This window comes from Paraburkholderia atlantica, from assembly GCF_000092885.1.
Classification (GTDB): Bacteria; Pseudomonadota; Gammaproteobacteria; order Burkholderiales; family Burkholderiaceae; genus Paraburkholderia; species Paraburkholderia atlantica.
On sequence record NC_014118.1, the window covers coordinates 1,139,870 to 1,197,540 of the forward strand.

The 57,671-nt window shown below is 62.1% G+C and carries 49 protein-coding genes and 4 pseudogenes (2 of these 53 running past the window's edge); 22 read left to right on the forward strand and 31 right to left on the reverse strand.

Annotation, left to right across the window (positions count from 1 at the left end; translation table 11 throughout):
* Nucleotides 1–214: the 3' portion of an H-NS histone family protein gene (locus BC1002_RS21160; RefSeq protein ID WP_013092035.1), read on the forward strand. 113 nt of this gene lie to the left of the window's left edge; the window shows 214 of its 327 coding nt (coding positions 114–327); the start codon falls outside the window, past its left edge; its stop codon occupies nt 212–214.
* Here BC1002_RS21160 and BC1002_RS21165 read toward each other — a convergent pair.
* Together BC1002_RS21165 and BC1002_RS21170 are read right to left on the reverse strand one after the other, a co-directional pair.
* Complete coding sequence (locus tag BC1002_RS21165; RefSeq protein WP_013092036.1) at nt 211–849, reverse strand: arsenate reductase/protein-tyrosine-phosphatase family protein; 639 nt, start codon at nt 847–849, stop codon at nt 211–213. The two genes, BC1002_RS21160 and BC1002_RS21165, sit on opposite strands and share 4 nt — an antisense overlap.
* 363 nt (nt 850–1,212) lie before the next feature.
* Complete coding sequence (locus tag BC1002_RS21170) at nt 1,213–1,914, reverse strand: J domain-containing protein (RefSeq protein WP_193373054.1); 702 nt, start codon at nt 1,912–1,914, stop codon at nt 1,213–1,215.
* Between the two features lie 505 nt (nt 1,915–2,419).
* Here BC1002_RS21170 and BC1002_RS21175 point away from each other — a divergent pair.
* The 5 genes from BC1002_RS21175 to BC1002_RS21200 all read left to right on the forward strand — a co-directional run bounded on the left by BC1002_RS21175 (nt 2,420) and on the right by BC1002_RS21200 (nt 7,352).
* Nucleotides 2,420–3,124 (forward strand): NADPH-dependent FMN reductase, encoded by a 705-nt coding sequence (locus tag BC1002_RS21175; protein ID WP_041735355.1) that lies wholly within the window; start codon nt 2,420–2,422, stop codon nt 3,122–3,124.
* Nucleotides 3,125–3,445: 321 nt separating this feature from the next.
* Nucleotides 3,446–3,661: a hypothetical protein gene (locus BC1002_RS21180; protein WP_008917353.1), complete on the forward strand. Its 216-nt coding sequence runs from the start codon at nt 3,446–3,448 to the stop codon at nt 3,659–3,661.
* Between the two features lie 192 nt (nt 3,662–3,853).
* Nucleotides 3,854–5,308, forward strand: coding sequence for an indoleacetamide hydrolase (gene iaaH, locus BC1002_RS21190; protein WP_013092039.1), 1,455 nt, complete (start codon nt 3,854–3,856; stop codon nt 5,306–5,308).
* 103 nt (nt 5,309–5,411) lie between these two features.
* Nucleotides 5,412–6,200: a CDP-diacylglycerol diphosphatase gene (locus BC1002_RS21195; protein ID WP_013092040.1), complete on the forward strand. Its 789-nt coding sequence runs from the start codon at nt 5,412–5,414 to the stop codon at nt 6,198–6,200.
* A 159-nt stretch (nt 6,201–6,359) separates the two neighbouring features.
* On the forward strand, nt 6,360–7,352 hold the full coding sequence (locus tag BC1002_RS21200; RefSeq protein ID WP_013092041.1) for a fatty acid desaturase: 993 nt from the start codon (nt 6,360–6,362) through the stop codon (nt 7,350–7,352).
* A 25-nt stretch (nt 7,353–7,377) separates the two neighbouring features.
* On the opposite strand, the gene BC1002_RS21205 is transcribed toward BC1002_RS21200, so the two are convergent.
* Complete coding sequence (locus BC1002_RS21205; RefSeq protein ID WP_013092042.1) at nt 7,378–7,863, reverse strand: Cif family virulence factor; 486 nt, start codon at nt 7,861–7,863, stop codon at nt 7,378–7,380.
* Between the two features lie 195 nt (nt 7,864–8,058).
* Here BC1002_RS21205 and BC1002_RS21210 point away from each other — a divergent pair, with 195 nt between their 5' ends.
* Together BC1002_RS21210 and BC1002_RS21215 are read left to right on the forward strand one after the other, a co-directional pair.
* Nucleotides 8,059–8,997 carry a cation diffusion facilitator family transporter gene (locus tag BC1002_RS21210; protein WP_013092043.1) on the forward strand — a complete coding sequence of 313 codons (939 nt, stop codon included), beginning with the start codon at nt 8,059–8,061 and terminating at the stop codon, nt 8,995–8,997.
* 126 nt (nt 8,998–9,123) lie between these two features.
* Complete coding sequence (locus BC1002_RS21215; protein WP_013092044.1) at nt 9,124–9,435, forward strand: hypothetical protein; 312 nt, start codon at nt 9,124–9,126, stop codon at nt 9,433–9,435.
* A 45-nt stretch (nt 9,436–9,480) separates the two neighbouring features.
* Here the strand turns inward: BC1002_RS21215 and BC1002_RS21220 are convergent, their stop codons facing one another.
* The 3 genes and pseudogenes from BC1002_RS21220 to BC1002_RS36525 all read right to left on the reverse strand — a co-directional run.
* A complete protein-coding gene (locus BC1002_RS21220) occupies nt 9,481–10,152 on the reverse strand; it encodes a SagB/ThcOx family dehydrogenase (protein WP_013092045.1) in 672 nt (223 codons plus the stop codon).
* Nucleotides 10,153–10,249: 97 nt separating this feature from the next.
* Nucleotides 10,250–10,531, reverse strand: a pseudogene (locus BC1002_RS21225) (MFS transporter); the annotation flags it as partial.
* Nucleotides 10,494–10,763, reverse strand: a pseudogene (locus tag BC1002_RS36525) (hypothetical protein); the annotation flags it as partial. The pseudogenes BC1002_RS36525 and BC1002_RS21225, both read right to left, overlap by 38 nt.
* Before the next feature lie 104 nt (nt 10,764–10,867).
* On the opposite strand from BC1002_RS36525, the gene BC1002_RS21230 reads away from it, so the two are divergent.
* The 5 genes from BC1002_RS21230 (at nt 10,868) to BC1002_RS21250 (ending at nt 17,985) form a co-directional block, all read left to right on the forward strand.
* Nucleotides 10,868–11,701, forward strand: a complete 834-nt coding sequence (locus BC1002_RS21230; RefSeq protein WP_013092046.1) for a class II glutamine amidotransferase — start codon at nt 10,868–10,870, stop codon at nt 11,699–11,701.
* A 96-nt stretch (nt 11,702–11,797) separates the two neighbouring features.
* Entirely contained in the window at nt 11,798–12,409 is a 612-nt protein-coding gene (locus tag BC1002_RS21235; RefSeq protein WP_013092047.1) for a response regulator, read from the forward strand.
* 163 nt (nt 12,410–12,572) lie between these two features.
* On the forward strand, nt 12,573–13,865 hold the full coding sequence (locus tag BC1002_RS21240; RefSeq protein ID WP_013092048.1) for an NRAMP family divalent metal transporter: 1,293 nt from the start codon (nt 12,573–12,575) through the stop codon (nt 13,863–13,865).
* Between the two features lie 212 nt (nt 13,866–14,077).
* The gene (locus BC1002_RS21245; RefSeq protein WP_013092049.1) at nt 14,078–15,439 is read left to right on the forward strand and encodes a metallophosphoesterase family protein; all 1,362 of its coding nucleotides are present in this window, start codon (nt 14,078–14,080) and stop codon (nt 15,437–15,439) included.
* Between the two features lie 146 nt (nt 15,440–15,585).
* A complete protein-coding gene (locus BC1002_RS21250) occupies nt 15,586–17,985 on the forward strand; it encodes a sensor domain-containing protein (RefSeq protein WP_013092050.1) in 2,400 nt (799 codons plus the stop codon).
* Here the strand turns inward: BC1002_RS21250 and BC1002_RS21255 are convergent.
* From BC1002_RS21255 to BC1002_RS38990, 11 genes are all read right to left on the reverse strand, one after another.
* Nucleotides 17,966–18,877, reverse strand: a complete 912-nt coding sequence (locus BC1002_RS21255; RefSeq protein ID WP_013092051.1) for a LysR family transcriptional regulator — start codon at nt 18,875–18,877, stop codon at nt 17,966–17,968. The genes BC1002_RS21250 and BC1002_RS21255 overlap by 20 nt on opposite strands.
* A gap of 93 nt (nt 18,878–18,970) precedes the next feature.
* The gene (gene aroE, locus BC1002_RS21260; RefSeq protein ID WP_013092052.1) at nt 18,971–19,804 is read right to left on the reverse strand and encodes a shikimate dehydrogenase; all 834 of its coding nucleotides are present in this window, start codon (nt 19,802–19,804) and stop codon (nt 18,971–18,973) included.
* Nucleotides 19,804–21,024, reverse strand: a complete 1,221-nt coding sequence (locus tag BC1002_RS21265; protein WP_013092053.1) for a CaiB/BaiF CoA transferase family protein — start codon at nt 21,022–21,024, stop codon at nt 19,804–19,806. Before BC1002_RS21265 ends, aroE begins: the two co-directional genes overlap by 1 nt.
* Nucleotides 21,024–21,485 (reverse strand): MaoC family dehydratase, encoded by a 462-nt coding sequence (locus tag BC1002_RS21270; protein WP_013092054.1) that lies wholly within the window; start codon nt 21,483–21,485, stop codon nt 21,024–21,026. The genes BC1002_RS21265 and BC1002_RS21270 overlap by 1 nt, the downstream gene beginning before the upstream one ends.
* Nucleotides 21,486–21,488: 3 nt before the next feature.
* Nucleotides 21,489–21,881: a VOC family protein gene (locus BC1002_RS21275; RefSeq protein WP_013092055.1), complete on the reverse strand. Its 393-nt coding sequence runs from the start codon at nt 21,879–21,881 to the stop codon at nt 21,489–21,491.
* Nucleotides 21,878–22,828 carry a ketopantoate reductase family protein gene (locus BC1002_RS21280; RefSeq protein ID WP_013092056.1) on the reverse strand — a complete coding sequence of 317 codons (951 nt, stop codon included), beginning with the start codon at nt 22,826–22,828 and terminating at the stop codon, nt 21,878–21,880. Before BC1002_RS21280 ends, BC1002_RS21275 begins: the two co-directional genes overlap by 4 nt.
* Nucleotides 22,829–22,966: 138 nt before the next feature.
* Complete coding sequence (locus BC1002_RS21285; protein WP_013092057.1) at nt 22,967–23,287, reverse strand: DUF4148 domain-containing protein; 321 nt, start codon at nt 23,285–23,287, stop codon at nt 22,967–22,969.
* 128 nt (nt 23,288–23,415) lie between these two features.
* On the reverse strand, nt 23,416–24,171 hold the full coding sequence (locus BC1002_RS21290; RefSeq protein WP_013092058.1) for a hypothetical protein: 756 nt from the start codon (nt 24,169–24,171) through the stop codon (nt 23,416–23,418).
* Between the two features lie 202 nt (nt 24,172–24,373).
* Nucleotides 24,374–25,129, reverse strand: a complete 756-nt coding sequence (locus BC1002_RS21295) for a glucose 1-dehydrogenase (RefSeq protein ID WP_049870245.1) — start codon at nt 25,127–25,129, stop codon at nt 24,374–24,376.
* A 66-nt stretch (nt 25,130–25,195) separates the two neighbouring features.
* Complete coding sequence (locus BC1002_RS21300) at nt 25,196–26,281, reverse strand: DUF8082 domain-containing protein (RefSeq protein WP_049870246.1); 1,086 nt, start codon at nt 26,279–26,281, stop codon at nt 25,196–25,198.
* Nucleotides 26,282–26,321: 40 nt separating this feature from the next.
* Complete coding sequence (locus BC1002_RS38990; protein WP_013092060.1) at nt 26,322–26,564, reverse strand: hypothetical protein; 243 nt, start codon at nt 26,562–26,564, stop codon at nt 26,322–26,324.
* A gap of 173 nt (nt 26,565–26,737) precedes the next feature.
* Here BC1002_RS38990 and BC1002_RS21310 point away from each other — a divergent pair.
* Both BC1002_RS21310 and BC1002_RS21315 read left to right on the forward strand, forming a co-directional pair.
* Nucleotides 26,738–27,114 (forward strand): annotated as a pseudogene (locus tag BC1002_RS21310) (IS110 family transposase); the annotation flags it as partial.
* Between the two features lie 310 nt (nt 27,115–27,424).
* Nucleotides 27,425–28,018: a ParB-like protein gene (locus tag BC1002_RS21315; protein WP_013092062.1), complete on the forward strand. Its 594-nt coding sequence runs from the start codon at nt 27,425–27,427 to the stop codon at nt 28,016–28,018.
* A 13-nt stretch (nt 28,019–28,031) separates the two neighbouring features.
* Here the strand turns inward: BC1002_RS21315 and tssJ are convergent, their stop codons facing one another.
* The 13 genes from tssJ to tssB all read right to left on the reverse strand — a co-directional run bounded on the left by tssJ (nt 28,032) and on the right by tssB (nt 46,884).
* Nucleotides 28,032–28,553 carry a type VI secretion system lipoprotein TssJ gene (gene tssJ / locus BC1002_RS21320; protein WP_013092063.1) on the reverse strand — a complete coding sequence of 174 codons (522 nt, stop codon included), beginning with the start codon at nt 28,551–28,553 and terminating at the stop codon, nt 28,032–28,034.
* A 26-nt stretch (nt 28,554–28,579) separates the two neighbouring features.
* Nucleotides 28,580–29,716 (reverse strand): type VI secretion system baseplate subunit TssG, encoded by a 1,137-nt coding sequence (gene tssG / locus BC1002_RS21325; protein ID WP_013092064.1) that lies wholly within the window; start codon nt 29,714–29,716, stop codon nt 28,580–28,582.
* Nucleotides 29,713–31,527: a type VI secretion system baseplate subunit TssF gene (gene tssF / locus BC1002_RS21330; protein ID WP_013092065.1), complete on the reverse strand. Its 1,815-nt coding sequence runs from the start codon at nt 31,525–31,527 to the stop codon at nt 29,713–29,715. The genes tssG and tssF overlap by 4 nt, the downstream gene beginning before the upstream one ends.
* 14 nt (nt 31,528–31,541) lie before the next feature.
* Nucleotides 31,542–33,128, reverse strand: a complete 1,587-nt coding sequence (gene tssA / locus BC1002_RS21335) for a type VI secretion system protein TssA (protein ID WP_013092066.1) — start codon at nt 33,126–33,128, stop codon at nt 31,542–31,544.
* Complete coding sequence (locus BC1002_RS21340) at nt 33,129–36,713, reverse strand: ImcF-related family protein (RefSeq protein ID WP_013092067.1); 3,585 nt, start codon at nt 36,711–36,713, stop codon at nt 33,129–33,131. It abuts the gene before it with no gap.
* Complete coding sequence (locus BC1002_RS36530; RefSeq protein WP_157874728.1) at nt 36,710–37,681, reverse strand: hypothetical protein; 972 nt, start codon at nt 37,679–37,681, stop codon at nt 36,710–36,712. Before BC1002_RS36530 ends, BC1002_RS21340 begins: the two co-directional genes overlap by 4 nt.
* A 274-nt stretch (nt 37,682–37,955) precedes the next feature.
* A complete protein-coding gene (locus tag BC1002_RS36540; RefSeq protein WP_083788717.1) occupies nt 37,956–38,213 on the reverse strand; it encodes a PAAR domain-containing protein in 258 nt (85 codons plus the stop codon).
* Nucleotides 38,214–38,477: 264 nt separating this feature from the next.
* On the reverse strand, nt 38,478–38,699 hold the full coding sequence (locus BC1002_RS21350) for a hypothetical protein (protein WP_041735042.1): 222 nt from the start codon (nt 38,697–38,699) through the stop codon (nt 38,478–38,480).
* Nucleotides 38,700–39,265: 566 nt separating this feature from the next.
* Nucleotides 39,266–39,766 carry a hypothetical protein gene (locus BC1002_RS37840; RefSeq protein WP_157874729.1) on the reverse strand — a complete coding sequence of 167 codons (501 nt, stop codon included), beginning with the start codon at nt 39,764–39,766 and terminating at the stop codon, nt 39,266–39,268.
* Complete coding sequence (locus BC1002_RS21355) at nt 39,763–42,252, reverse strand: glycoside hydrolase family 19 protein (protein ID WP_238538011.1); 2,490 nt, start codon at nt 42,250–42,252, stop codon at nt 39,763–39,765. Before BC1002_RS21355 ends, BC1002_RS37840 begins: the two co-directional genes overlap by 4 nt.
* Before the next feature lie 50 nt (nt 42,253–42,302).
* A complete protein-coding gene (locus BC1002_RS21360) occupies nt 42,303–44,639 on the reverse strand; it encodes a type VI secretion system Vgr family protein (protein ID WP_013092070.1) in 2,337 nt (778 codons plus the stop codon).
* A gap of 86 nt (nt 44,640–44,725) precedes the next feature.
* Complete coding sequence (gene tssC / locus BC1002_RS21365; protein WP_013092071.1) at nt 44,726–46,297, reverse strand: type VI secretion system contractile sheath large subunit; 1,572 nt, start codon at nt 46,295–46,297, stop codon at nt 44,726–44,728.
* A 74-nt stretch (nt 46,298–46,371) separates the two neighbouring features.
* Complete coding sequence (gene tssB, locus BC1002_RS21370; RefSeq protein WP_013092072.1) at nt 46,372–46,884, reverse strand: type VI secretion system contractile sheath small subunit; 513 nt, start codon at nt 46,882–46,884, stop codon at nt 46,372–46,374.
* A 608-nt stretch (nt 46,885–47,492) separates the two neighbouring features.
* Here tssB and tssK point away from each other — a divergent pair.
* The 6 genes and pseudogenes from tssK (at nt 47,493) to tssE (ending at nt 55,191) form a co-directional block, all read left to right on the forward strand.
* Nucleotides 47,493–48,845, forward strand: a complete 1,353-nt coding sequence (gene tssK / locus BC1002_RS21375) for a type VI secretion system baseplate subunit TssK (RefSeq protein WP_013092073.1) — start codon at nt 47,493–47,495, stop codon at nt 48,843–48,845.
* The gene (locus BC1002_RS21380) at nt 48,845–49,576 is read left to right on the forward strand and encodes a DotU family type IV/VI secretion system protein (protein WP_013092074.1); all 732 of its coding nucleotides are present in this window, start codon (nt 48,845–48,847) and stop codon (nt 49,574–49,576) included. Before tssK ends, BC1002_RS21380 begins: the two co-directional genes overlap by 1 nt.
* Nucleotides 49,573–51,319: pseudogene (locus tag BC1002_RS21385) on the forward strand (OmpA family protein). The gene BC1002_RS21380 and the pseudogene BC1002_RS21385 overlap by 4 nt, the downstream one beginning before the upstream one ends.
* A 102-nt stretch (nt 51,320–51,421) precedes the next feature.
* Nucleotides 51,422–51,907, forward strand: coding sequence for an Hcp family type VI secretion system effector (locus BC1002_RS21390; protein ID WP_013092077.1), 486 nt, complete (start codon nt 51,422–51,424; stop codon nt 51,905–51,907).
* Between the two features lie 126 nt (nt 51,908–52,033).
* Entirely contained in the window at nt 52,034–54,751 is a 2,718-nt protein-coding gene (tssH, locus tag BC1002_RS21395; protein WP_013092078.1) for a type VI secretion system ATPase TssH, read from the forward strand.
* A 14-nt stretch (nt 54,752–54,765) separates the two neighbouring features.
* Nucleotides 54,766–55,191, forward strand: coding sequence for a type VI secretion system baseplate subunit TssE (tssE, locus tag BC1002_RS21400; RefSeq protein WP_013092079.1), 426 nt, complete (start codon nt 54,766–54,768; stop codon nt 55,189–55,191).
* A 342-nt stretch (nt 55,192–55,533) separates the two neighbouring features.
* On the opposite strand, the gene BC1002_RS21405 is transcribed toward tssE, so the two are convergent.
* Nucleotides 55,534–55,830: a hypothetical protein gene (locus BC1002_RS21405; RefSeq protein WP_041735360.1), complete on the reverse strand. Its 297-nt coding sequence runs from the start codon at nt 55,828–55,830 to the stop codon at nt 55,534–55,536.
* Nucleotides 55,831–56,524: 694 nt separating this feature from the next.
* Between BC1002_RS21405 and BC1002_RS21410 the strand changes: the two genes are divergently transcribed.
* Nucleotides 56,525–57,671, forward strand: the 5' portion of a protein-coding gene (locus BC1002_RS21410) for a cation:proton antiporter (protein WP_013092081.1). Its footprint extends 146 nt past the window's final position; 1,147 of the gene's 1,293 nt are visible here — the first part of the coding sequence; the start codon lies at nt 56,525–56,527; its stop codon lies off the right edge, out of view.

Sequence of the window (57,671 nt, forward strand, 5' to 3'; positions counted from 1 at the left end):
AAAGGCTGAGCGCTATCGCAATGCGACCGGAGACAGCTGGGATGGCAATGGCGAAATGCCGCAATGGTTGAAGCAGGCCATTAGTGCCGGCCAGAGCATTGAGCATTTCGAATTGGCCGCAAAACCGGCGCCCGCACCCCAACCGAAAAAACAGGTCGACTGGTCGAATGACCCGTTCGCCGGCACGCGGCTCGCGCGCCCGAATAACCGCTAGGTGCAGGCCGCCGCGCTCGAAGGCGCGGACACTATGGCTGCGGTTTCGAAACGAACCGCCGTGCCACGCACCGGTTTTGTGCCACCGCTTGCCATATTCACGGTATTCGCGGCATTCACCGTATTCCCCGCATTGATGGCATTCGCCGGATCGACGATATTCGCGTGATTCGCGCGATTCGAGGCAGGCTGCGCATATTGCGGCAACTCGATAAACGCGCTGATCTGCCGCACGATCTGCCAGAAAGTCTTGTCGAAAAGACGGGCCTGCTCGTCAGCGGACCCTTGGTCGCCCGCGAGCGGATCGGCAACGGTCCAATAGACGAACGCCGGCGCACCGGGAAATACCGGCGCATGCAGTCCGCCGACGGATTCGTCGAGCGCGATCACGATATCCATGCGGGGCGCCCATTCGCCGGTGAATTCCAGCCAGCTTTTAGGGCTCAGCACCGCGCGCCCGGAAATGCCCGACTGCAATTGCGCGACCGCGAGTGGATGAAGGCGCGCGGCCGGTTCAGGGCCTGCGCTGAACGCCTCGAACCGGTGCCCCGCCAGTTCGCGAAGTAAAGCTTCTGCAATGATGCTGCGGATCGAATTATCGCGGCAGAGAAACAACACCTTATATTTTCTGGACACGCTTACCCCGTACCGATGTTCTTTTATTTAGCCTCTGGGCGGAATTGTGCCGCTCCAGTCTTGCGCCCCCGTGACACTACGGCGTCTTTTTTATTTGCGCCACGGGATTCGCGCCAGCTATCTCGAGTCCGGGGCACAGAGCACAACTTTGCGAACGATGGGCAGTGTACAGCGTCCTGCCCCCAGTTTCAGCACCCTTTTCAATATTAGTCAGAACAACCGACGCGGCCGCCGTCCCGCTGGTCCGGCTAGAACCGCTTTTCCGGTTCGCCGCCGCTGTGGGCGTGGACGTGGGCATAGGGTATACGCGGCATGCGTCGCCTGGAAGAAGGTCGCCGGGTCATCCCGGGTCGTTGCGACACGTCAGAATTTCAGGCCATTGAGGAACTGGAACCACAGGTTGCCGAGCGTGCCGGCCGGATGTATGTCGCCGGGGGTCTCATCGCGCTTCGCGTGGTTCGCGCGTTTGACATGCGGCGTGTCGTGAGGGGCGGTTTCTGAAGCCGCGCCGGTATCCTGCGCAGTTTTCGCCAGTTCCGGCTCGGCCGCCGCTTCCGCGCCCTTCGCCGCCTTCCCCGCGCGCTGGGTATTTTGCGCGGAGTCCGCCTCGTCGCGGCGCGCCGCCTGCAACGCCGCGACGCTGTCGGCGATCTGCGCGGCGCGCTGGGGTTCGCATTGCCGCCCGAGCAGCACGCCGAACAGCACGTCGCGATTGTGGCCCTGGTCCGCGAAGCGGATCGCGATCGACACCATCTCCGCATACGCGGCTTCGTCGGCCGCGCGCGCCGCCGCCTCACGCTTCGCCTGCGCGCGTTGCCGATGCGTGTGCTGCGCCTCCCACTCGCGCATCTGCTCGGCATAGACCGTGTCGTAGACCTTGCGCTGCTCGGCATCGGACAGGATCGCGTACGCGTCCTTGATTTCCTGGAACGCTGCGCGCGCCACGTCTTCGGCACCGTGATTACGATCCGGATGCCACTTCATCGCGGCTTTCCGGTAGGCCCGCTTGATTTCGTCGTCGGTGGCGTGGGCGGGCACGCCGAGCGTGTCATACAGGGTTGCCATGCTGAGCTCGATCTCGCGGAAAATCACTGCGGGCATCGTAGCATGCAAAAAGCGGCGTCATCGTGAAGTGGCTACCACGCAGGCGCATGCAACCGGCATTGCCGCAATGGCATAGCCGCCATACCGGCCAACGACCCACGAAAAAAATGGCCCCACCACTTGCGTAGCGAGGCCGAGTCCCATGTCTAAGGAGATGTCATGGAGGAGACGAGCCAATCATATCGTCGCGCCCGCAACCGCCCAACCAACGGTTCGCCATATGCTTATCTGCCGCGCTCTCACGTGCATTGCAGAGGGGCTCAGCGAGTTGTTGCCAGTCGGTTATATCGTTAGAACAAAAAGTCGCTTAGCCGCGTGGCGGCCGCTCATTAAGATGACACTTCAAAGTCCGGTTCGCCGCGGTCGGTCCATTCACGGCCGTGCACGTGCGTTGCTAGCGCTGCATGAGTTCTGCATCAACCGCGCCGCCAACCGCACCGTGAACCGCAATCGAAGGAGCATTTCGTTGAGCAGATCCGATCATTCCCGCCCGCCGCTCATCGTCGGCATCGGCGGTACGACACGCGCGGCCTCGTCCACCGAGCGCGCGCTGGCCTTCGCGTTGCGCGCAGCCGAAGCCGCCGGCGCGCATACCCGCCTGTTCGGCGGCACTTTTCTGCATAGCCTGCCGCACTACGCGCCGGAACAGCCGGCTCGCACCGACGAACAGCGCGAGCTGATCGAGGCCGTGCGTCGCGCGGACGCGGTGATCATCGCGACACCCGGCTATCACGGCGGCGTGTCCGGGCTCGTGAAAAACGCTCTCGACACGCTCGAAGAATTGCGCGCCGACGAGCGCCCGTATCTGGATGGCCGCGCGGTGGGCTGCATCGTCACCGCCTACGGCTGGCAGGCGGCAGGCTCCGTGCTGACGTCGCTGCGCTCGATCGTGCATGCGCTGCGTGGCTGGCCGACGCCGTTCGGTGCCGGCATCAACACGCTGGAGACGCGCTTCGATAGCGTCGACAGCTGCTCCGATCCGAAAGTGATCGAGCAACTCGCGACCGTCGGCCAGCAAGCCGCGCAGTTCGCGCTCGCGTTCAATGCACAGCGTGCGCACGGCGCGCCCGCCGCGTCGAACCATTTGACCGCGAACCGGTCATCCGCACCTAGCACCCCCACCTCGATCGCCGCGGACGGCCGTTCAGCGCGCGTCCTGCACGCGGTCTGAAATACTCTCCGGGCATCGTGACGCCGCCGCAATTGCGCGCGGCGCCACGCTTTGCGCCGAGCGACCGTGCGCCACATAACAGACATCGCGACCCGGCTCGAATAGAGTCCCGAACACAGCGACTTTGATCCGATCCGGGCTTCTGATTACCACTCCCGCGCCGCGCTGATTTGCTTCCGACGAAAGATTGGTTCACCCGCTGCGCAGCGCGCCCTACGCTTGACCCTGCCCGCCGCTTCACTCACTTCGGCAACGACGGGGCCGCGCCGCACGCATTGGTATTCCGCACGACACTCGCGGACACACAGACAAGTCAAGATCATGAACTCACACATCCGCTATAAGGGCTACGAGGTCGAAGCGGCAACGCAACTGCTCCCCAACGGATTATTCGCCGCCAATCTGACGATCGAGCAGCGCGACGAGAATACGCGCAAGGCTTATTCGTTCGACGCGCTCGACTACTTCTTCGACGAAGAGCATGCGCTCGCCTATGCGTCCGACTGGGGACGCATGTGGATCGATAACCATCAGTAAGCACATTCGATATCGATCGCAGCGAGCGCGACGCGTGTCGTGCATCGCCCGGCATCGGCTTTCAGGCGGATGTGCCAGAATAGCTGAACCCTTGCGTTCGCTGTCTGCCCGCGTGACCTGTCCGCTTCTTCGACGGATGCACTCGAACCTCGCGCCGCCCGCGACGCATCCATCGATACGGAGACGCCGGTCATGACATGGACCGTCGATGCACAACTCGCGCTCAGTGCGACACAAGCGGTCGAGGCGCTGCAATCCGGCCGGCTCAAAGCCTCCGACTATGTCGCCACCCTGCTCGCGCGCGCCGCCGCGCTCACGCAGCTGAACGCGCTCACCACGCTCGACTTCCACGGCGCGCTCGCCGCCGCGCAGCGCATCGACGCATTGCCTCCAGCGGAACGAGCGCGACTGCCGCTTTGCGGCCTGCCGATAGTCGTCAAGGACAACATCAACACCGCGGGTCTGCCGACCACGGCCGGCACGCCCGCGCTCGCCAGCTTCGTGCCGACCACCAGCGCGCCATCGGTGCAACGCCTCGTCGACGCGGGCGCGGTTGTGCTCGGCAAGGCCAACATGCACGAGCTCGCGTTCGGCATCACGAGTACCAACCTGTCCGCGCACGCGGGGCCGGTGCGCAACCCGTACGATCCGTCGCTGATGCCGGGCGGCTCGTCGGGCGGCACCGCGGTGGCGATCGCCGCGCGCATCGCGCCCGCAGGACTCGGCACCGACACCGGCGGCTCCACCCGCATCCCGGCGGCGCTGACCGGCACCGCGGGCTTGCGTCCATCGGTCGGCAACGGCGGCGCCGAGCGGCGCTATCACGACCCGAACGCGGTGGTGCCGATCAGCCATACGCGCGACACCGTTGGCCCGATGGCGCGCAGCGTCGCCGACCTGGCGCTGCTCGACGGCGTGATCACCGGTGACGGCGCGTTGCCTGAGATTGCGCTCGATGGCTTGCGCATCGGCTTGCCCGCGCCACTGTGGGACGCTCTCGAACGACAGGTCGAAGACGTCGCGCGCGCCGCGTTGCACAAGCTCGAAGCGGCGGGTGTCACGTTCGTGCCGGTCGCGATGACCGAGTTGGAGTATCTGAACGGAATGGTCGGCGGTCCGCTCGCCATTCACGAAGCGCGCGACGACGTGCTTGCGTGGCTCGTCGCGAATCAGGCGCCGGTGCGGACCGTCGCCGATCTCGCTGTGCGCATCGCGAGCCCCGACGTGCGCGCGATCTATGACGACGTGCTCGCAGACGTGCTCGGCTCGCACTACTCCGCCGCGCTCAACTACTGGCGACCGCGGCTGCAGAATTACGTCGCCGCGACGTTCGCGAATGCCGGTCTGGATGCGTTGCTGTTTCCGACGACGCGCCTCGTCGCGGTGCCGATCGACGATCTGAACGGCTCGTCGACTGTCACGATCGACGGCGGTCCGCCGATCGATACGATGGAAGCGTTCCTGCGCAATACCGACCCGGCCAGCACATCCGGCATTCCGGGGCTGTCGCTGCCGGCGGGTATCAGCGCGAGCGGGCTGCCGGTCGGCCTCGAACTCGATGGACCGCTCGGCTCCGACAGGCGGCTGCTGGCCATCGGTGTCGCGATCGAACAGGTACTGGGAGCGTTGCCGGCGCCGGTGCTGTGAAGCCCGTGTTTCACGTCGGTGCCATCCGGTTCGTGCTTTAATGCCTGCGCACTACAGCCTGCATTCCGACGCTTTCCCTGCCCGAACCCCACCCTAAGCGACGATGACGAACCTCGCCACCGCCCTCTCATCTCGCGGCCTCGCGCGCCGCATCGTTCATTCGACCGCCTTGCTCGCGGTCGCTTTCGTGGTCAGCGCCTGTGCGCGCCTCGCGACGGTCGATTCCAACGCGCTGTGGAAAATCGTCGACATCCGCTGCGTGCCGTCGCAGCAGGCCACCGGCACGCCGGGTCAATGCACGGTCGTCGATCTCGACAAGCGCTATGTCGTCCTGAAGGACATTCTGGGCCGCTCGCAGTTTCTGCTGATGCCGACCGATCGCATCACCGGCATCGAAAGTCCGCTGATTCTCGCACCCGATGCGAAGGACTACTGGAGCGGCGCGTGGGATTCGCGCCATTACGTGCAGCAAGCGGTCAAACGTGAATTGCCCGACGATCAGCTCGGCCTCGAAATCAACTCCGAATACCGTCGCTCGCAAAATCAGCTGCATATCCACATCGACTGCATGCGGCGTGAAGTCAGTGCCGCGCTTGCCAGTCACGCTCACGACACGCCCGGCGAATGGCGCTGGGCGACGCTCGATGGCAAGCGCTACAGGATCATGCGCGTGAGCTCGCTGAGCGGCGCCGACAACCCGTTCAGGATCGTCGCGCGCAACAATCCCGATCCGGCGACGATGGCCATGCAAACTATCCTCGTCACCGGCGCGGGACCATCGGCGGCTCGCGATGGGTGGCTGATCGTCAACAGCGGTATCGACATCGATGGCGGCAGCGGCACGGCCGAAGGGCTGCTCGATCACGCGTGCCGCGTGGCGGACGATCATTGAACGCTTACTGGATACGCACTATCCACGCCCGCTTTTCCACGATTGCGCAGATGCATTGCTCAATAAAATGGTTCGGGCGAACAGCGCCGCCCCGTACGATCGGTCTGGACCTGCGAACCAAAACCGCGGGTTCGAACAGACATTCGGACCGATTCAACGATGGCGATCTATCTCGACGACACCCAGCGCAACGATATCGACCGTCTGGCCGCTAGCCGGACCTGGCGCACGCAATGGCCGACATGGGCGCTGATCGTCGCGATCTACGGTGGCTGGTTCGGCGTCGCCACCCACGCTCGTCTGCTGGGTCTGCCGCTGACGGCCACGCTGCTGGCCATCTTCGGCGCGTGGTACATGTCGCTGCAGCACGAGCTGCTGCACGGTCATCCGACGCGCTCGCGATTCGTCAACGCGCTGCTCGGTTTCGCGCCGCTGGCGGTGTGGTTCCCTTATCAGGTGTATCGCGAGTCGCATCTGCGGCATCACGACGATGCGCATTTGACCGAGCCCGGCAGCGACCCGGAAAGCTATTTCGTTAGCGCAGCGCAGTGGCGACGCGCGGGCGCCGCGATGCGTGTGCTGCTGGTATTGCGCAATACGTTGATCGGTCGCTTGCTGGTCGGGCCGGCGTTTGCGATTGCCGCGACCGGTGCGCAGGCACTCGGCAAGATGCGCGACGGCGATTGGCGCGACCTGCCCGCATGGCTCGCGCATCTCGCCGCGCTGGTTGCACTCACTATGTGGTTGCAGCAGGTATGCGCGATACCGGCGTGGGTGTTTGTCGTCGGTGCCGGGTATGGCTCGCTCGCGCTTGCATCGGTGCGTTCCTTTCATGAGCATCGGATGGCGCAGTTGCCCGCGCATCGCACGGTGATCAATGAAGCGGGATGGCTGTGGCGGTTGCTGTTTCTGAACAACAACTACCACCTGGTTCATCACGATCTGCCGCATGTGCCGTGGTTCGCTCTTCGGCATATCTACGAGACGTCCCGCCGGCAATACGTGGAACGCTCGGGAGGCTTTCTCGTGAATGGATACAGCGAATGGCTGCAGCGCTATTCACTTGTTCCAATCGCCGATCCCGTTGGCGGTGTGCCGCAAGATCACGCCGACAGGGGCCTTGATTCCGCTGCCGGGCATCTGTCGATATGAAGCCCGCAAGCGGCCCGTCCTCACGCTATGGAGCGGCCCGAATGGGCGTGTTCTGCCCCGCCGCAACCCACCACACTCCGTCCCGCCGCACCAGTACGTAAAGGGCCATCTCGGAGAACGACGCCGAAAGGTCATCGGACGGTTCTACCACGTGTCCGTCCAGGCCGAGCGCTATGCGCCGAACCTGCGCGACGGCCACGCCGGGAGCCGGCGCAAGAACATCGACGATCTCGAAGCGCGAAGCATTGCCACCCTTTCCGGATCGCTTCAATCGCGCATGGATCGGATGCAGCTCCGCGTAGCCATGAACAGACGCACCGAACGGGCTGCCCCACATGATGTCCGCGGCAAAGTGGCGGTTCGACAGGTCCGCGTCATGCTGGTCCCAGCCGGCCTGGAGTTCCTCGACGAAGCGCGCGACCGCATCGCTTGCCTGCCGCGTTGCGGATTCGTCGGCGCTCAGTGTCGGCCGGTTCGGTTGATGGCTGGCAGTCGTCGCGTGCGAAGTCATCGTGCATCTCCATTCGTCTGGTTCCTCAACAGAAAGGACCGAGGGCCGATGGGAATGTTCCACCTCTCCCCCTGCAACGCACGGTTGATCGGTTGACTCTCTCGTAGTCGACAGGCGTTCCGAGGTCCGCTTTATGCTGTTCAATCTCCAAGCTCGGGAATCGCCCATTTTCGATTTGAACAAGGAGATAGGGTCATGAGGGCCAGGTCCGGGCGGCACATATCTGCGCCACGGGCGGTCTACTACGCCCTCGCATCGAATATCGCTGTCGCCGCGTGCAAGTTCGCCGTCGCGTTCTACACTAACTCCGGGGCCGCACTCGCCGAAGCCGTACATTCCAGCGCCGACTGCCTGAACCAGGTTGCGCTGCTCGTCGGTCATCGCGCCGCTCGAGCCGAGCCCGACGAGCAACATCCACTCGGCTTCGGTCGCGCGACCTATGTCTATGCCATGCTGGTGGCGATGCAGCTATTCATCTTCGGAGGCGTTGCGTCGATCGTGATCGGCAGCTTTCGCGCAATCCATCACTCGCGGCTCGAACAGCCTTTGCTCGCGATCGGCGTGTTGTGCGTGTCCGGCGTGATCGAGGCAGTCGCCCTCAGAGCCTCCATTCGCACGATCGAGCCCCGGCATCGCGCCAGAGGGCTATTGAACTGGTTCAGGGAAAGCGGCAGGCCGTCCGTGATGCTCGCGGTCAGCGAGGATGTCGCCGCGGTAACGGGCGTACTCGTCTCCCTGATCGCGATCGGCATTACGGTCCTGACCGGCAATCCGCTTTACGATGCGCTCGGCAGTGTCGGCGTCGGCATTGTGCTGATGACCACGGCTGTGTACTCGATGCGCGAGATCCAATCGCTTCTCGTGGGTGAATCGGCGCACCAGCGCATACGCCAGGAGATGCGCGCGTGGCTCAGCGAGCGCAACGAAGTCCGTCGCATCGTCAGTCTGATCGCCTTGAAGTGGTCCGAGGATCTGGTCATTGCGATTCAGGCGGAGCTCGAACCGCACGACAGTGCGAACGAGCTGGTGCGCACGATCGACCGCATCGAGCGCGAATTGAAGGAGCGCTTTCCATCCGCTCGATGGATATTCTTCGAGCCCGAATTGCGAGAACATGGCCGAGCTCCGCTCTAGTAACGATGCAGCGCACCGGCAACACGTGGCGCGCCGCTTGCTTCAAATATAGATTCGGGCGACATGGGAAGGGTTTGTTCCCCCCAATGAACGGCTCGGTCAGGCCGACTACGGCTGAGGCTGGCAATGGATAGCTTGCAGTGTGAGTACGACGATTGCGTGGTGCTGGTTCGCTCGCTTCGGAACTGGATTGACCGCCACTGGCCTATCGACCGCGTGCGCGTCAAGGCCGAGATGGGCCAGCTCATCGACATGGTGGAACGGGCCGGACCGCGCGACGCGACGTTTCACGGTCGTCTCGATGCGGCGCGCTCGCTGATCGTGCTCGGGCGATTGACCGACGCGCTGGACTGTGTCGATACACTGCTGCCGGTCGTGCAACAAAGCGAGCTCAGCCCCAGGCGTTGGCCGATAGCCGCCCGACGCTGGAGACCGTAAAACTCGCTGAGGCTCGATCGAACTCATCTTGCCTCTCCCCACGACTCAGGCCGGATAGCCTACCGGGATCAGATAGAGGACGGTCTGGCCGCGAGGCAGCCCGAGCTTGCGGGCCGCCGGAGCCCCGTCGACGGCGCCCACGGGCACGGCGACTAGCCCCAGCGCGACGACCTGCAGCAGCATGTTCTGGGTCGCATGCCCGACCTCGAGATCGGCATACAGATTGGCTCTCCCGCCATATCTCGCGGTCAGCCTGCTGGGGTCGGCGGCCACCACGAGCAAGGCCGGGGCCGCCTCGACCGACGCCTGGTTGACCGCAAGCGCTCGCAGTTCGGGGCGCAGGTCGTGGCTGGCGCGCTTCTCGGCCCGGTGGCCCTCCGGCAGGTAGTGCATCACCTCCGTCGCGGTCACCACGTAAAGTTCGAGCGCATACAAAGCGCCGGCCGCCGGAGCCGCGCGCTTACCGTCCGAGTTGGTGATGCCCTGGCCGGCCCACATCAATTGGCCAATGGCCTCGACCGGCAGCGGCTTCGACGCGAATCTGCGCACCGACCTGCGCTTCGCGATGGCTTCCTCGAGGGACACCGTGCCTGTGAGGTTGGGCTTGGGCAACTCGATCTGATCGGTGAATTTCGCCTCGGCTGCCTGCGCCAGGCTGGTAGAACCCTCTGCGAGCGCGCCTGCGGCCAGCGCAACCAACAGTTCACGGCGTTTCATCGGGCACCTCCATCAGCAAAAAGCAGGCTGGCAGGCAGAGCCTGCAGCCTGCGCGAATCTCGGCACTGCACGTTAGCGAACGCGGCCAGGCAACAGAACCCGCGACCGGTGTACGCCGCACTTCCGCCAGATAGACCAGGATCAGCGAAACCCAGACGATCCTGTATAGGAACATGAAGCAGTCGGAACGCACGCTGAAAAAATCCAGCAGGATGCCGAAGATTATAGGCAGCAGGAATCCACCAAGGCCACCTGCAAGCCCGACGATCCCGGTGACGACGCCCATGTTCTCCGGAAAATCATCGGCCACCTACTTGAAGGTCGACGCGATGCCGAACGCGAAGACCGCGCCGAGCACGAACGCCAGCGCAACGAACACATACACGGTCACCCGCAGGTGAATGCTCGATCGACTGCCACGCCTGCACTGGTTCCAGCGAAGCGCGGCGCTCGCGCCACAGCTTGATCAGCGCACTGCGCACCAGCTCGTGATTGGGCATGTCGGGCCAGGTGCGCGGATAGTCCGTCTGCTGCGTTTCCCACCTGACGATGCCGCCCTTGACATAGATCTTCCATGAGCAGGAACCCGTTCAGTTCACGCCATGAGTTGTCTATGGTGACATGCGTCAAGTCTCCCTCAATCGGACCTTGGTCCTACAAACGCCGACCGCGCGGTGGTGTAGGTTTGTCATGCGCAACCGACAGGAGTCCAATCATGTGCCGCTGGCTCGCTTATACCGGCAATCCACTTCAGCTCGAAACCGTGCTGTTCAACGCCCGGCATTCGCTGATCGATCAGAGCATGCATTCGCGGCTCGGCGCCACCACCACCAATGGCGACGGTTTCGGCATCGGCTGGTATGGCCACCCCACCGACATTCCGTTTCGCTACCGCTGCATCCAGCCCGCCTGGAGCGACCGCAATCTACGCGAGGCCGCGCGGGCGATCCACTCGCCGTTGTTCGTCGCGCATATACGCGCGGCGACCGACACGCCGTCGCAGGAAACCAACTGTCATCCGTTCCGCCACGGCCGCTGGCTGTTCGCGCACAACGGGCTGGTGCGCAATTACCCGAAGGTGCGCCGCGATCTGATGGTACAGATCGATCCCGACCTGTTCCCGTCCATCGAGGGATCGACCGATTCCGAGGTGCTGTTTTTTCTCGCGCTGACCTTCGGGCTGGAGCTCACGCCCGTCACCGCGCTCGAACGGATGGTCGGCTTCGTCGAAACCGCCGGCCGCCGGCATGGCGTGGGTGAACCGCTGAACATGACCGTGTGCGCGACCGACGGCGAGCAGATCATCGCGGTCCGTTATTCGAGCGAAGGGCAGTCGCGCTCGCTGTTTCACAGCAGATCGTTCCGTCATCTGCGCGAGTTGTATCCCGACGACGAGCGCATCAGGACGGCCGGCGAGAATGCGTTCCTCGTGCTGTCCGAGCCGCTCTCGGACTTGCCGGGTATCTGGCAGGAAATTCCCGAGAGCACGGCGGTGGTCGCACGCGGCGGCGAGATCGAGCAGTTTGCGTTCGAGCCACGAATGAACTGAGCCGCGCCTGGAGTTTTGCGCCCTGCCGCCCTATGCTGCGGGAATGAGCAAGGTCAACGGCACAAAACGTGCATACCGGCTCGGGAGAAACGCGGCGTGTCATCTTCGAATCTGGGACCGACGGCAGAAGACAAGCTCGCCTTCTGCGTCGCCTGCACCGCACTGGATCAGGCGACTCGCGATCTGCAACAGTTGAGAAGTAACCCGGCAACATCGCTGAATGCGCTGTCTAAAGCGCAGCGCGACTATGAATTGACCCGGGTGCAATGGCAGCGCTGTCAGTGGCAACTGCGGGCCGCAACGGCTCACGCAGTGAAGAGACCGTCACAATGCCTCGGCGCCGTCGTCATCGTCGGGCACGACAAGGCGGTCCGGGATTCTCTGCGCGTTCTGCTCAATGTAAAGGGCTATGGGCGCTCCAAAGCGCTCGGTTTCGAGCATTGGCATGAAATATGGCTGGAACCGTCGCGCCAATTGATCGTTCTCGACGTGCCCGTCAATTCGATTACGACTGCGTTGTGGTTCGTGGAGAGCTTCGATACAAGCATCGATATGCCGAGCATCATCGCGTTGGCGCGGCCGGAAGACGCGGCCAGTTTTGCTGGCAAGGTCGACGCCATCGTTGCCAAGCCCATCGTGCTCGAAGAACTGCTTTACGCAATCGACTTGATTCAGTTGCAGACGAAGACTCCAGCGCATCATGGGTGACGGTGTCTGTCGGCACGGCCCCAGGTTCGTTCATCCCCTATAGAAGCCCGTATTTCCGCGTACTTTCGCTGAAGCCGCGCTCCGCATCTGCTTGCCGAAGCCGCGCAACGCCTGCACGAACACTCGGGCCCGCGATTTGCTATCTGTGGGCGCGAGGTGACATATGAACGACGAAAAATTGATCGAGCCGGAATCCGCCGTACGCGATCCCGTCGAGCGGTCGTGGATTAAACGCCTGGGCCCCGGCCTGATCACGGGTGCGGCCGACGACGATCCATCCGGAATCGGCACTTATTCGCAGGCCGGCGCGCAATTCGGATTCAACCTTCTATGGGTGATCCTGATCACCTATCCGTTGATGACCGCCATCCAGCTGGTGAGCGCGCAGATTGGCCGGGTGACCGGCAAGGGCCTCGCATCGAACATCCGCGCGCATTATCCGGCTTGGCTGCTGTATGGCGCGGTCGCGCTGCTCGTCGTGGCAAACGTAATCAACATCGCCGCTGATCTGTCGGCGATGGGCGCCGCGGCCGGACTGCTGCTGCCCGGTCCGCAACACCTCTATGTCGTCGGCCTCGGGGCGTTCTCCGTCATCCTGCAGATTTTTGTCCCCTACGAAAGCTACGCACGGATTCTGAAGTGGACCGCGCTATCGCTTCTTGCGTACGTCGCGGTCGCTTTCATCGTGCCGATCCCGTGGGGCGAAGTCGCACGCGCCGTTGTGTTGCCGCGCATCTCGCTGACGTCGGACTATCTGACCATGGTGGTCGCGGTGCTGGGCACGACGATCAGTCCGTACCTGTTCTTCTGGCAGGCGTCGCAGGAAGTCGAAGAAATGCGCTCGGCACCGGAACAGGCGCCGTTGCGCCGCGTACCGCATCAGGCACCCGCGCAGTTGCGAAGAATCCGTTTCGATACGTGGGTCGGCATGGGGGTGTCCAACTTCGTTGCATTTTTCATCATGTTGACGGCGGCGGCTACACTGCATCTGCACCACATCGAAGTGAAAACCTCAGCCGATGCCGCGCGGGCACTCGAGCCGTTTGCCGGACGTTTTGCTTACGTACTGTTTGCGCTCGGCATCATCGGCACCGGCATGCTCGCGCTGCCGGTTCTCGCCGGCTCGGCCGCCTACGCCGCCGCGGGCAGCTTTCGCTGGCGCAGCAGTCTGGCATTGCATCTGACGCTCGCGCGCGAATTCTATGCGGTGATCGCACTGGCCATCGTCGGCGGCGTGGCCATCACCTTCATGCATTTCGACCCGATCCGCGCGCTGTACTGGAGTGCGGTGATCAATGGCGTTACCGCGGTGCCGATCATGGTCATCATGATGCTGATCGCGCGAAGTCGGCGGGTGATGGGACAGTTCGCCGTCAAGGGCGTGCTGGCGTGGGGAGGATGGCTCGCAACGCTCGCGATGGCGCTGGCGGCGGTGGGCGTGTTCGTGCCGTCGTAACACACGTGTTCCACCACGAACCTGGCCTTCGTGCGGAACGGCGGTGCTCCGCAATTCGCGCCGCACGGGCTGCGCAACGGCAGCCGTATCTGAACTTCCTCGTTTTGCGTTCGTCTGAACGGTGCATCCGGCCACGGACAGCACCGTCACATGCCGACGGTTTGCCGACAACCGCGTGGCCGCTCCCGTTCGACGATCAAGGAGGATTGCACATGCCGAAGAAGCGTTCAGACGAATCGTCAGCCGCACGCGGCAACCGCAGAGGCAGAATTCTCGCCGCGCCGGTTTTCTCGCAGCCGCAACCCACACCGGACCCGCAAACCTTCGTGGTCCGGCACGCATCCGATACCGCCGCGTACAAGGTGATCGACGAACTGAACCGCGAGCACAAGCTGAAGGCGCTGCCGTTTCCGCCGCCGCGCGGCGGCACCGAGCCTCGGCTGACGTTTGCGGAGGTGGTGAACAACAATCAGAAGCTCCTCGATACGATCAACGAGAGCGGACAGATCGTCTTTCACGCCACCGGCGACTGTGGCAGTACCAAAGGTCCGGCCACCCAGAATGAAGTCTCGGACAAGATGGTCAGCGACTTCGACGAAACCGATCCCGCCGAGGTGCCGCAATTCAACTTTCTGCTGGGCGACATCGTCTACAGCTTTGGCGAGGCGCAGTACTACTACGATCAGTTCTATGAGCCGTATCGCAACTATCACGCGCCGATTCTGGCCGCCGCCGGCAACCACGACGGAATGGTGTCGCCGTTGAAGCATGAGAAGAGCCTGCAGGCGTTTCTCAGGAACTTCTGCTCCGACTGCTTCCAGGTCTCTCCCGATGCGGGCCACCTTTCACGGACCGCGCAAATTCAGCCCGGTGTCTTCTTCACGTTCGAGGCGCCGTTCGTGCGCATCATCGCGTTGTACAGCAATACGCTCGAAGACCCCGGTGTGATCGCTGACCGTCACATCGGCAACAGTCAGCTGAAGTTCCTGAAAGCGGCGTTATTGCGGGTGAAGAAAGAGAACTATCGAGGCGCCCTGCTGTTCGCGCATCACCATCCGCCGTATGTGGCGCGCGGCCGTCATGGCTGGAGCGTGGAAATGCAGCAGCAGATCGATGCCATTTGTCATGAGGTCGGTATCTGGCCACACGCGGACCTCGCGGGACACGCGCACAACTATCAGCGCTTTACGCGAACCCGTTCCGATGGCACCCACATCCCTTACATCGTTTGTGGGAACGGCGGTCATCAGGTGCAGCGGCTCACCACCAACGGCCAGCCGCCCCTTCGCGCGCCGCAGCTGCTCCAGGCCGCGTCGAAAGACGCCGATGCGGTCGTGCTTGAAAGCTACGACGACCGCAACTTCGGCTATTTACGGCTCGTCGCCAACGCGAGGCAATTGCGCATCGAATACCATCCCGCCGTGGACGGACCCAATACGAAAACCCCCGACGATCAGGTGACCATCGATCTGGCCACCCGGCAGGTCGCGCACTACGTCGCTCGCGACTCGGGCATACCCGCTCTTGCGGAGCGCATTCGTCAATTCGCGCAGGTCCAGCCTCGCGAAGGCTGACAGGTACGCAACTCGCCGATCTGATGCGATCCGCGGCTTCCGCTGGTTTCCCCGCATTAAAGATTTGTGAATATCTACCGTAATCGTAAAAGTGAGGCGGCTCGCAGCGTTCGAGCCGTCGCTCAACCCGGTAGTCGGAGAACAGCGTGAGATTCAAAGCGGCCTCGTGCCCTAAAAAACCTAACCCGATTGAGTCCCGGGTCGATAGCGACGCACACGCGAATGGCTGGTCAGCCCGCAACCAGCAGTTTCTTTCCTATTTCCTGTCGCGGTATGGTCAACGCAGGACCATCCCGCTGCCGAGTCTCTGCATTGCCGTCGCTGCCGGTGTTGGCATCGGCGCTCTTGTGCATCAAGCGGCCAGTGAAGCGGCGACTGCCCTACGTGTTGCGTTGTCGATGATGTCCGGCGCCGCCGGCCTCGCGATCGTTCGTCGCAAACTCGGCCTGGATTATGCGCGGCAAAGTGCGGCCACCGCACTGGCGAGCGGGCTTCTGCACGCGAATCGCGACTGCCTGAAGGTGCTCGCAACCGACGGAAAAATGCTGCGGGTGTCGGAGCATGGCGCGATGCTGATGGAAGCGGAGTCACCCGAGCAACTATCCGGCGCGGACTGGCTCGCTTTCTGGACCGGCGCGGATCGCACGGCGGCCGAGCAGGCGTTGGCTGGCGCCGTCTCCGGCAACAGCACATCGTTCACGGGAAGCTGCGCGACGACGCGCGGGCGCACCAAATGGTGGAACTCGACGCTCACGCCAGTAACAGGCGACGACGGTGAGGTGACCGCGCTGCTTTGTGCATCAGAGGATGTCACCCAGCAATCGGAGCTGTTGAAGACACTGCGCGAACGCGATGAGTTGATGCATGAGATGGAGTTGCATGTCCGGCTCGTGTTCTATTCGTATAGCTCGCATTTCGAACACTGTCACCATGTCAGCGCGGGTGTCGAAAGCGTGTTTGGCATTACGCCTCAAGAGCTTAGCAACAGGCCTTCGGCGTGGCTCGACCTCGTGGTGGAGGAGGACCTGGAGCCATTGCTCGCCGAGATGAACCGTATCGCGTCCGAAGTGTCGGAAGGTCGCTTCGAATACCGCATCCGCCGCCCGGATGGTTGTCTGCGCTGGATCAGAAGCACGGCCTACCCCGTGTGCGATGGCTCCGCGAACGTGGTGCGCATCGTCGGCGTCAGCGAGGACATCACGCTGGAACAGGAACGCCTCGCGGCGCTCGACCATCTGGCCTACACCGATGGGCTCACGGGTTTGGCTAACCGGGGCGCGCTGATCCGCCACATGAAGAAGCTTTGCAGGCAGAACGTCGCCTTCGGTCTGATGTTCGTCGATCTCGACCGCTTCAAGGTCCTCAACGATACGCTGGGCCATACGGCCGCTGACCGTCTATTGCAGGACATCGCCAAAGTCATTCAGGGAGCGCTACCGCCGGATGCCTGCGTCGCGCGCCTCGGCGGAGACGAGTTCGCGGTGATCGTCAGGGGCGAGAGCGACAAGGCGACGCTGGCAAGCCTCGCGCAGTCTCTTCTGAACCTGTTTTCAAGCGACGTTCGCAAAGACCACGCCGCGCCATTCGTCACGGCGTCGATCGGCATTTCGATCTTTCCCGAGCACGGCCGCGATCACGAGGCGTTGCTGACCAGCGCGGATATCGCGATGTATGCGGCGAAAAAAGGCGGCCGCAACGGTTTCCGGTTCGCCGACGAAGCGTCCAGCGATGTGCTCGGAGATTTCGAGCTGGAGTGCAATCTGCCCACGGCGCTGGCGTCGAACCAATTCGTGCTGCATTTCCAGGGTATTCATGAACCAGCCTCTCTGGCGGTGAAAGGCGTCGAAGCACTGGTTCGATGGAACCATCCGGCGCGAGGCCTGGTGGGTCCTGGCAGCTTCATCCCAATCCTGGAGGAAAGCGGGTTCATCGTCGAAGTCGGGGCATGGGTCGTGGACGCAGCCCTCGCTCAACTCGCCGTCTGGCAGGCCGCCGGGAAAAAAGAGCTGTCGATGTCGGTGAACGTGTCCGCGCGCCAACTGCGGGATGACTCGCTGGTCGCGATAGTCGACCAGGCGCTGCGAAAACACCGGGTGCCGCCGCGCTGCCTGCAGATCGAACTGACCGAAAGCGCGTTGATGGAAAACCCCTCACTCGCGCAGGCAACGCTGATGGCGCTCAAGCGCCTTGGCGTGCGCATCGCCATCGACGACTTCGGAACGGGATACTCGAGCCTGCGTTATCTGGCCGATTTTTCGCCGGACATCGTCAAGATCGACCGCTCGTTCACGGCCAGGCTGGGCCGCGACTCGGCGGCCGCGTCGATCGTCCGGGGCATCATTCAGATGTCGCACGAACTCGGCATCAAAGTGACGGCCGAGGGTGTCGAAACGAATCAACAGCTGCATGCGCTGCGCGACGCAGGCTGCGACTTCGTGCAAGGGTTCTTTTTGACGAAACCGATGAAGGCGGAGAATCTGTTTCAGTGCGAATGCTCTGTGTCCTCGTCCGCAGCAGCCGGGGCAACTAGCTTCTGCTCCCATTGAGAAACAGATCCGCGACGACCGAGCGCAGCCAGCGATTGCCGGCTTCGTGATGGTACTTCGCATGCCAGTGCTGGCGCACCGCGAACTTGTCCACCGGGAAAGGACATGAATGGACCACGACGTCGTTCGCCCGCGCCAACGTCTCGCCAATGTGTCGCGGCAACGTAGCTATCAGATCGGTCGACCTGATGATCGATCCGAGTCCGAGGAAGCCGGGCAATTCAAGCACGACGTCGCGTTCGATGTTCTCGCGCAACAACGCCTGTTCGAGCAGTTGCCCGCCTGTGCCAGCCGCAATCACGACGTGCCCCTCGCTGCCGTATTGCTTCAGACTCAGCCGCGCACGCACGCGAGGATGATTGCGGTTCGCAAGGCATACCCAGTCCTGCATATAAAGCTGTTGCTGGTACATACCGCCCCCCAGCCATGGCACGTGCCCGATCGCAAGATCCGCCTCGCCGGATTCGAGCGCCCGCTCCGTATTGCCGTCGATCCTGGCCGCTTCCAGCCGAACGCCTGGCGCCTGCGCTCGCAAATGCGCCAACATTCGCGGCAGCAGCGTAATGTGGCTCGCGTCAGTCATGCAAATACGAAAGCGTCGCTTGGCCGTGGCGGGATCGAACGAGATCTCCCACGCAGCGAACCGGCGCAGAGACTCCAGAATTTCCCTGCACGGTCCGATCAACGCGTCAGCCTGCGGCGTGGGCGTCATACCGCCCGGTGTGCGAACGAACAATGGGTCCTGCAAATGCTCGCGCAAGCGACCCAACCAGATGCTGACCGTCGGCTGACTTTGCCCGAGTTGCTCGGCGGCGCGCGTGACACTTCGCACGTCGTAAAGCAGGTCGAAAAGCTGAAGCAGCTTGAGGTCCGGAAGCTCAGTGGTACTCATGGCGATATTGTCAGTTGCAATGTCGCCATTGTATCCATTGCGTCGTGCGATGGACGGACATCCGCAACCCGGGCGTCCTCGGCCCCTCGTGCGTCAAATGAGCGGAACGGTCAGCCGGTCGATGATCGCTTGCGTCTGCGGTCGAACGCCGCGCCACCACTCGAACGCTTCGGCAGCCTGCTCGACGAGCATGCCGACGCCGTCGGCAATGCCCTGCACGCCCGCATTTCGCGCGAGCCGCAAGAACGGCGTGAGCCCCTTTCCATACGCGAGTTCGTACGCGGTTCCTGCCGGGCTGAACACGTCCGGGGGAACGGCGGGCAACTGACCGGTCAGGCTCGCCGATGTCGCGTTCACGACGAGGTCGAACTGACCCATCCCGTCGAGTTCCCGGTAGCCGCATGCGATCAAAGGGCCGCTGCTCGCGACTTGCGCGACCAGCGCCTCGGCCTTGCGCACATCCCGATTCACGACGACCAGTTGCGCCGGACGCGCCGCGATGAACGGCAGCAGCGCGCCGCGCACTGCTCCGCCCGCGCCCAGCACGAGCACGCGCTTGCCTGCCATCGGCTGAGCGAGGTTCACTTCGATATCGCGCACGAGGCCGACGCCGTCGAAGTTCTCGGCAATGATCCGGCCGTTTTCGAACTTCAGCGCGTTCACAGCGCCGGCGAGCGTGGCCCGTTCGCTGCGCTCGTCGGCAATCGCGAACGCCTGCAGCTTGAACGGCGCGGTGACATTCATGCCTCTGCCGCCCGCGGCGATAAACGTCTTGACGGTCTCGGCGAAGGCATCGGCGGGCTCGATCGGACCTTCGATCGCCGAATAGTTGATCTCCTGTCCGGTCTCCTGCGCAAACAGACCGTGAATCAGCGGAGATTTCGTGTGGCCGATCGGATTGCCGATCACCGCGTATCGGTCGCTCATCACGCGCTCCCCTTCGAAAACAGCAAGCCCTGGGTCTGCATCGCGTCGATTTCGGCGGCGCTGAATCCGAGCGACTGCGCGACTTCCGCGTTGTGCTGACCGAGGTCCGGGCCGACTTCGCGGATCGACGTATCGCAGTCGGAAAAGCGGAACGGCAGATTAGGCAGGCGTAGCTTTCCGAAGCGCGGATGGTCCTGCTCGATCACCATGCCACGCGCGGCGATCTGCGGATCGTTCACCACTTCATCGATGCGCTGCACTTTTGCGCAAGGCACGTCGATGCCATCGAGCAGCGCCAGCACGTCGGCGACCGGCCGCGCCGCCACCCATGGCTTCACGACCGCGAGGATTTCGTCGCGATGGGCGTTGCGTCCGTTCAGACGGTGGAACCTCGCATCGGTGCCGAAGCCGGCCGGACCGCCGTGCTGTTCGACGAGCGAAGCAAACCGCTTCCACGCATCGTCGACCTGCGCGGCGATCACGAGATCGCCATCGGCCGCGCGGAACACGCCGTACAGCGTCGACGTCGGCATGTCGTGCCCCGTCTGCTCGGGCAGCACGCCTTGCATCGTGTAGCACTGCACCGCGTATTCGTGCATCGACACCAGCGTGTCGTACAACGCCATGTCGATATGTTGGCCGCGACCGCTCTTCACGCGCCCGAGCAAGGCAGCGTTGATCGCGGCGACCGCGTGAATGCCCGTGTACATATCGCCGAGCGAGATGCGCATCAGCGGCGGCGGTTCACCCGGATTGCCGATCATCTGCATGATGCCGCTCTTCGCCTCGGCGATCAGACCGAAGCCCGCGCGATGCGCGTCGGGCCCGGTGTGACCGTATGCCGAAATCGAGCAGTACACGAGACCTGGATTGCGCTCGGACAACGCGGCGTAGCCGAGGCCCAGCTTGTCGAGCGCACCGGGCCGATAGTTTTCGATGAACACATCGGCCGAATCGCACAGGCGTTGCATGAACTCCTTGCCGCGCGGGTCTTTCATGTCGACGCTGACGCCGCGCTTGCCCATGTTCAGTTGCAGGAAGTAGGCGCTTTGCTGGTCGTCGAGGATGGTCGCGTGCTGCCGGCCGGCATCGCCGCTGCCGGGACGCTCCACCTTGATCACTTCGGCGCCGAGCGCCGCGAGGCAGCGACCCACGTACGGACCGGCGAGAAAGTGGCTGTAGTCGACGACGCGAATACCTTCGAGGGGGCGGGCTTGCATCAGTTCGCTCCCGGACGGCGCGGCACCATCAGGCGATGTTCGCCGCGCTGGACGACCCGGCCGTCCTGATTGATCAGCTCGGACGGCAGCACGACGATACCCCAGTCCGGACGGCTGTTGCTCGCGCGCATGTTGCCGACGCGGAACTTGACGCGAAGCACGTCGTTGACCTTGATCGGCAGCAGGAAATCCCACGTCCAGCCGAGCGACATGCCTGGCAGGAAGCGATAGTCGCTCTGCGTCTTCAGACCATCCGCGATCGACAGGCCGAACAGCCCGTGCGCGACGATCGAACCGAAGTGGCTCGCGTTCGCATATTCCTCGTCGACATGCACGGGCGTGTGATCGCCGGTCAGCTCGGCGTAAGCGAGAATGCGTTCTTTGGTGACGGTATAGGTCGGGCTCACACACTCGTCGCCTTCGTTCGCGTCGTCCCAGTACTTTTCGATGATCGTGCTCATGCTTTACGCCTCCGCGCGTGGATTGATCGCCAGCGCCTGCGCAACGCACGTGGCGGGTTTGGCCTGAATCAGTTCGACCGCGAGTCCATCCGGCAGACGCAGCCAGTTGCGCCCCTGCGGCATTTCACTGACGCCGAACGCTTGCGCCGCGGCGAGCGAGGCCTCGAGGTCCTCGCACATCACGCCGAGATGTGCGAGCCGGCCCTCGGGACCTTCGTAGCGCGGATCACTGATGAACTGCAGTCCGCCGAGCGTCCAGTACTGACGCGGCTCCTCGCGCGTGCCGTCCACCTCGCGCATGCTCATGCCGAAGACCTGTTCGAAGAAGCGGATATGCCAGTGGATATCACCCACCCAGATGGCGACGTGCTCGAGATAAGCTTTCGCGCCGCTCATGCTGTCGCTCCTTCTCGCTGACGGTCCGTCATCGCGCGCTCGATGCCCTTGATGCACGCGACGAGCGTCGAATTGACCGGAGTCGGCACGCCGAGGCGCTCGCCCCAACGCACGACCGCTCCGTTGATGAAGTCGATTTCCGTCACCGAGCCTTTTTCGAGGCTCTGCAGCATCGAGGTCTTGAACGCGGGCGAGAGTCCTTCGGCCGCGAGCGTCCAGGCTTGTTCCGCTTTCGTCATCGAAAGATGGATGCCGGCGGCCTTCGCGACCGCCATCGCTTCTTCGATCGCCGCCAACGCGGCGGCTTTCAGAACGGGCTCCTCGTACAGTTGCCCATACGTCAGACCGGTGATGCCGGTGATCGCGCCCGTCGCGACGTTGATCAGCAGCTTGTCCCACATGGTGCCGAGGATGTTGTCGCTGACCGTGGTTGTCAGACCCGAACTGTTGAACGCGTCGGCGATGGCGCGGACCCGGTCGGTGACCCGGCCGTCGAGTTCGCCGACGATCGTCAGCTTTCCGTTCACGCCCGACTGGATGTGCCCTGGCGCCTTCAGCACGCCGCCCACATAGGTCTTGCCCGCCAGCACGCGCTCCCGGCCGACGATTTCGCTGAGCACGTCTTCATGGCCGAGGCCGTTTTGCAGCGACAACACGAGCGTGTGGGGTCCGACGAGATCGAGCGCGCCGCGCATCGCCGAATCGGTGTGGAAGGACTTGACCAGCACGATGACGAGGTCCACCGGCCCGACTTCGGCCGGGTTGATCGTCGCGCGGACTTTTATGCGGCGTGAGCCGTTGGCATCGTCGACTAGCAGGCCGTCGCGGCGCATGGCCTCGACGTGCGCCGCGAAGCGGTCGACCAGCCACGTCTGGTGGCCGCCTTCAGTCAGCGCGGAGCCGATCGCGCAACCCAACGCGCCGGCTCCCAGGAATGCGATCTTCATAGATGTCTCCGTAATATGGAGACGAAGATACGATTCCCGCATCATGCTGGCAATGCAATGAATGCAATAGCATCATTGCAGTTTTTAATATCGAAGTGTGCCGCCGCCGCGGGTGGATCAACGTTCCAGTCTTTCCCCTCAATGCGTGCGCACCATTTGCCCGCTCTGTCCCGCGCTCATCGACGCGGCCCTATCCGTTCGATGCATCGCGGCCACCTTTGCTTCCGCGGCCTGAATATCGGCGGGATAGGAACCATCATCGCCCATCGACGGGTTGTATCCCGCCGCTTCCAGTTCCTCGAGTTCGTGCATGACCTCCGCGCGCGTGAGCTGATGAGCCTCGGGCTCCGACACAGTTTGCGCATCCGCGCTTGCGCAGCCCGCCATCAACATCGCACCAGCGATCATGAGGCTCACTAACGAGGAAGCCGCGTATTGATTCAACGATTCCGATTTCATCATGAACTCCTTTTGACCTGAGGATGTATTCGCGCATCCGCATTCACTTCGGATCGTCTTGTCAGATCGTGGGTGTTACGCGATGCACATCCGGTAGACGGAGTTTTCTCGTTGGATATTCCCGATGTCTAAATAGAACTACCACGCAATCTCCGACGTTCGATCCCGTTGCGAAATTGACCTGCGACGAACGCGCCGACGATCAGAGAAAGATACAAGGCCACGAGATCGTGACGCCATGCGTTCAGCGCCAGCTGATGCGCAATCAGTTTTGGATCGGGAGTCAGGAGGATTGGCCGCTTCGCTTCGACGGCTCGCATCATCCGGACAAAGCCTGCCGCGGACAACAATGGCAGCAAGATGACCCATGTCAACAGCATGGGCTTCATGCGAAGCGCCCATGGCATCTGACGCAAGCGAAACCATAAGCCAAGGCATCCGTGTATCCATCCGGGCGCGAGCAGCGCAAGCTGCAAACCCTGCGTACCGGTCGTGAGCAACTGGATCACGATGCGCTCGTAGTCCGGTTCGAAGCCATAGAGCGTGGACGCGAGCCGGGTCGTCACCGCATGACGGATCAGCAGCAGCGGCAGGCTCAGTCCTGCCCATAGACGCACCCATTCAGCAGGAGGTAACGCCCAGTGACGGCGCGCATAGATCGTTCGCATCGCCAGTGCGAAATGCAGCGCGGCCGCTCCGTACAACGCGATCGTTCCAGGCGCGCTGCGCCAGAGCCGCAGCGCCAGGACCAGACCACGTCCGGCCAGTTCGAGCGACCAGATTCCGAGCGCGTGATTGAGCAGATGGAGAAATAGATAGACCAGCAACACCACGCCGGAGCCGAGTTGCAATCGCCGCAGAGCGGTTTGCATCCGCAACGTCATGCGAACGTCCCGCTGGCATGGTGTATCTCCTGCGGGGCAAACGCCGCCTTGTCGGCCATGTTCATTTGATCACCCATCCGATCTCAGTCTCACCTGCAAGACCACCGAGATGCGGTGCTTATTCCCGATTCGGTTCACGCCGCATCATCGTTTCGAGCGAGTGCGACACGGTTGCGTGCTCGCGATGACAATTCGGGGTCAGTCACAGCGTCGCCGTCACACCACCATCGACATAAAGAACATGACCGTTGACGAAGTCCGACGCGCCACTCGCAAGGAAGATCGCCGCGCCGACCAGATCGTGCACATCGCCCCAACGCCGCGAAGGCGTGCGATTGACCAGCCAGCTGCTGAACGCTTCATCGTTGACGAGCGCGTCGGTCAGTTCCGTCTTGATGTAGCCGGGGCCGAGGCCATTGACCTGGATGCCATACTGGCCCCAATCGATCGCCATGCCTTTCGTCAACATTTTCACGGCGCCTTTGCTCGCGGTATAGGCGGCGATATTGGGCCGGCCGAGTTCGCTTTGCACCGAGCAGATGTTGATGATCTTGCCGCGCCTACGCGCGATCATGTGGCGCGCGACCGCCTGCCCGACCAGAAACACGCTATCCACATTGGTCTTCATCAACTGTTCCCATTGCGCATGGGAGAACTGCTCGAGCGGCGCGCGCCGCTGCATGCCGGCGTTGTTCACGAGAATATCGATCGCGCCGATCTCGCTTTCGATCTGCGCCACCGCCGTTTCCACCGCCTCCGGAGCAGTCACGTCGAAACATCGCCCATGCACGTTCCCGCCCGCGTCGCGCAGGCGGCTGACCGCTTCCGCCAGCCTCGCTTCATTGCGGCCGTTCAGCACGACTTCGGCACCGGCGCCGGCCAGCCCTTGTGCCAACGCAAAACCGATACCGGTACTCGATCCGGTGACGAGCGCGCGACGCCCACTCAGGTCGAACATCTGCAAACTGTGGTTCAACTTGATCCCCCTTTTGAATTCAATGTACCAGCGTTCGATTCGTGGAAGCTAACCGGATGAATCGAGATCGTGCCGGAATTGGCGGCGCTGCGCGGCGTCGGTGATGCAAGCTTCGACCCGTTGAACGAACTCGTCCAAATTCGCGGCATGCCGCGCCTCTCGACTCGCGATCATCTTCGCGATCGGCCCCACAAAGACGGCCAGTTTAACGGCGACGGCATCGATGCTGGCCTGATCGATCGCACTGTCCGGCGCCCTAGCTGCGGCGCTCGCGGGCGATACAGCCGATACCTTCGCCGCAGCCGCAGCCGCCGCGACACCTGAGCCCGGCGATGACGACGCGACCATCGACGTGTCGGGTGAGCCCGCCGTCAGTCGCGCGAAGGCCTGCTCGAATTCGAGCCGCGCTGTGTCCGGCAACACCGCCGCCAGTTGCGCGCCGAGCGCTGGCAGGTCGCTCGCCTGGGTGGCGGCGCGCCGCACCAGCAGGCTTGCGAGCGGGCCCATGTGGGTCGCCAGTTGGCGTTCGATGCGCGCGAGCATCTCAGGCGGCCAACTCCGCTGCACCGAAGGCACAGGCACGGGCGGTTTGCCACCGCCCGTCGCATGGGTTGGCCACGAAGCGGACGCGGAGCAATACGCGGATGGCGTCACGATAGTCCGGTCATCATCGGCCGCGGCGGGTGAGACAGCCAACGACCTCAAGCTCGCGAGCCATTCCGCGGCCGAACCGAAGCGGTCTTCCGGCCGCCGGGCGAGTGCCTTGGCGAGCATCGCGTCGATCGCGGGCGGCAACGCGGAGACGATTTCCGATGGCCGGGCCGGCGCATGTTTGAGGACCTTCTGCCTGATCGTCGCCGGCAAGCCGACGAACGGCTGATGGCCAGTCAGCATCCGGTACAGCACGACGCCGGCCGAGAACAGGTCCGCGCGGGCATCGACCGATTCGCCCTCGAACTGCTTGGGCGATATGTAGCTCGGCGTGCCGATCATCCATCCGGACGAGGTTGCGGACGAGCCGATGCGCGCGACGCCAAAATCGGCGACCTTCAGCAGCCCTGCCGCCGTGACGAGCAGATTCGCGGGCTTGATCCGGTACTTGCCAATACGCGTAGGCGTTGCTTCGTTGCTCATGCGGGTTCCGATCGAGGGGCGCGTGGCCGATCACGCCAGCTTACGCCCCCAGCATCCGCAGCGCCTCGACGAGACTCGTCTTGATGCGGTTGAACGACACCGCGAGCGAGGCGATTTCGTCGCCACCGCGCGTCGGAAACGATGCGGTGTCGAGCTTGCCGAGGCTCAACACCCGGTCCGCCACGAAACCGGTCGCGGCGAATTCCGCGGCGAACACGACGAGGAAGGCGAGATTGAACAGCGTCTTGTCCGGCACCGTGAGCGACGCTTCGTGCGGGGGCATGAAATTTGCGGAATCCGCGTGATCGCATCCCGACAAGGAGATGGTATGGACGCCTCCCTCCCGCGTCGGATCGGAGAGGCAGTAGGAGCGGCGGAGCCCTCGCTGTACCCGACGGCATCAGAGTGCCAAAGTGGTGGTGTCAACACGACCACAGAGGGTAAGGAGGGCTCGAAATGAAGACTACGACATTCGGCCTGGATTTGGCAAAACGCGTCTTCAGGTTCACTGGGTAGACATGGACACGGGCGAAATCAACCGGCGACAACCGAAGCGCGAACGGATTGTGACGTTCTTCGCGAACCACGCGCATGCCTCCATCGCGATGGAGGCATGCGGCAGTGCCCATCACTGGGCGCGCCGCTTTGCGAGCTTTGGCCATCAAGTCAGGCTCATTTCGCCCTCATTCGTCCGACCGTTCGTGAAGAGCAACAAAACCGATGCGGCCGACGCCCAGGCGATTTGGGAAGCCGCACAGCGCCCAGAGATGCGTTTCGTCGCCGTCAAAAGCGAAGCTCAGCAAGCTGTACTGACCTTGCATCGGATACGAGAGCACGAGCGAACGTATCAACCCGGCTACGTGGCGCATGCCGCGTAAAACATCAACTTACTATGGAGAATGGTCGCTGATAGGTTGCGCAGGTAGATACGCGTGTGATGGCAAAACAGGTCGGACCGCGGGGAAGCAAACCTGAATCGCGGTTAGTCCTTCGAGGACTGCAAGGAGTTGAGGTCTTCCCCGGGCAGATTCCATCAGGGCCAGCGGGCCTGCGTCCGCTCAATAGGGCGGATATTAGCCTGCAGCCTGACCGTCTCACACAAATATCACCTGGCAAACCGGGAGGCGTCCATATAAGACCGCCATGGACACCCGGCAAATCGAAGAACTCCGTCCGACGCAAATGACCCACGGCGCGCGCGAGGTCCGAGAAAAAGCCCGCCAATACCGATCGGTGAGCGGCCATGACCTGGAAATGGCCATCGCCGAAAAGCCGATACCGGTCGTCTGCGGACCGAACGGCATACCGTTCGCGATCGATCATCACCATGTGGCGGCGGCGCTGTGGCAGGTTGGCGTCCGCTCGGTTCCAGTCGTGCTGGTGCGGGATCTATCCTCGTACACGTGGGCGTCGTTCTGGCTCAGCATGGAAAACGAACGATGGACGTTTCCGTATGACGCGCAAGGGATGCGCCGGCCTTTCTCCGAATTGGCGGAGCACGTCTGGGAACTGAAAGACGACGAATACCGAAGCCTCGCGGCAGCGGTCCGGGATGCCGGCGGCTATGAAAAAACCAATGTGCCGCTGGAAGAATTTCGCTGGTCCGACTTCTTTCGCTCGATGTTGCCGCGGCCCGATAGTGACGAAAAGTTCTCGGCTTTGCTCAAGGAAGCCTTGAAGCTGGCAAAGAGCGACTCGGCATTGGGACTGCCGGGCTATCTGGGCCGCACGGATTGAGTCGGTGGCTCGCTCAATCGTGGGCCCCGGTCCCCGCCGTCACCAGAAACTGATCCATCAACGAGATTTTCAACGGCTTATCCGCGTCGAGCTTCTTCTTCTCGATCACATACTTCCAGCCGTCCCCGCTGCCTGGATTGCGATAGAACGCGACGACCGCCACATATTCCGTATCGGCCTGCATCGGCTGCGACAGGCTCGCCGACGCACCCGGGTTCAGCACCGATGCCATGCTCGCCTGCAGGTCCCGCGCGAGCACCGTGCGGTCGTTCTTCAGCAGATCCTCGTACGACGCGCCGTCGAACATCTTGCGGGCCTTCAGTTGATACACGCGCACCGCAACCGATGTCGCGCGACCGGCGTCGTCGGGGTTCAGCGCTTCGCGCGCGGACAGATCGACGTCGAGCACCTTGATCTGCTTGAAGAACACCGCGTGATACGCGCTCGACGACGCGTCCGACACCGCTTGCCATGCGCCGCATGCCGACAGCAGCGCAACGGACGCGATGGTGGAAACGGTGAAACGAAGATTCATCGATGGTCCTTTGGGCGCGTCGTTCATCACGCGGATCGAGTCAGGTACGGATTGGCCGCGGGCTTCGGAAACGCTTGACAAACCCCGAGCCCGACGTTGATCAGGCGTTCGCTCATGGCAGGCAGCACGGTGGTCCAGCCGAGGCGCGGCGCGGGTCCGGCCGGTCCTCCGTGGATCGCGGGCAGCGGCGCGAGACGCGACGAGATTTTCATATGCAGATGCACGTCGGCCTTCACCCCGACATACAACTGCACGAACGCCATCAACTCGCGATGCAGCCACGCACCCGGCAACAGATCGTGCGCCTGGGCGGCATCGGCCGGCCGCAACGTCACGCGCACCGCCCGGCTGCGATACGCAAGCCGCTTGCCGAGCACATAGCCGCCGCCGAGGCCGCGGCGCGCGCCGTTGTCGTTGGTCGCACCAGCACGAGTGGCCAACGACGTCAGCGGTTGCGGCTTGCCGACGCGCGCGGGCGCGGGAAAGAACTCATCCACCCGTACATCGACGCCCGGTACCGCGAGCGCAATCACGCCGGCGAGCCCCTCGGGCGTGCGCGTGCGCTGGATCAACAGGCCGAGCAGCGCGAGCAGCCGCGAATCGGGCAAGCCTGCGCGCTGCGGCTTGTCGCCCCAGCCGAAGCCGGCGAGGCACAACAGATTGCGCGAATGCGCATCGCTGCCGCCCGCGCGAAAACTCTCCGGATAGCGGTACTTTTTCCACGCGCGATACAGCAGCGTCACGAAGCGATGATTGAACTGATCGAGAAAGGCTTCGACCGCTTCGTGCCCTTCCTCGCGCAGCACGATCTCGTCGATCATGTGCGACGGCATCGCCGCGTCGACGCCGTAGAGTCCCATGAAGGTCGTGCGTACGGTCGGCGGCGCGTCGCCGCCGCCGAAGGCATCCGGATCATCGTCGAATTCGACCGCGGCGATCTCGCCCGTCGGAAAGCCGGTGCGCGCGCGTGGCCGGAAGCGTACCGGCTCGTGCGCCGGGGTATCACGAGTGCCGAAACCAGCATGGTCCGGCGCCCGCAATTCGAGCAGTCGGCACAACTGCATGAAGTTCATCCGTGGCGCGCGCGCGAGCAGCGCCGCGACGAGCGGTTCGAGATTCCGCGGTTCGTCGCGCGCCTCGAAAGCGTTCGCGTATGCGCTCATAACGGAGCCCGTTGCGCCTTGCTGCGCGGCCAGTCGGTGCGGGTCTGCGACGGCAGGCTCACGATCGATAGCTTCGTAAACAGATTGATCTCCGCATACAGCGCGAAAAAGCGTTGCAGCAATTCGCCGAACAGCATCACGTCGCCCTCGCCCGCGAACGCGTGCGAATCGAGCGTCACCTCGATATGCACGCCGCGCTCGACCGAGCCGCCCGACAACTCCTCGAGCAACTCCTGCGACACCCACAGAATGCCCGCGAGGCGCCGGCGGTTCAGTTCGTCGCTGGTCCAGTCGTATAGCGCGAGCGCGCCGCGCAGCACTTCCGCGTTCATCATCGACAGGAAGTTCGGCGCGAGATGCGATAGCACCCGCCACTGGAAGCGGTCGCCGGTCGGTGGATAGAGCGGCAGCGTCGGCGCGACGAGATTGTGCACCCCGGCGATGTTCGCCGTGCTGGTCGCAAGCTCGGCGATGCGCGCTTCGCGCAGGCCCTTGCGCGGCAGCATGCCGTTCGTGCCGGTGACGCGCAGCGACAGGCTTTCCTCGGGCAGCGTGTGCATCGTCTCCCACGCGTGACCGCCGAGCACGACCCATGTCTCGTGCAAACCCGCGACGCCGGGCCGCACGCGCGCGTGGAAGTAGCGCTCGGGCGCCTCGTGCCGCAGCATGCCGCCGCGATGCCGGAACGTCGCGAACGGCAGGTACTCGTAGCGCTCGGCGGTGTCGTGGTCGAACGCCTCGATCGCATCCACCGAATAGGTCTCGACGTGCTCGCCCTGATGGCCAGCGGGCAACACTCGGTATTCGGTTTCGTGATGATCGATCTCGATCGGCTCGGCGTCGAGTTCGAACAGGTTGATCACCGGAGTGCAGAAGAGCCGCACGTTTTCCGGACTGAAACGCTGATCTGACGGATACGTGTGCTTCAGAACGATCTCCAGTTCGAAGCGTGTCGAATTATCCGGCAGCTTCGTCACGTCGAGTCCGCAAAGATCGACGAACAGGAATTTCTCGCGGAACGTGAAGTATTCGAGTAGCAGCTGAAAGCCGGAAAACGCCGCGTCGGCCTTCGGCCACAGCCTCTCGTCGGCGGAGAACCCAGCCGGCTCGATCGTCACGTTGGCGAGCGGCAGCGCTTCGCCATCGCGCACTTCCGGAATGCGCCAGTGGATCGCATCGACCTCGCGCGTGAGCGCCAGATGCATCGCGAACGCGGTCGGCAGATCGGCACTCAGATACAGCCGCACGCGCGACAGGTCCGTTTCCTTCCGACGCGCGGACTGATCGAGCTCGAAGCCGAGCCGGACGATCGAGCGGCCGTCGTGGCGCACAGTGGGACCCGCGTGTGTAATCGACAGCGGCTGCAGCGTGACTGGCTGCGTGGTCCGGTACAGACATTGCACGGTGTTCAGCGTCGTGCCATCGGCGCCCGCCGCGTTCGGCACCGCGATCGGCGCCGAGCGGACCGGCACGCCGGCCGGCACGAACTCGGTTCGCTGCAGCTTCTCCGCGAGCGGCAACAGTTCGACGATCGACAGCGACGGAATCATCCGCAGATAGTGCGGCCACAGCAGACTCACGAGGCCTTCGGTCAACTCCGGCAATTCATCGTCGAGCTTCTGCTGGAGACGGCCGGTCAGAAACGCAAAACCTTCGTGCAAGCGCTCGACGTAGGAATCGCGATCACCGACGCGATCGAGGTTCAGCATCCGCGCGCGGTCGGGATGTGCCTGCGCGAATTCCTTGCCGGCCTCGCGCAGGTAGCGCATTTCGGCTTCGTAGTAGCGCAGGATCGGGTCGTCGTGTTCCATGCCTGGTGTTCTTATCAGAAGGTCAACGCTCGCGCCGGGTCCAGCACGGTCAGCTCGGCTTGCAGTTCGCCGATGCGGCGCGCGAGCGCGGGTTTGTCGGCGTCCTTACGGTTGCTCAGCGCCTTCAGCGTTCGCAACAACTGCTGCTTCACCTCGAAGACCAGCGCGGGTTCCCAGCGCGTGAGTGGCAGCGAGCGTGCGGTCGTGTCGAGTTCGGTGAGCAGTCCGAGCGCCGTGTCCGCGCGACCCGCGCGATCGGCGAGGCGCGCCATCACCAGCCGCTGCAGGTAGCGCTGCCGATCGGTGCGAAGGCCGGGCAACGCATCGAGCCAGGCGAATGCCGCCTCGATGCCGTCCCGTTCCGCGAGGTCGCGCGCCTGCGCTTCGATCTCGGGCCAGTCGCCGGTCGCCTCGTCGTCGCTGCCGGCCGCTACCGGCAGCGGCGCGATACTCTCGCCCGCGTCGAGATTGCGCACTACCGCGTGGCGTGCGATCCATTCGAGCGATGCGTCGTCGGCGAACGGCGTGCCGTCGTTGAACGCCAGGCGCTCGATGCCAGGCAAGCGTTCGAGAAACAGCGCGAAATCCGCGCGCAACTGGTCACGCCATGCGCTGTAGGGCGCGCCGACGTGATCGAGTGCGACATGCTGGAAATACTGCAGATCGAACCACAGGTGATTGACGCCCTCGAGGAATGCGCCCTCGACGCGTTCGAGCAGCTCATGCCACTGCTTTTGCAGCACGAGCCGCTTCATCTGCTGACGCAGCTCGCCACGCGGTGGCATCAGACGTGTGCGTGATGTCGCGTCGACGGGCGGCACTTCGTGCAGCGTGTCCCAGCGAACGGTGCGGACCAGCCGCACAGACGATAGATAGCCGTTCTCCTGGTCGCGTAGCCACAACCCCATCGAGCGGGCCTGATCGAGCAGGTCGCGGGTCGATGCGATCGATACGTTCACGCTGCCTGCAAAAGCTTGGCCCGACGATACGGGTAACGTTGCCGCTTCGAGTTCATTACCGCGCGACGATGCTTCGTTCTGCTCGAAACGCGCGATGAGCGCGGCGAGATTCGGCCGAGCCGCGTCGGTCCACGTGGCGGTACGCGTGACGAGCAGATCGAGCGCGGCGATCGCGCGTTCGAGGTCGGCCGTCGCGAACTCGCCGCGACTGTCGAGCAGCTCGATGACGCGTGTGGTGGCAAGCATGTCGAGCGCGCCCTTCTTCGCCTCGGCGCGCGCTGGCAGCACGTTCTCGCCGAAGCGCTCGACGAGCGACGCCGCGAGTTCAAGCCCGTCCGCGAAACCGAGAGGACCGTCCGCACGCAGACGCGCAAACGCGTAGTAACCGGCGAGACGCAGATCCTTGCCGGTCTCCTTCAGCAACTGCTCGCACGAACGGACGACCAGGCTGTCGTCGATGCCGGAGAGTTTTTGCGTTTCCTCGCGCAACTCGAAGAACAGGTCCTCATAGCCCGGGTCGCGGCCGCAGCCCTGCTCGCCGGGTAGCGGCTGCAGCCATGCGCTCCACGTGTCGAGACGCGCGCGTACGCGTTGTTCTTCGTCGCGCGACGGGAACAGCGTCTTCAACAGACTCGCCAGCATTTATTCGACCTCCGGTAGCAAGCCTTGCGGCAGACCGACGGCCGCGTTTTTCGCCGCGTTCAGCGCCGCGGGCGGCAGTGGTGGTGGCGGGTTGGCCTCGGATGGCTTCGGCGCGCTCTTTGCGTTGCCGGTTACGAAGATTCGGCCGGGTAGCTTGAAGTGACGCAGCGAGAGCACTTCGAGCGGGCCCGAGCCTGCCTCGCTGCGCAGTTGCACGCGCAATGAGATGCCCTCGCCCTGGTCGGGCTGCCACGACAGCAGATAGCGCGCGGCGTCCTGTTGCGACACCTGCGCGCGTTCGATTAGACGGATCAGGCCAAAGCGGCCTTGGGCGTCGAGTGCCGAGCGCAGGCCGCCGTGCTCGGTCTGCCATTCGATATGCGACAGGTTTTCGAGCGAATCGCCCGGCCACAGGAAGGGCGTCCACTCTTCCTTCTGATTGAAGTAATGCAGCTCGCGGCCCGACAGCATGAAGCGCATGTCGGTGACGCCCGGCGTCGGCACCGGGCGCAATTCGTAGCGCACGTGGGCGTCGCCGAAGGGGAACAGCACCGTCGATGCACGGGTCATTTCGTTCAGTCCGTCGAGGAACGCCGGATCGAGCGTCAATGCGCGGCCGTGGCTCGTACCCTGCGCGGCGATCCAGCGATCGCCCTGTCGTTCGACCACACCCGCCAGTTGCGTTGTGACGAACTGCGTAATCACGCCGTTGTCGGGGCGCATGAAGCGCGCCATTTCCGGCAGCGACGCGTCGTTGTCGGAGTCCGCGAACGGATAGCGGCCGCCGAACGCGCTGTTCCAGTCAGCGACGATCGCCGTGCGCCAGATTTCGTTGAGGCTCGCCGCGGCGGGCTGCACCAGCACCCGCCAGGTTTGATCGAGCGGCGCCTGGAACAGCGCGCCGAAGCCGGCCCACCGTTCGCCGAGACTCGCGGCAAGACGGCTCGCGTGATCGCGGCTGTCGGCGATATCCGAGGTCTTGCCCTGCAGCACCGCCTGCGCGGCGATGCGCGACATCGCGTCGGTGTCGGGACTCGACACGATCTGCTCGATCTTCAGACGCATCGCGGTCACGCGTTCGAGATAACGCGCGACGCTAAGGTCGCCGGTCGCGGCCAGTTGCGCGGCGGACTTTGCGTTCGCCCGCGTGGCGCTGGACGCGAGATCGCTTCCGGCAAGCCGCAGGATTGGCCCGAACGCGACTGCGAGCGGTGCAAGCGGCGGCTGCGTTTGCTTCGACGGATTCTTTTGGTCTGCGCCGACCAGTTGCTGCGCTTTGCTGACCAGCGTGTCCGACAGCGATGGCGTGCGCGCGCCCGTGCCCGCCTGATAGACGATCGCGTTCATCAGCATCACGAGCGGCGAGCGCTGTGGGTCGCCGAGCAGCGTTAGTTGATCGGCGGTAGCGGACAGCGTCGGTGCCGATTGCCAGCGCAGGCTGTTCAGGAACAGCCCCCATGCGCGCGCGTAGTCGTCGAAATAGCGTTGACGCAGCTCGGCTTTCAGCGACGACGGCAGCTCGGTTTTGTTCTCGACGTCGGACAGCACCCAGTCGCCTGTGACCTTGCTCTGCTCGCTCGCGTCGTCGATCGCTTTTGCGATGCGCTCCTCCCACGCGGCGCGCGTGAAGACGCCGGGGACCGTGGCCGTCGTGCTGAACAGACCACGGCTCGATGTGTCGCCGAGCAGCGTCGCGAGCGGCACGGGCGGGTATTTGGCTTTGGCGTCGTCGAGGATCTGCTGATAGACCGCGTCGGTCGAGTTCTGGATGCCACGCACGCCGATGATCGTTTGGCGTGTCGCCGAGATGAGTCCGTTGTCAGCGACGATCGCGAACGACGAGCCGCTTGTCGATGCATGTCGGCCTCGATGATTCGCGAAGAAGGCGATGGTGTGCTGACGCAGGTCCTCCCATGCGCCGGCCGACAGCGGCGAGTTGGCGGGACGCGCGGGTGCGGACGCCGCGGTGAGTTGCGGTGCGAGGAAGGCCGCGACCGCGCGTTCGGGCCTGGCGAGCATCATGTATGTCTTCAGCGTGTCGTAGGCGGCCCGCACTTCGCCACTGCCGCCGCTTGCAATCTCGGCGTCGGTCAGTGACGCAAGCCGATGCAGCCGCGCCTCCATCTGCTCGCGGATCGGGCCGACGAGAATGCGGCCGGCGGCGTTTTCATAGCGGGGCCATAGGGCGTCGAGCAACGCGGCGTCGCGGTTCAGGCCGAAGCGTGCGAGGTGCGGGGCTCCGTCACGCTGATGGGATTCGAGGGTGTCGATCTGCTTGTCGAGTGTGTCGAGCGTTTGCATCGATTGGCTCGGGTGGTGTTCTTCCGCGAGCTTTGTTAGCGTGTCGGCGGCGGAATGGATCGTTGTGCGGTTCGCGACACCCGAGATCATCGTGCCGGTAATCCATAGCGCGATCGCCGCTGTGACCGTCCACGCGGCGGCGGTCGATAGGCAGAAGCCGATGCGACGGCCGTGGAGCTTGCGACTGTGGTCGGCGATGGTTTGCCAAAGGGTGCGGTGTTGGGGGGCGATGCGCTTCGCCTCGGCGTCTTCACCTCCGCTGTCTTTGTCGTCGTCAGGGGTCGCGGGCGGGGCGAGTTCGCGCTCCTTGAAGAGCGGCGCGAACAGAAGGCCGTGAACGGCCTGGCGCCAGTTTTTTGAATGCGCGGTCTGCGCGACCAGTCCCGACAACACGCTGGAAAGCCTTTCGATATGTTGCGACAACTCCGCCGGATAGCGATCGTGCTTGTCGTGGCCGAGGCGAAGGACGCCGGTGTCCGCGAGGCGGCGGGTGAGGTTTTGTAGCGAGTCGTCGATGTTGGCCGAGTGCACTCGGGCGTTCGACCACGTTAGGCCGATCGCTTCGTCGTCGCCCTTCGGTTCGGTGCTGAAGTCCGTTACGTCGAGCAGATAGGCAGGCGCGGACCAGCGCAGTGCACGCGCGTGGCGCGCGAGGCGTTGGGCGAGCGCGTCGGCGTCGAAGTTGGAGTTGGCTGAGGTGCGGTTGCGGGTTATTGCGACGATTGCGTCGATTGGCCGGCGGCGGCGCAGGCGGCGGATTTGGGTGAGCCAGGTGGTATCGAGGGTCGCGCCGGTTTGAGCTGCGTAGAGCAGGACTGTGTTGCCGGTGATGGCGTAGCCGGATTCGGCCAGGCCGGGGGCGAGGCGTTTTACCAGGCGGAGGTCGCCGGTTAGCAGGAGCCAGCGGTCGCGGTAGCGCCAGTGGCGGCCGTGGAGGGCGTGGAGCGCTTCGCGCAACGCAACGATATTTTCCGGTGCAGTGAAATGCGCTAATGCCGGGTCTTCGTTCGCGCCTCGTGCTCGCTTATTTTTCGAATCGTAGCGGGCGAACCACTGCGTCGCACGCATCGATGCGATCCAGAGCACGACGGCCTCGAAGTACTTCACGAGCATCAGCGCGATGAGCATGCCCGAGAGCAGGCACAATTCGATAATGATTCGTGTCTCTTGCGTCCATCCGTGCGCCGGACCTTCTACCCAGACGGTCAGACCAAGCGCAACGAATAGAATGCAAATGCCGATGCCGATAAAAAGGGCTACGGGTTCAGATTTGTGTTCATTCATGCCTGTTTTCTGCACACGAGCGCGATCAGGTCGCGGTCTTCCTGAGTAAGAACGAGTTGGGGATCACCGGTTCGCGCGGCGAATTCTGCAGCGAGTGCGGTGGCAAACCATCCCCCCGCCACTCCGCAATCCCCAACGGTGGTTCTCAAGTCAATCCGGGATTTCTTTCCGTCGACTTGGGACGATGACCTGATTGCGACCTCTATTTCCGGTGAAATTCCGTGACTCCAGAGAGCGCCAACATTCGCCGACGTGGCTTTTCCCCAACGCATCGCGTTGTCGAGTGTCTCCCCTATGGTGTTGACCTGACCACGTGCGGGACGATGTAACAGCAACGCACTGGCTTCCGACTTCTTCTCAGCGATGCTTGGATGTCCCAACAGTAGTGCGACACCCGCCTCCGCAGCACCGTCCTGCAAGCGCTCGCTTACAGCTTCGCGCAATTGAACCGCGACCAGCAGATGAACGACACCTGGCCTCATGCTGTCGAGTAGCGCATCCGTACCGAACACCGAGGACGGCTCTATCGACGGTTTTGCGATCATTCGCAAACCCGGGAACTTGCCGATGACGAGTTTCTCGAGTCTGTCGGAAACGTCGATGCTCTTGAGGGCGCAATGCGAAACTGCTTCAAAATGAAGCGTTGTACCGGCAGAAAGAGCTGCGAACTGCGGCGTCAGATCTTCGATCAACTGGGCCAGAAGCCAGTTGCAGACCAAACGATGGCGAGAATATTCCGTGAGTTCGTTTCCGGAATGGACCTCCTGATTCGGGATTTCTATCCAGCGTGCGTCAACATCGGTGTTCGGCTTGGCTCCGCCTGTCCGAGTTTTCAACCTAAGGCTGCCATCGACAACGCCCTGAACATCATTTTCATCGCGATTAGCCGAGAAACGCCAGGTATGACCTATCAGCGCGAGTGGCACGCTGGCAATGGCGTGGCATCTTTCCATCTCGCAGTCACTCACGTGATTCACCGCTAGTGCTTCACTGCGTCGCGCATGTAGATAACCAAGCCGAAGGCACAGCATAAATGTCCATGAAAGCATCGGATAGCCGACTAGACAGAACCAAAACCAGATCGGATTGATTGTTCTGCCTTGCGGCCAAAGAACAAGTGTTAGCGCAGCACCAAAACAAAGGAGGACGACTAGAAGCGCAGTCCAAACCCGCTTCGATAGCTGCGGAGGCGGCGGTACTGCCTTCCGCGGCGGTACGCGAGCGAAGTCGATTGGCATTCGTTTATCTGACTGTTGCACCATCCGAAAGGGCAATGAGGACACTTCCGCACTGAGTCTTGTCTCCATCACGTGAAAGCGGTGTGCCAGCATCCTTGATGCTGCTGCTTCCTTCCACGATTGCGTTGTCGCCGTGAATTGGACAGGAGACGAGATCTCCGACGCGGGCCGCGCGGCGCCCCTTGACTCTGATTCGGTCCGAGCCGGTTAGGATTTTTCCTCCGTGACTCGTGTTGTCGCCTTCGTATGCTAATTTTTTCAATCGATGCTCCTATTGAAGCAAAGTTGGGTCAATTCTCTGAGTGGTATCGTCGATCTTCTGCAATTGCGAACGCTACCGACGCAGTTCGATCCAACAAGTAATTCAGACGGTTGTTATCACGTGCAGAAAGCGAGTGAACAGCATGGGCCGGATCATCGTGCTTTACCGTACTCCCATTCGACTTTTCGTCGGAAAATAGCGGGAGACGCTGACCATTCTTGTCAATGAAGAAAGCTGTTGACCAGCCTTCGCCGAAGCGATCCTTTATCTGGCGGGCCAAGGTTCCACGAGCTCAAACGACTGGCCGCCCGGCAGCGATCTTTTTGCCCCCAAAGCGGTTTCAGCAAAGGCAAAGACTTCAATGCATGACGCCATCCAAAGAATGAAGAGATTCTTCGCAAAAACATCCACCATCTCTTTGACGACCTGCGGTTCCACTATCAAAATTAGGCGTCCATCCAAAGCGGCGAAAGCATGACCAATCACAAGCCACTCAATATCGAAAAAAACAAAATAACATCCGGCACACGTATTAAGCTACTTAGACCGGACATCCCTATACTCTTCTCTTTCAATTTAACTGTATGCAGATTGACGTATCGACGCATCGTTGATGCATGTTCGATCGCCGATCCTACGGATACCACGGTATATGACGATTCCACCGAAAACTGCGGACCACTTTCCGTTTTCACGGTTTTATCATATAGATAAATATGTATATTCATCCCTAGAAGATCTGATATGCGTCTCACCTCCACCAGAATAAGGAGGATAAATAAAGTGAAATATAGCACCCCGCTTAAATCCTGCGTCGGATATTTCAAGCTCCATTTTTTCCTCTTTTCCGTAGCGATATGTTAATACCTTGGCGTCTTTCGCCTCGCACAAAGAAGCAGTCGATGCTGATCGCTATTCACAATCTGTGTGACAGCACCGATATAGCCTGCATCTGATATGTAATTCAAATCTCTGCGCGGCCAAAAAAGAACAATTTATATCCATCATCAAGTCGCTATCTCTGCATCATCGTTTTGCTCAACTGCACAACCCTAGTTGTCTATACCATCGACCGGCTCGACTGTTTTTATTCCTCTAAATACTCGAGAGTTGATCGGTTGATACGCTCCGTCGTCACAGATATGATTTGAAATGGTCTTTCCGCCCCTCTTAATATAGATTCCGCTCGGAAAGCCCTGGTACAGCACATATTGATAGCGCCCAGACATAAACTTTAGGTGTGTAAAACTCACGTTTCCTTCATGGATATCACTTAATGAAAACCATTTTCGAGGAGAAAATGGATTCTTCGGAAATTCCATTTCTATTTTATCCATCTTTCCAAATCGATACTGCACGTATCCGTTGTCAGGCGATATATTTCCTGATGCACAGACCGACATTATCTTTCCATCGGTTGGGCAACTGAAATAGACCTCCTCATGAGGATAGCAAAGCGTAATCTCGTCAGCCTTCACATCAATGGAAAACAGCATTAATCCAGCAATGATAATTACCTCTACAAACGAGATCGAACTGCAGCCAGTCTTCAATTGAATTCCCCCATTTCCCATATTTTATTGAAATTGGCGACACGCTCCTCGTAACTATCGGTATGGAGATTGACAATCGCAGTAATAGAATTCACCTGTACGGCAGTGTTCCCTTTATCCGCCTCATCTGCCAACTTGTGATCAACCCAAAAATAAGCCGCAGATCTGGCGGCGTATTTCGGTTGTACGAGAAGATCTGGATTTGCTTCAAAGTCAATAACTTCGTGTGGCCATTCTTGTTGCAAGGTCGCATGCCATCGGGTGAATGACCTGTAGTTTGCCCGGCCCGTAAGCTGCTTAAGTCCTCGCCCCCTGTATCGCCAACCATCGCCGCTGGCGTAGTCGCCATTTCCTAACTCGGCGCGACCACCGTAGGCGCCGTTAGCGATGGCTTCAAAGTCGCTTTGACTCATGGTTGTCCCGTCTGCCTTGATTGGCTTTGTCTGATGGTAGCCGTGCGCGTTCGCCTCGGCAGGCCGATGACGAAAATAGGAAAAGCTTCCTATCAACGAGCTAGCTCTCCAGAAAAAGCCCTCTTCGCGGGTAAGGGAAGAACCTGTTTCCTGCATTACCTGGGCAAAAAAATGGCTCCTTCTAAGAGGCGTATCAAGTTCGTAAGCTTCAAGATGAGCATTAAGTTCATCGGCGACTTCCTGGAGAGCTTCTTTGTTTCCACTCGGAAAAAGCCGCAGCAGCATCGCCGAGGTAAACCGGAAACCACTCCGGAAAAAATTCCCCACCAGCCCAATTGGATGAATATGAAACACATTCGATGCAGGGAAGTCCGTAAGCCCGGCCTTGACCGCATCCCACCAGACCAGCTTCTCGATCCGCTTCTGCTCCTCGATGTGCTCCGGCTTCGGCCCTGTGCGCTGCTCAATGGCGGCAATCAACTCCTTCCACTTCTCCGGATTCGCCCATTCGCTCTCGTGCTGAATAATCAACCTCGACATGCGCAGCGCCGTCCATGGGCCGCTCGATGCGTTACGCAGGTCATCGGCCGCCTGCGCGCGGTCACCGGCCAGATTCAGCGCCTGGTAAATCGATGTCATCAGCGGACTGAGCTTGCCCAGCGAGCCCGCGTCCGGCACGTCTGCACCGATCGAATAGTCGACAAACCCGTTCGTCGTTGCAAACATCGTATGCGTCGGCTCATGCTCGTCGTCCAGCGGCTGAAAGTCCACCCATTTCTGGGCAAACTCCCGCGTAACCGTCCCGCCAGCAAAGCTCTGTTCCCGCACCCACCCATCAATCGGCTGGTGACGGACATCCGCGCTGTCAATCTTCCACCAGTGGCGCTTCTCGCCATCGCTCCCAGCCACTGTCTCGATGTACTGACGATCTGAGCTTCCCGTCGCAAGCGCAGCTAGCGGAAAGACTTCGATTACGCCAGTTTGTTGGGCCTGAGCCCCTTCCTCATCGTGCTGCCTGTACAAGGCGGTCCCACTGTCGATGCGCTGAATCGTTGGCTCGTTGGGAAGGACCAACTGCTGCCACGCGCTGACATGAGCGCCGTTCTGCCTGATCCAGGCACGCCCCGCGTCGATGAATGCCTTGACGCTGTCGTCACAAAAGACTTCGATGTGCACCATCCGCTGGCCAGAAGTCTGCTGGGACAACGAATCGTAGCGCCCAAGATGGCCGATCAGTTCCCCTGCCTTCACCGGGACCACTTCAGACGGCCTAGAGAGCACCACTACCCGGTCCAGTGAAGAATCTGGCATCACCTCCTTGACGACCGGACCGCCGTGTTCTTCCCCAAGAAACATCCATCCGTCCACCGCCGGATGAGCGACGCCACCTGCGATCCCAGGATAGGGCGATACACCGCTCGCGTCTATTATCTGCCCCCAGTTGCCCTCGCGTTTTCCAACGCTAACCTGCGACCCGTGCGGGAGGATGCAGAGCACCTTGCCATGCGGCTTTGATACCCGGACTCGCAGCCCCCGCTGATCGGCTGGTGCCGACTGGCAACCTGACCCGATTGTGGGACGGTCCTGCGCGTAGGTGGTCACCTCGAAGCGCGTCGCCCAGTACTTCGGCCTGGGAAGATGCGCGTCGTTCTCGTAGTCCGCGAAGTCCTGCAGATGTGCGTACAGGCTGTAAAATGTCAGTTCCCTGTCTTTGGGAAACTCCATTGAATGACGCACCAACGCAAAACCCGTGCTGTACGATGCACTGATCGCAGGCTGCCCGTTTCGCGCAGGAATTTCACTTACCGGATAGATGCGATCGACGCGCCATGCCACCACTTCGCCATCCGCAATACAGCGCACTCCGCCTTTCAGATCCAGCGACGCGCCGGCGCCCGCCTCGGTCACATGTATTCCGCCGTGCCACATGCCTTTGCCACTGACCGCGTAGGCGCCCGAAGGCTCCCGCCTCAACAGTTGGTGAAACTCATGCTCATCTATAAAGTCTGCAGGCGGACCATCCGTGCCTTGGGCGTTCTTGCGAAACGGATACGCAAAAGCAAGCAGTTTCACTGGCGTGCTGGGTGGATTCGACGGTCGAGTCATATTTGCCATGATTGTGCTTATTCAGAAAACCCGAAATTCAAGTTTCCCTCGACGTCTTGAAGGGGAGCACCAGGCCAGCGCGGAAAGGTGAAATTGCCCTGCGCGGGGCCTTCGACATCCAGACTACCCTTGACCTGGACTTCCCCTGGGCTCGCTATCTCGATCTTCCCGTTGGCTATCTTTAGATACGCGCCTGCCCCATCACCCAGCGTGATGCCCTTCGACCCAGTAATGATCACTTCGCCTGTTGACGAGCTGACAGCCACGTTGGTAAGTGCCATCAATTCGAGCGCATCACCCTGAGCTTGAATCTGGACTTTTCCTTTTGCCGCGAACAACCGGATGCCAAGCTTCGCGGCAAACAGCGAAATCGCCTCCCCCGCCGCCGCTGTGATCCTCTTGAGCACGCCAAAGTCGATTCCTTCACCTGCTGTAACGAATATTTGCTTAGCCGCGGCCAACTGCATGTGCTCGCCACTCACCAGACCGATGCCTTCAGGTGCGCTCGCCACGATCACCGGCTTCCGTAGTTTTGCGATCTTCTGCTCGACGAGCGAACGTTGCTGATCGACGTCGGCCAGCAACGCGTGCGCGGCTCTTGCTGAATCATTGAGAGAGCGCAGGACTTGCTCCGCTTGCTGGAGCGTTGCGTCCGCGTTAGGCATCGTGATCTGCTCGCCCGTAGCACCGGGCTGTACTTCGGCGCTAAGCAACACGCCTTTGGCCGCCCGGGCTGACAGATACCCATCTGTCCTCAGTTCGGCGCCGTGACCCCGCTCCCTCCTCTCCCCATCAACCATATGCCCCAGATTGAGCTCACTAGTCTGAAACGGCGTAGCCAGATGGATATGCTCGACCCCTTCCTTATCCTCCATCCGCAACTCATTCTGCGCAGCTGTCCGAACGATATTGCGAGTGTTGTTGAGGTTATTGACGAGATCCGGATGCAAACTGTCGTGCATCGCCCCGATGATCACCGGCCGGTCCGGATCCCCAGCGGTAAACACGATCGCCACTTCCGCCCCATCGATCAACGGAAAGTGATGCCCGTAACCATCTCCGCTATATGGCTTCGCGAACCGCACCGGCCGGCTCGTTCCACCCGGACTCCACTGGTCGAGATCGAACGGCAGCACGATCACATACCAACCCTGCTCGGTCAGATACGCATACTTATAGTTGCCGGGTGACGTAACCCGCGCCGGCAAGATCCCATCGATGGCAGGCCGGGAAATCGACGTCATCGAAGTCCGCCACACTCGATCGGACGGGATTCCCTCGAATGTCACCTGATACGCTTGATCCCGAGCGCCGCGTGACTTCACTGAAGTCACGAAGATTCCGTGCCTCGCATCGGCTGTTTTCGGATGGATCGACATGACCTCACCCGCCTCGAGCCAGAACGGATTCCCCGTGCCAGTAAAAGCAACCTGACCTGCCAGATGCGCCTCATGCCGCAACCGGGCAATTCGCTGCCCCTCTTCAGGTGTTTCGTAGTGCTCGCCCCAGTGGTAGTCGACCCCATTCGTGGTGCTGTCGCCGCGTACAGTGTTTTCCTCGACGAGCAACGACACACCGGCGTGGCGATGGTTATAGTCATGCAGCCGCACCGCTTCGGTCACACGCCGCGTTCGCCGTTCGAGCGAGGTGATCGCATCCGCGCCCACACTCTCGAGCCCCGAATCGCGCCGCAACGACAACGTTCGCTGCTTGCGTGCGTATGCATCGAGATCGTCGCCGAACACGATCATCGCGCGGTCTTTCTTCTGCTCCCACCGGAACCACATCCCCTCCCGCGCGCAGAGCCTCTGAATAAATCTGAAGGTCGTCTCGTGATACTGCGTGACGTACTCATACCGCTTGTACTGCCCACGCAACTGAAACACGAAGTCGACCCCGCTGCGATACCCGTAGTGTCGTAGCGTATCGGTAATGATTTCCTCGACCGACTGTTTCTGAAACAGCCGGCTCGTCACACCGCGATCGAGGTCGGCGAGTTTCGGTTCCAGCACGACCCGATAGCGCGTTTCATCAACCGACGTGTCGAACTCGTCGAACTGCGTCACGATGCCGTGAATCGTGTGCGCGGGTGGCCTCGCGCTGAACTGTCCGGCGTTCTCGCCAAACATCTTGCGCAGATAATCGATATCAGGATCTCCCGGTTCTATGGCGAACCGCGCCGGACGTCCCAGCACCTGATCCATCGGAATTCCAGCTACCGGGCTTGTGAATTCGATCTCGTACTTGTACAACTGGCTGACCTGATCGACACCAGCGAATTTCAAGACGGAGAACGGCGCCGGGTGCGGCGCCAGCTTCAATTCATAAGCCTGCAACGGCGATACCATCGACATGGAATTCCTCTTGAATACGCAGGTGTCACAAGGTCGCCGGAGGCAACCGCTAACGACGGCTCCGGCAACTCCCCCGAAATCTCTTGCTAAAAGACTCCCGCTCGGTTCTTCGCCTTCGGCATCTGCGACACCAGTGACAGACCGATATCCATACCCTCGACCTGGAAGTGCGGAATGATGAAGAGCTTGATGCGGAAGAAGCCCGGGTTGTCGTCGATGTCTTCGACCGTCACCTTCGCTTCACGAAGCGGGTGCGACGCCTGCAGCTCATCACCCGGATCCTTCATCTCGGTCACGAGACCCTTGATCCAGTTGTTGAGCTCGATTTCCAGCAGACGTCGATCCTTGGTCGTCCCAATGTTCTCTCGCTGGATCAGCTTCAGGTAGTGTGCGATGCGCGATAGCAGGAAGATGTACGGCAACCGCGCGTTGATGCGGCTATTGGCAGTCGCTTCCTTAGTCTCATACAGCGCCGGCTTCTGCGTTGAATTCGCCGAGAAGAAACACGCGAAGTCGTGGTTCTTGTAGAACGACAACGGAATAAAGCCGAGATTCGCAAACTCGAACTCACGCGTTTCCGGAATCAGGACCTCGGTCGGGATTTTCGGCTGCACGCCAGTGCCGAGGTCATACAGGTGGACCGGCAGATCCTCGACTTTGCCGCCCGCCTGCGGACCACGAATCTGCACGCACCAGCCGTTGTTCACGAAGCTGCGAGTCATGTTCGCCGCAAACGCGAACGACGCGTTCACCCACAGATAGCGGTCGTGGTCCGGGCCCTTTACCGCTTCCTCGTAGTTGAACGCGCGCACTGGCGTCGTGTCTTTGCCGTAGGGCAGACGACCGAGCACGCGCGGCATCGTCAAGCCGACGTAGCGGGCGTCGTCCGTATCGCGGAAGCTCTTCCACTTGATGTACTCGGCACGATCGAAGTAGTTGCCGATATCCTGAATCGCCGCAACTTCTTCCATCGACTTCTTGCCGAAGAACGCCGCGCCGACCGAGCCGATGAACGGCATGTGCGCCGCCGCCGCGACCTTCGAGATATTGCGCAACAACGCCACGTCCTGCGGCGAATTCGCAAACTCGAAGTCACTGATCAGCGCGCTGATCGGCTGGCCGCCCGGGGTGTCGTATTCCTCGATGTACGTGAGGCGATACAGGCCGCTCTGGATCAGCTCAGGCGTGTCTTCGAAGTCGCGTTGCAGTGCATCTTTCGACACATCGAGCACCTCGATACGCGCGTACTTGCGGAAATCCGTGCGCGACACCAGCATCTTCAAACCACGCCAGCGGCCTTCGAGCGCCTGGAACTCGGGCGAGTGCAACACAGCATCGAGCTGGCGGCTGATCTGACGATCGAGCTGGCCGATATGAAAATCGAGCAGCGATTTGTCGAGGCGCTCGACCGGCTGGCTCGATTGCGCAACCAGCTCGAGAAACGCGCCGATGCCGCGCGCGATGCGCTCGTCGGCCGACGCCTCGGACAGCATGTCGTTGTCGCGGAACGCCTCGAGCGGGCGCGCCTCTAAAACGGGTTTCAGGTTAATCTTGTTGCACAGCGACGCGTAGACGCTGTCGCTGGCGAAGGACGCGTCCTGAGCGGCATCAAGCACAACGGTCCCGGTCGCGCCCTGGCGCGATTCATTCTGTTCCATTTGTATTCCTGTCTGCGTTTTTGCAGCGATGTAGTTGCGCAAGGCAGCGAAGCCCTTCTTCGCCCGCTCCCCGCTCAGGCATGGCCTTCCGGCTGGGTCGCGGCCGTCGCGATCTGCGCGAGCTCGCCGCGCAGCCTGTCCGACAGACGCTTGTCCTTCAGGACCTTTTCGAACTCGCGGCGGAACGTGCCGTTGTCGAGCAGATTCGACTTCAGGTCGCGTAGCAGATTGCGCATCGCCAGGAGCGCCTGCAACTCGGGAATCTGACGCGCCACCTGCTCCGGCTCGAAGTCCTTCATCGAGCGGAACGCGAGCTTGACAGGCAACTCTGAACCGTCGCCGGCGAGCGTGTTCTCGGCGGCGATCTTCAGGTCCGGGGCGTGATCGGCCAACACGGCGTCGAAGTTGTTCCTGTCGATGTTGACCTTCGTACGCTCGGCCAGCGGCGCCTGCTCGCGGCCCGCGCTGAAATCACCGGCGACCAGCAGCTTCAGAGGCAGCTCGACCTTCTTCTGGGCGCCGCCCGTGTGCAGGTCCAACGTGATTGAGACGCGACTCTTCGGTATTTCGCGCTGAAAGCTGTCCATACGTATTCCCCATCTAGTCCGATTCGATGCGCCCGCAGATCTCGCACTGTCCGACGCGGCGGCTCCTTTCGCGCGAATACCCGGGAGCGCGAATAAATAGATATACGCGACTCACGACGGATTACGACGACACCCTTCTTCAAGGCTTCGACGCGCGACTTTTTTAATGCCATCAATATTAAAGCAGATTTATTGTCGCGGCGTCAAAGCCTATTGATAACTCAAAAACTGACAAAAAATGTGAAAAATGTTGAAGCAATTGTAATTCGGAATTATCTGACTACGACACAGCTGTCAGCTCATATACTTCCTTGTCCACTTTCCGCGAGGAACCCTCGCCCTGACGGCCGCCCCACCATTTCAACGCGATCGAACATTTGCCCGAATTTGTTAATTTATATCGCGCCGTTTTTAACACCATCTCAATTAAATATCGCCCCCTCAGGATAAATTTATCCCGCATCTCAATATAAAAATGTTTGAACTTTTGTGATATTTTTAGTTTTGATCGAAATAGAGGTATACGATTTCCAAATACGACGTATAGAATCCGCGATCCCGGAGCAATCCGGATTAAATGACCAACACGCGAGAGACCAAAAACACCTATGCGGATCGACAAACCGCTCTGGCACGAGGGCCTCATCCTCACGCAGCAGCACTTCCAGCAGCAGGAACGCTGGGCCGGTTTCGCGCTACAGCAGTTCGCTACCTGCGCGCTCGCCGAGCCGTGGGGCACACTCGGCGTCGAGGTCGACGAAGAAGCATTGGCAACGGGCCGTCTGAAGCTCACGAGGCTCAAGTTGCGCTTCGCGGACGGCACGCCGATCGACACCACGCTGAGCGACGCTCTGCCCGCTGCGCGCGATCTGACAAAAGGCATGCCCGCCGACCTGCAAAGTGTCGTCGTGCTGGCCGCCCTCGCGTTGCCGGATGCGAACGGCAATAACTGCCGGTTCGACGAAACGTCGCTTGCGCGTCCCCGCCGCGCATATCGCGAGTTCGTCAAGGTCGTCGATCTGAACGGCGGCAGCGAAACCGAGATCGCGTCCGAGCGCCACGCAGTGCGCTTGCTGTTCGACTTCGAATCGCATGCCGACGACACGGTCTGCGCGATCGCACGGCTCACGCGCACCACCACCAGCGGCCAGTTCCAGGTCGATCACCGCTTCGTGCCGCCGTGCCTGACGCTGGGGAGTCACCCTCTGCATCTCGAACGCATTAATCGTCTAGCCGATATCCTGCAGGCGAAGAGCGTCGTGCTCGGCGCGCGTCGCAACGAACGGCTCGAGCAGGTCGCCGAATATGGTGTCGCCGACGTGCAGTTGTTCTGGCTCTTGCACTGCATTCACGCGGCGTGGCCTCAATTGCGGCTCTATGCGACGCATCCGCGCCGCTCGCCCGAGCAGCTGTACACGACGCTTGCGCAACTCGTCTGCGCATTGATGACGTTCTCGACGCGCGCGCAGCTTACCGACATTCCCGCCTACGATCACGCGCGCGCCGACGAGGTGTTCACGAAGCTCGAGGCCACGATCCGCGAATTGCTCGACGCGGTCATTCCGTCGCGCGTCGTGTCGATCGGCCTCACGCGCAAGAGTGCGACCACGTGGGCGGGTCAGTTCCTCGAAGAGCGCATCGTCGAAGGCGCGGCCGACTGGTATCTGTCGGTCAGCGCGCCTATGCCGGCGTTCGAACTCGCCGAGCAGTTCCCGCGCCTGTGCAAGATCGGCGCGCCCGACGACGTCGAGCACATCATCAATTCGGCGCTGCTCGGCATTCCGCTCAAGGCGGTAGCGCGCGTGCCGGCCGCGATTCCGGTGCGCCTCGACAATCAATACTTTGCGCTCGACGCAGCGAATGCCGCGCACGCGAAGATGCTCGCCGCGCGCGCTTGCCAGATTTATCTGCCGGCGACGGTGCCCGACGCATCGCTCGAACTTTACGCGGTACTACGCTGATGAACGCGCTGCCCCGAAATTCCACTGAAGCGGCGTTGCTCGATAGCATGGCGGGCGCGCCCCGGGTCACGCGTGCAGGCATTCGCGATCTGCTGCGAGACACCGCGCTGCTCGTCACGACGCTCACGCCCGGCGGCCACGTGGATCATGCAACCGACTTCCGCAATCGTTGCGGATTGCTGATCGCGAACTTCTCGACGGAACTCGAGCGGCGCGGCTATGCGGACGAAATACGCCGCGAAGCGCTGCTCGCGCAATGCGGGCTGCTCGATGAAGTCGCGCTGCGCTATCTGCCGGCAGAGAGCCGAGCGGCGTGGGAACTCAAACCGCTGCAAGTCGAGCTGTTCAACCTGCATGACGCCGGCGAGCGTGTGTTCGAACGGCTCGAGGCTCGCATGCATGAAGCGTCGCCGCACGTCGACCTGCTCGAATGCTATGCGGCGATTCTGAGCCTCGGCTTCATCGGCCGGTTTGCGCGTGACGGCGAAGCGGAACGCGCGGCGTTGACGACCTCGCTGCATGCGCAGCTGCAAAAACTTCGCCCGGCGCCCGCAAGTACCTTCATTGCCGATCGCTCTGATCGCCGCTTGTCCGACTGGTTCTACCGGCTCTCGCCATGGGCAATCGCGGGGCTCGCATGCGGAGTCGCCGCCATCGTCTGGCTGGTGTGGTCGACCGCGCTCGACGCCCAGCTAGCGCAACTCGTGCAAACGAAGGTCACGCGGCCGTGAAATCCGGTCTGCGCATCCTGCCCGCGACGCCGGCGCGCACGCCCAAGCGTCCGTACGAGGGACTCGGTTATCCATTGCGCGCGATGCTCGTGTTCGCGGCCATGCTGGCACTCGCGATGATCTGGTTCATGCTGCCGGGCGGACATGGCGTCGCTCCGGCGCTGACGACGGCCGTCGCCTTGCTCGTGGGAATACTCGTCGGATGGCGCACGCTGTGGCTGTCCAGTGCGCGCGAACGCAGCGCGCAAGTGTTGGCTGCCCTCGGCGCCGCGACCGCCGAGATTCCGCCGAAGCTGCTCACCTGTATGCAGCTCGTGCTCGTCATCGGCGATGGTCTGCCGGCTCTGTTCGATCGCAACGACGAGGAGCGCTTCGCGCACGTGGGCGACGGCGCTATCTGGTTGCGCGTCGATGATCCGCAGCAGTTGCCGCGTCTCGCGGTCGCGCTCAGGCAGTGGCGCGACGGACGCGCGCCCGATGGCGTCGCGCTGTCGGTGATGCCCGCGCTGCATGTCGGGGCCGACATGCTCACGCAGAAGCTGCGCGTCGCGCGTCGCCGATGCCGCCCGCACGCTAGGCACGAGCCTGCCCGGCTATGTCGCGGTCTATCACCGGCTGACCATGAGCCCGCCCGGGCTGTCGGTGCCTGCGTGGTATGGGGTGTCGTCGGCGACGCGAATCGTCGATGGCGAGCGTTTCGAACTCATGGTCCGCGCGGCCGAAGCCGAGACTCAGCGCCTGCTGGGCGACGCGGACACTTGCACGGCGACAACGACTGCCATAGGTGCCGCGCGCGCGGCGGCGCTCGCGTCGCTCGTCGGCTGGACGCGGCGCGTCGTGATCGGCACGTTGACCGACCGGATGCAGCCCGCCACGCCGTGGGAATTGTTCGGAGCCGCTTGGATCGATTGCGGCCCGGCAAGCGGTTCGGCCGATCCGTGGGAGCGCGACGTGCAGAGGAAAACCTGTGTGACACGCGCCACCGTCGGCGCATCGCCGCTGCCGTGGCCGCTGCCGCAACCGCTGATCGAAGCAACCCCGCGGCGCTACTGGAGGTCGCCGCGCCGCATCGCCGGCGCGCATGCGCTCACGCTACTCGCCAGCGCGGCGGCCGTCGCATCGTGGTCCGCCGCGGAAAACAACGAAGCGCTGCTCGACCGCATCGGCGCCGATCTTGGCGGTTATTCAATGATTCCGGCCGCGCACGACAACGCGAAACGCGACGCGCTGCACGCGCTCGTCGTCGATCGCGATCAGCTCGACCGTTACGCGCGCGTGGGTGTGCCGTTGCGACTGGCGTTCGGCATGTATCGCGGTGCGCAGTTGCTGCCGGCGCTCGACACCGCGATCGCATCGTACGCGCCCCCGCCTCCGCCGCCGGCGGTCGTCACGCTCGACAGCATGTCGCTATTCGACAGCGGCCGCGCTCAACTGAAGCCCGGCTCGACTCGCGCCATGGTCGATGCGCTCGAAATGATCAAGGCGCATCCGGACAAGCGGATTCTGGTCGCCGGGCACACCGACAACGTCGGCAATCCGCAGAGCAATCTGAAGTTGTCCACGGCACGCGCGCAAGCCGTGCGCGACTGGCTGATCGACGTGTCGGGAATCGCGGAGACGCAGTTTGCGATTCAGGGCTATGGGGATACGCGGCCGATCGCAAGCAACGCGTCGGACGACGGGCGTGCGAGGAACCGGCGTGTCGAAATCACGCTCGTGCCCGACGCACCCACCACCCAATAAAAACGACGGTCTTTCGCCCCCGAAGCATCGCGCTTCGGGATTTAGAAGCTCGGGGGCTGCTCCGGGCGATTCTCGCAGTATAAAAATCGAGGAGTGGAAGGTATGGCAATTCCGGCCTATATGTGGCTCAAGGACGACGGCGGCGCTGATATCAAGGGTTCGGTGACGGTGCAAGGCCGCGAAGGCAGCGTCGAGCTCGTCGCGTTCGATCACGGCGTGCATATCCCGACCGACGGCAACACCGGCAAGCTGACCGGCACCCGCGTACACAAACCCATCACGCTGACAAAGGAAACCGACTCGTCGACGCCGTACTTGTACAAGGCGGTCACCAGCGGTCAGACGCTGAAGTCGGTCGAGATCAGGTGGTACAAGATCGACGACGCCGGCAAGGAGAAGGAATACTTCAACACGAAGCTCGACAACGTGAAGATCGTCGCGGTCAAGCCCAAGATGTTCGACATCAAGAACCCCGACTACGAGAAGCACAACCACCTCGAAGACGTCGAGCTGCGCTACGAGACGATCATGTGGTCGTACAAGGACGGCAACATTATCCACAAGGATACGTGGAACGAGCGTTCCTGATTTCCCGCGTGATACCCGAGACCAGCGCGTCGACGCGCCCTTACCGGTCCGCGGGGCGGGCTGGTCCCTTTTCATCGGCGAGTGCACCGCGTGCGCGCCGCTTCCCTTCGTGACCGGACTGCCGAGATGACCTTGCGCAACGACCGAAGAAGCGCCTTTTGTAACACCACCCAGCTGCTGCGCCGGCTGAACCCACACTGCGCACGGGCGCTCGAAGCGGCCGCCAGTCTTTGCCAGACGCGGCTGGCTGACGAGATCACGGTCGAGCACTGGCTGCTGAAGCTGATCGAAGCCGGCGATGGCGACATCCTCGCTGTCCTGCGGCATTACACGATCGATATCGACGCGCTGTGGGATGCGCTACTCGGTGCAATCGATCGCCTGCCGCGCAATCTGCGCGGCAAGCCCGCGCTGTCGCCGCAGCTAGCGGCACTGCTAGCGGATGCATGGCTTCACGCGTCGTCGGAGAGCGACGACGCGCGAATCCGCTCCGGGAATCTGTTGCAGGCGATCGTCGATGCGCCCCACATACTCCGCGCGCAGCATGCGTGGCCATTGCTTGCCGTCAGCAGCGCGCAGATCGAGCGTTTGCTGCCGCGAATTGCGCATCGGTCGTGCGAAAGTGAAAGCGAAAGCGAAAGTGAAGATGACGAACGGCAACCCGAACGGCCGCAACCTTCGGCGACCGCCTCGGCGGCGAACGTCGTCTGTCGCGCAAAGGAGGTCACACCCGCCAGCGCCAACGCCCTCGCCCGCTTCGCGTTCGACCTGACCGACAAGGCGCGCCGCGGCGACATCGATCCGGTATTCGGGCGCAACCGCGAGATCCAGCAGATGGTCGACGTGCTCGCGCGCCGTCGCAAGAACAATCCGATCCTCGTCGGCGAGCCGGGGGTCGGCAAGACCGCGCTCGTCGAAGGGCTCGCGTTGCGAGTCGTAGATGGCAGCGTGCCGAACGTGATCCGCGACGTGCGCATCCTCACGCTCGATCTCGGCTTGCTGCAAGCCGGCGCCGGCGTAAAAGGCGAATTTGAGCAACGCCTGAAGAACCTGATCGACGAGGTTCAGGCTTCGCCCGTGCCGATCCTGCTGTTCATCGACGAAGCTCACACGCTGATCGGCGCCGGCAACGCCGCGGGCGGCGCCGACGCCGCGAACCTGCTGAAGCCAGCGCTCGCGCGCGGCGAATTGCGCACGATCGCGGCGACCACGTGGTCCGAATACAAGCAATTCTTCGAGCGCGACGCCGCACTGGAACGCCGCTTCCAGATCATCAAAGTCGACGAACCCGACGACGACGCGGCCTGCCTGATGCTACGCGGCCTGAAAACCCGCTACGCCCAGCACCATCACGTGCACATTCGCGACGAAGCACTGGTCGCCGCAGTCAAGCTGTCGCGCCGCTACATACCGGCACGGCAGTTGCCGGACAAGGCCGTCGATCTGATCGACACCGCGGCCGCACGCGTACGCATGGGGCTCGACACACCGCCGGCCGAATTGCAACGCGCGCGTGCCATGGTTGCCGCGCTGGGGCTCGAACACGCGACGCTCGCAGACGACGAACGCGCCGGCATCGACGATGTCGAAGCGCGCCGCGGCGCGCTGGACGCCGCGCTCGCGAACGCGAAGACCGAACTCGCGGCGCTGCAAACACGTTACGAACAGGAGCTCGAACTCGTCCAGGCGCTGCACCGCCAACGCGACAGCGAGGCCGCAACCCGCGATGCCACCGCGTTCGCGCAAGCACGTCGCGCACTCACGACCGCGCAAGGCAAGACCCCGTTGATCTTCAGGGACGTCGACGCCCAGGCAATCGCACGCGTCGTCGCCGAGTGGACCGGCGTGCCGGTTGGCAGCCTCGTCGAAGACGAACTGCAAAGCCTGCTGACACTGGAGAAGCAGCTCGCGACACGCGTGGTCGCGCAGCATGACGCGCTCGCTGCGCTGTCCGAAAGCCTGCGCACCGCCAAGGCGGGGCTCAAGAATGAACATGCGCCGCTCGGCGTGTTTCTGCTTGCTGGACCATCGGGCGTTGGCAAGACCGAAACTGCGCTTGCGCTCGCCGATTTGCTGTTCGGCGGTGAAGCCGCGCTGACGACGATCAATATGTCCGAGTACCAGGAATCGCACACGGTGTCGCAATTGAAGGGCTCGCCGCCAGGCTACGTCGGATATGGACGCGGCGGCGTTCTGACCGAGGCGGTGCGGCAGCGTCCGTATAGCGTCGTGCTGCTCGACGAAGTCGAAAAAGCGCACCGCGATGTGCTCGACATGTTTTATCAGGTGTTCGATCGCGGCATGATGCGCGACGGCGAGGGGCGCGAGATCGACTTTCGCAACTGCGTGGTCCTGATGACGTCGAATCTCGGCAGTGCTCAAATCGACGAAACGACCGCGGAAAACCCCGACGTCTCGCACAACGAACTGCTCGACGCGATCCATCCGCAGCTCGTCAGACACTTCCAACCTGCGCTGCTCGCGCGTTTCCAGACGCTCGTGTACCGCCCTCTCGACGCGAGCGCGCTGGCGTCGATCGTGCGCCTGAAGCTCGCTAAAGTCGCGCAACGTCTATACCGTCAGCACGGCGTCGAACTGAACTGCGACGATGCGCTGATCGATGCGATGGCCGAGCTGTGTCTCGCGCGCGAAACGGGCGCGCGCAATGTCGATGCGTTTCTCAATCAGCGCATTCTGCCGTCGTTGTCGCGTGAACTGCTCGCGCGCATGGCATGCGAAACCGCGCCTGCCAAGATCCTGCTGACCAGCTCGCCCGAAGGCAAGTTGACGATCGATTTTTTCGATCGCGAACAAGCCGTCGCCGACCACGCGGCGAACGGCTGACGGTGCGCCACTCGATGCCGGCGGGACCATCCCTCTACGACGTGCTGCTCGGCCAGATCGGCGGCGAGCCGCTCGATGCCTATGACGATCGCACGCTCGAATGCCTGAGCGTCCAGCAGAACGTGCAGCGCATTCTGAACACTCGCGCGGGCGCGTTAAAACACCTGACCGACTACGGGCTGCCGGACATGACGAACATCTACAAGGCATTGCCATCGTCGGCGCACGCGCTGAAGCAGCAGATGGAAGCGACGCTGCTGAAATACGAGCCCCGGATTCGCGCTATCGACATCGACATCCTCGAGGACGATGATCCCGGCGTGCTGGTCAGCTTCGAAATGACGTGTCATTTGAATAAGCCGGGGCTCGTCCGCTTCGGCACGTATTTCGAGCCACCAGGGCGGCTACATATACGACGCAGGATACAGGGACGCGAGTAATCAATGCTACGCGCATCCCCACACAATTCTGATTTATTGGCAACTCGCTATAGTGGAGAAGGTCGATCACCGGGTCCGATCGACCTTTCCAGACGGGGCAAAGAGTCTGTCCTTCGGCAGCCTGGATCGCGCTTCGCGTTCGAGGCTTTTTCTCGTGTTTTCTGTTGTCATGCCGATGTGGTAGTGCGTTATCGAGCGCCCGCTATATCAATTGGGCAAAAAAAATCCCGCACAGGGGGAGCGGGATTAAAACAACAGGACGCTGAGGAGACGAGTACGCCCTGTCTAGGACCCACACGCATCGCAAGGATATGCGCGGTTATTTCCGAACTCGCCACAACCTCAGGCCGCCTTGCGCGCGACGCCATCGCCCATCACGTTCACCACGGCGTCGACGACCGGAGTGGCGGCCGCGAATCCAGCCGCCAGTACTTCCCGCAAATCGGTCGCCGAACGACCGGGCAACGGACCCACGCGGAAAGCAGTCGACCACTCGCCGCCGATCAGCCTCGTCTTCAACGTGACGTTCGCCACGTACGCGCGCCGTGCAGTGACACCGCCCACATGTGAACACGTATCCGTCGCGTGCAACGCGCTGACCACGATGTCGAATTCACGATAACGATAGGTTTGCTCCATACCCTTCTCCGTCTTCATCCATTTGTACATAACAGCATTTCGCCATGTATCGATGCTGCATCATTCTCGACTCGTGATTGTCAAAAATTGTCAGATCTTCAGCGCTTTTCGGTTAGGGCTTTCCCTGTTTTCGACATGCCAATTCCGGGGCCCATCCTGTTCAATAGAGAAGTCATCGGACTGAAAAATCAGACTACGAATTGATAACGCTAATTCAGATTCCAATTGAATCGCCGTGACGAATCAAGCCATGCGGAAGAGCTCGAAATAAAAAAGCTATATCCCAAAATAAAGACCGGAACTCGCCCGGCGCTTCAGTGGTCCGAACACTATCATTGCCCAATGTGGCGTTCTTTCCTGCGAGCCTGGTTCCAACCGGTTTGCCGTCATCCGCTTGTGGGTCCGATAAAAAGTACTTTGCGTCTGATCGCATCGTCCGTCGAGTTTGAATAAAGCGTCTGTAGCCGTACGTCGCTCTATCGCTAGCGGCAACGATCGTGTCATTGCAGACCGTAGATCGTTTATCGGATTGAATGAGCCTGAATAAGGAATTTCTCGTGAAACACCTCGCTGGTTCAATATCGCAGTCGTGGCGGCTTTCTCTGCCTGTCCGTTTTATGCCCCGTCGCGCGAGTTACGTCGGTACCGCGGTGATCACCCATTCGCGCCGCCGCGAAGCGCGGGAGCGCACAAGATGAGCGTCTTCCAGATTGCCGGCGCGCTGTTCGCCATCGTCGCGCTGTTCGGCGTACTCAACTATCGGTTCATCAGGTTACCCGACACGCTTGGCATCACCGCGGTCGGACTCGTCGTGTGCGTCGGCATTTCGGCGCTCGGCTTCTACTATCCGGCGATGGCGATCGCCGCGCGCAAGATCGTCGTGCAGATCGACTTCGCCGACATCGTGTTTCACGGCCTGCTGAGCCTGCTGCTGTTCGCCGGCGCACTGCACGTCGATCTGTCGAAGATGCGCACGCAGCGGCGTGCGGTGCTGATGCTCGCGACGATCGGCGTATTGATTTCGATCGCGGTGGTCGGCTTCGGCTTTTACTACGCGGCGCAATGGCTCGGCCAACCGGTCAGCCTGTTGTGGTGCCTCGCGTTCGGCGCGCTGATCTCGCCGACCGATCCGATCGCGGTGCTCAGCGTGCTCAAGCGCGCCGCGGCGCCCGAAAGCCTCGAAACCAAGATCACCGGCGAATCGCTGTTCAACGACGGCACGGCCGTCGTCGCGTTCGTCACGCTAGTCGGACTCGCGACCGGCGCGAACGAGTTCTCCGCGGGGGCGATCGCATTCGATCTGCTGCGCGAAGTCGCCGGCGCGCTCGTGCTCGGCGCGGCGCTCGGCTTCGGCGCGTCGCTGCTGCTGCGAGGTATCGACAGCTATCCGGTCGAGATCCTGATTACGCTCGCGCTTGCGACCGGTGGCTATAGTCTCGCGGAAGCGCTGCACGTGTCGGCGCCTCTGGCGGTCGTGATCATGGGGCTCGTGATCGGCAATCACGGCGCGTCGACATCGATGTCGGAGAAGACGCGCGAGCATCTGTTCAACTTCTGGGACCTGCTCGACGAGTTGCTCAATCTCGTGCTGTTCGGGCTGATCGGGCTCGAAATCATTGCGCTGTCGCTGCGCTTCGAGATTGTCTGGCTCGGGCTCGCGGCGATTCCGGTCGTGCTGTTCGCGCGCGGCGTCAGCGTCGCGATTCCGCTGCTCGCGCTGCAGAACTTCCGGCGGCTCAGTCCGCATTCGACTGTCGTGCTGACTTGGGGCGGACTGCGCGGCGGCATCTCGATTGCACTCGCGCTGTCGCTGCCCGAGTTTCACGGACGCGAAATGTTCA

Excerpts from the sequence above, each read along its gene's own strand:
- BC1002_RS21170 (WP_193373054.1), bottom strand. The coding sequence starts at position 1,914 with ATGGCAACCCTGTATGACACGCTCGGCGTGCCCGCCCACGCCACCGAC.
- BC1002_RS21180 (WP_008917353.1), top strand. The coding sequence starts at position 3,446 with ATGAACTCACACATCCGCTATAAGGGCTACGAGGTCGAAGCGGCAACG.
- iaaH (WP_013092039.1), top strand. The coding sequence starts at position 3,854 with ATGACATGGACCGTCGATGCACAACTCGCGCTCAGTGCGACACAAGCG.
- BC1002_RS21195 (WP_013092040.1), top strand. The coding sequence starts at position 5,412 with ATGACGAACCTCGCCACCGCCCTCTCATCTCGCGGCCTCGCGCGCCGC.
- BC1002_RS21200 (WP_013092041.1), top strand. The coding sequence starts at position 6,360 with ATGGCGATCTATCTCGACGACACCCAGCGCAACGATATCGACCGTCTG.
- BC1002_RS21205 (WP_013092042.1), bottom strand. The coding sequence starts at position 7,863 with ATGACTTCGCACGCGACGACTGCCAGCCATCAACCGAACCGGCCGACA.
- BC1002_RS21210 (WP_013092043.1), top strand. The coding sequence starts at position 8,059 with ATGAGGGCCAGGTCCGGGCGGCACATATCTGCGCCACGGGCGGTCTAC.
- BC1002_RS21215 (WP_013092044.1), top strand. The coding sequence starts at position 9,124 with ATGGATAGCTTGCAGTGTGAGTACGACGATTGCGTGGTGCTGGTTCGC.
- BC1002_RS21220 (WP_013092045.1), bottom strand. The coding sequence starts at position 10,152 with ATGAAACGCCGTGAACTGTTGGTTGCGCTGGCCGCAGGCGCGCTCGCA.
- BC1002_RS21230 (WP_013092046.1), top strand. The coding sequence starts at position 10,868 with ATGTGCCGCTGGCTCGCTTATACCGGCAATCCACTTCAGCTCGAAACC.
- BC1002_RS21240 (WP_013092048.1), top strand. The coding sequence starts at position 12,573 with ATGAACGACGAAAAATTGATCGAGCCGGAATCCGCCGTACGCGATCCC.
- BC1002_RS21245 (WP_013092049.1), top strand. The coding sequence starts at position 14,078 with ATGCCGAAGAAGCGTTCAGACGAATCGTCAGCCGCACGCGGCAACCGC.
- BC1002_RS21255 (WP_013092051.1), bottom strand. The coding sequence starts at position 18,877 with ATGAGTACCACTGAGCTTCCGGACCTCAAGCTGCTTCAGCTTTTCGAC.
- aroE (WP_013092052.1), bottom strand. The coding sequence starts at position 19,804 with ATGAGCGACCGATACGCGGTGATCGGCAATCCGATCGGCCACACGAAA.
- BC1002_RS21265 (WP_013092053.1), bottom strand. The coding sequence starts at position 21,024 with ATGCAAGCCCGCCCCCTCGAAGGTATTCGCGTCGTCGACTACAGCCAC.
- BC1002_RS21270 (WP_013092054.1), bottom strand. The coding sequence starts at position 21,485 with ATGAGCACGATCATCGAAAAGTACTGGGACGACGCGAACGAAGGCGAC.
- BC1002_RS21275 (WP_013092055.1), bottom strand. The coding sequence starts at position 21,881 with ATGAGCGGCGCGAAAGCTTATCTCGAGCACGTCGCCATCTGGGTGGGT.
- BC1002_RS21280 (WP_013092056.1), bottom strand. The coding sequence starts at position 22,828 with ATGAAGATCGCATTCCTGGGAGCCGGCGCGTTGGGTTGCGCGATCGGC.
- BC1002_RS21285 (WP_013092057.1), bottom strand. The coding sequence starts at position 23,287 with ATGAAATCGGAATCGTTGAATCAATACGCGGCTTCCTCGTTAGTGAGC.
- BC1002_RS21290 (WP_013092058.1), bottom strand. The coding sequence starts at position 24,171 with ATGACGTTGCGGATGCAAACCGCTCTGCGGCGATTGCAACTCGGCTCC.
- BC1002_RS21295 (WP_049870245.1), bottom strand. The coding sequence starts at position 25,129 with ATGTTCGACCTGAGTGGGCGTCGCGCGCTCGTCACCGGATCGAGTACC.
- BC1002_RS21300 (WP_049870246.1), bottom strand. The coding sequence starts at position 26,281 with ATGAGCAACGAAGCAACGCCTACGCGTATTGGCAAGTACCGGATCAAG.
- BC1002_RS38990 (WP_013092060.1), bottom strand. The coding sequence starts at position 26,564 with ATGCCCCCGCACGAAGCGTCGCTCACGGTGCCGGACAAGACGCTGTTC.
- BC1002_RS21315 (WP_013092062.1), top strand. The coding sequence starts at position 27,425 with ATGGACACCCGGCAAATCGAAGAACTCCGTCCGACGCAAATGACCCAC.
- tssJ (WP_013092063.1), bottom strand. The coding sequence starts at position 28,553 with ATGAATCTTCGTTTCACCGTTTCCACCATCGCGTCCGTTGCGCTGCTG.
- tssG (WP_013092064.1), bottom strand. The coding sequence starts at position 29,716 with ATGAGCGCATACGCGAACGCTTTCGAGGCGCGCGACGAACCGCGGAAT.
- tssF (WP_013092065.1), bottom strand. The coding sequence starts at position 31,527 with ATGGAACACGACGACCCGATCCTGCGCTACTACGAAGCCGAAATGCGC.
- tssA (WP_013092066.1), bottom strand. The coding sequence starts at position 33,128 with ATGCTGGCGAGTCTGTTGAAGACGCTGTTCCCGTCGCGCGACGAAGAA.
- BC1002_RS21340 (WP_013092067.1), bottom strand. The coding sequence starts at position 36,713 with ATGAATGAACACAAATCTGAACCCGTAGCCCTTTTTATCGGCATCGGC.
- BC1002_RS21360 (WP_013092070.1), bottom strand. The coding sequence starts at position 44,639 with ATGTCGATGGTATCGCCGTTGCAGGCTTATGAATTGAAGCTGGCGCCG.
- tssC (WP_013092071.1), bottom strand. The coding sequence starts at position 46,297 with ATGGAACAGAATGAATCGCGCCAGGGCGCGACCGGGACCGTTGTGCTT.
- tssB (WP_013092072.1), bottom strand. The coding sequence starts at position 46,884 with ATGGACAGCTTTCAGCGCGAAATACCGAAGAGTCGCGTCTCAATCACG.
- tssK (WP_013092073.1), top strand. The coding sequence starts at position 47,493 with ATGCGGATCGACAAACCGCTCTGGCACGAGGGCCTCATCCTCACGCAG.
- BC1002_RS21380 (WP_013092074.1), top strand. The coding sequence starts at position 48,845 with ATGAACGCGCTGCCCCGAAATTCCACTGAAGCGGCGTTGCTCGATAGC.
- BC1002_RS21390 (WP_013092077.1), top strand. The coding sequence starts at position 51,422 with ATGGCAATTCCGGCCTATATGTGGCTCAAGGACGACGGCGGCGCTGAT.
- tssH (WP_013092078.1), top strand. The coding sequence starts at position 52,034 with ATGACCTTGCGCAACGACCGAAGAAGCGCCTTTTGTAACACCACCCAG.
- tssE (WP_013092079.1), top strand. The coding sequence starts at position 54,766 with ATGCCGGCGGGACCATCCCTCTACGACGTGCTGCTCGGCCAGATCGGC.
- BC1002_RS21405 (WP_041735360.1), bottom strand. The coding sequence starts at position 55,830 with ATGGAGCAAACCTATCGTTATCGTGAATTCGACATCGTGGTCAGCGCG.